General features: G+C 44.4%; 61 protein-coding genes and 1 tRNA gene (2 of these 62 running past the window's edge). 38 read left to right on the top strand and 24 right to left on the bottom strand.

Features of this window, described 5'->3' with window-relative positions; all coding sequences use genetic code 11:
- The 7 genes in view from CW740_RS11045 to CW740_RS11015 are tightly spaced (at most 45 nt apart) and all read right to left on the bottom strand, a layout consistent with a single transcriptional unit that may run on beyond the window.
- Positions 1–529, bottom strand: the 5' portion of a protein-coding gene (locus tag CW740_RS11045; RefSeq protein WP_227523859.1) for an FAD:protein FMN transferase. It extends 524 nt beyond the left edge of the window; 529 of the gene's 1,053 nt are visible here — the first part of the coding sequence; its start codon is at positions 527–529; the stop codon falls past the left edge of the window.
- A 45-nt stretch (positions 530–574) separates the two neighbouring features.
- Positions 575–1,801, bottom strand: coding sequence for an NADH:ubiquinone reductase (Na(+)-transporting) subunit F (nqrF, locus tag CW740_RS11040; protein ID WP_106647548.1), 1,227 nt, complete (start codon positions 1,799–1,801; stop codon positions 575–577).
- A 20-nt stretch (positions 1,802–1,821) separates the two neighbouring features.
- On the bottom strand, positions 1,822–2,430 hold the full coding sequence (nqrE, locus tag CW740_RS11035) for an NADH:ubiquinone reductase (Na(+)-transporting) subunit E (protein WP_018623906.1): 609 nt from the start codon (positions 2,428–2,430) through the stop codon (positions 1,822–1,824).
- On the bottom strand, positions 2,430–3,065 hold the full coding sequence (locus CW740_RS11030) for an NADH:ubiquinone reductase (Na(+)-transporting) subunit D (RefSeq protein WP_018623907.1): 636 nt from the start codon (positions 3,063–3,065) through the stop codon (positions 2,430–2,432). Before CW740_RS11030 ends, nqrE begins: the two co-directional genes overlap by 1 nt.
- Position 3,066: 1 nt before the next feature.
- Complete coding sequence (locus CW740_RS11025) at positions 3,067–3,828, bottom strand: Na(+)-translocating NADH-quinone reductase subunit C (RefSeq protein ID WP_018623908.1); 762 nt, start codon at positions 3,826–3,828, stop codon at positions 3,067–3,069.
- Entirely contained in the window at positions 3,821–5,026 is a 1,206-nt protein-coding gene (locus CW740_RS11020; protein WP_106647547.1) for an NADH:ubiquinone reductase (Na(+)-transporting) subunit B, read from the bottom strand. Before CW740_RS11020 ends, CW740_RS11025 begins: the two co-directional genes overlap by 8 nt.
- An 11-nt stretch (positions 5,027–5,037) precedes the next feature.
- Positions 5,038–6,384 (bottom strand): Na(+)-translocating NADH-quinone reductase subunit A, encoded by a 1,347-nt coding sequence (locus tag CW740_RS11015; protein WP_106647546.1) that lies wholly within the window; start codon positions 6,382–6,384, stop codon positions 5,038–5,040.
- Positions 6,385–6,801: 417 nt separating this feature from the next.
- Between CW740_RS11015 and tpiA the strand changes: the two genes are divergently transcribed.
- From tpiA to CW740_RS10985, 7 genes are all read left to right on the top strand, one after another.
- Positions 6,802–7,554 carry a triose-phosphate isomerase gene (tpiA, locus tag CW740_RS11010; RefSeq protein ID WP_106647545.1) on the top strand — a complete coding sequence of 251 codons (753 nt, stop codon included), beginning with the start codon at positions 6,802–6,804 and terminating at the stop codon, positions 7,552–7,554.
- Between the two features lie 4 nt (positions 7,555–7,558).
- The gene (secG, locus tag CW740_RS11005; protein ID WP_106647544.1) at positions 7,559–8,020 is read left to right on the top strand and encodes a preprotein translocase subunit SecG; all 462 of its coding nucleotides are present in this window, start codon (positions 7,559–7,561) and stop codon (positions 8,018–8,020) included.
- 16 nt (positions 8,021–8,036) lie between these two features.
- A tRNA-Leu gene (locus tag CW740_RS11000) sits at positions 8,037–8,122 on the top strand.
- A 24-nt stretch (positions 8,123–8,146) separates the two neighbouring features.
- A complete protein-coding gene (locus CW740_RS12455) occupies positions 8,147–8,410 on the top strand; it encodes a hypothetical protein (protein ID WP_157826417.1) in 264 nt (87 codons plus the stop codon).
- Between the two features lie 242 nt (positions 8,411–8,652).
- Positions 8,653–9,099, top strand: a complete 447-nt coding sequence (locus tag CW740_RS10995) for a cold-shock protein (RefSeq protein WP_106647543.1) — start codon at positions 8,653–8,655, stop codon at positions 9,097–9,099.
- Between the two features lie 152 nt (positions 9,100–9,251).
- Positions 9,252–10,436, top strand: coding sequence for a DUF5677 domain-containing protein (locus tag CW740_RS10990; RefSeq protein ID WP_106647542.1), 1,185 nt, complete (start codon positions 9,252–9,254; stop codon positions 10,434–10,436).
- Between the two features lie 51 nt (positions 10,437–10,487).
- Positions 10,488–10,943 carry a DUF6998 domain-containing protein gene (locus tag CW740_RS10985; protein ID WP_106647541.1) on the top strand — a complete coding sequence of 152 codons (456 nt, stop codon included), beginning with the start codon at positions 10,488–10,490 and terminating at the stop codon, positions 10,941–10,943.
- A 9-nt stretch (positions 10,944–10,952) separates the two neighbouring features.
- On the opposite strand, the gene CW740_RS10980 is transcribed toward CW740_RS10985, so the two are convergent.
- From CW740_RS10980 to CW740_RS10965, 4 genes are all read right to left on the bottom strand, one after another.
- Entirely contained in the window at positions 10,953–12,851 is a 1,899-nt protein-coding gene (locus CW740_RS10980) for an aminotransferase class I/II-fold pyridoxal phosphate-dependent enzyme (protein ID WP_106647540.1), read from the bottom strand.
- Between the two features lie 70 nt (positions 12,852–12,921).
- Positions 12,922–13,617 (bottom strand): helix-hairpin-helix domain-containing protein, encoded by a 696-nt coding sequence (locus CW740_RS10975; RefSeq protein WP_106647539.1) that lies wholly within the window; start codon positions 13,615–13,617, stop codon positions 12,922–12,924.
- Positions 13,618–13,622: 5 nt separating this feature from the next.
- Positions 13,623–14,477 (bottom strand): hypothetical protein, encoded by an 855-nt coding sequence (locus tag CW740_RS10970; protein ID WP_106647538.1) that lies wholly within the window; start codon positions 14,475–14,477, stop codon positions 13,623–13,625.
- Between the two features lie 13 nt (positions 14,478–14,490).
- Complete coding sequence (locus CW740_RS10965) at positions 14,491–15,270, bottom strand: hypothetical protein (RefSeq protein WP_106647537.1); 780 nt, start codon at positions 15,268–15,270, stop codon at positions 14,491–14,493.
- Between the two features lie 289 nt (positions 15,271–15,559).
- Between CW740_RS10965 and CW740_RS10960 the strand changes: the two genes are divergently transcribed.
- From CW740_RS10960 to CW740_RS12630, 3 genes are all read left to right on the top strand, one after another.
- Positions 15,560–17,155: a BamA/TamA family outer membrane protein gene (locus CW740_RS10960; protein ID WP_227523858.1), complete on the top strand. Its 1,596-nt coding sequence runs from the start codon at positions 15,560–15,562 to the stop codon at positions 17,153–17,155.
- A gap of 434 nt (positions 17,156–17,589) precedes the next feature.
- A complete protein-coding gene (locus tag CW740_RS10955) occupies positions 17,590–18,240 on the top strand; it encodes a winged helix-turn-helix domain-containing protein (protein WP_106647535.1) in 651 nt (216 codons plus the stop codon).
- 185 nt (positions 18,241–18,425) lie between these two features.
- Positions 18,426–18,554, top strand: coding sequence for a hypothetical protein (locus CW740_RS12630; RefSeq protein ID WP_264755032.1), 129 nt, complete (start codon positions 18,426–18,428; stop codon positions 18,552–18,554).
- On the opposite strand, the gene CW740_RS10950 is transcribed toward CW740_RS12630, so the two are convergent.
- Positions 18,516–19,598 (bottom strand): glycosyltransferase family 9 protein, encoded by a 1,083-nt coding sequence (locus CW740_RS10950; protein WP_106647534.1) that lies wholly within the window; start codon positions 19,596–19,598, stop codon positions 18,516–18,518. The two genes, CW740_RS12630 and CW740_RS10950, sit on opposite strands and share 39 nt — an antisense overlap.
- Before the next feature lie 84 nt (positions 19,599–19,682).
- On the opposite strand from CW740_RS10950, the gene CW740_RS10945 reads away from it, so the two are divergent.
- Positions 19,683–20,393, top strand: a complete 711-nt coding sequence (locus tag CW740_RS10945) for a 3-deoxy-D-manno-octulosonic acid kinase (RefSeq protein WP_106647533.1) — start codon at positions 19,683–19,685, stop codon at positions 20,391–20,393.
- 15 nt (positions 20,394–20,408) lie between these two features.
- Here CW740_RS10945 and CW740_RS10940 read toward each other — a convergent pair whose 3' ends face one another.
- Positions 20,409–21,461, bottom strand: coding sequence for a DUF3667 domain-containing protein (locus tag CW740_RS10940; RefSeq protein WP_227523857.1), 1,053 nt, complete (start codon positions 21,459–21,461; stop codon positions 20,409–20,411).
- Entirely contained in the window at positions 21,418–21,702 is a 285-nt protein-coding gene (locus CW740_RS10935) for a twin transmembrane helix small protein (RefSeq protein ID WP_106647531.1), read from the bottom strand. Before CW740_RS10935 ends, CW740_RS10940 begins: the two co-directional genes overlap by 44 nt.
- Before the next feature lie 131 nt (positions 21,703–21,833).
- Between CW740_RS10935 and CW740_RS10930 the strand changes: the two genes are divergently transcribed.
- From CW740_RS10930 to CW740_RS10900, 7 genes are all read left to right on the top strand, one after another.
- Positions 21,834–22,619: an SURF1 family protein gene (locus CW740_RS10930; protein ID WP_227523856.1), complete on the top strand. Its 786-nt coding sequence runs from the start codon at positions 21,834–21,836 to the stop codon at positions 22,617–22,619.
- Positions 22,600–23,211 carry a hypothetical protein gene (locus tag CW740_RS10925; protein WP_106647530.1) on the top strand — a complete coding sequence of 204 codons (612 nt, stop codon included), beginning with the start codon at positions 22,600–22,602 and terminating at the stop codon, positions 23,209–23,211. The genes CW740_RS10930 and CW740_RS10925 overlap by 20 nt, the downstream gene beginning before the upstream one ends.
- Before the next feature lie 13 nt (positions 23,212–23,224).
- Positions 23,225–24,334 (top strand): COX15/CtaA family protein, encoded by a 1,110-nt coding sequence (locus CW740_RS10920; RefSeq protein ID WP_106647529.1) that lies wholly within the window; start codon positions 23,225–23,227, stop codon positions 24,332–24,334.
- Positions 24,327–25,274 (top strand): heme o synthase, encoded by a 948-nt coding sequence (gene cyoE, locus CW740_RS10915; RefSeq protein ID WP_106647528.1) that lies wholly within the window; start codon positions 24,327–24,329, stop codon positions 25,272–25,274. Before CW740_RS10920 ends, cyoE begins: the two co-directional genes overlap by 8 nt.
- Positions 25,275–25,292: 18 nt before the next feature.
- Positions 25,293–25,943, top strand: a complete 651-nt coding sequence (locus CW740_RS10910; protein WP_106647527.1) for an SCO family protein — start codon at positions 25,293–25,295, stop codon at positions 25,941–25,943.
- Between the two features lie 286 nt (positions 25,944–26,229).
- Positions 26,230–27,606 carry an MATE family efflux transporter gene (locus CW740_RS10905; protein ID WP_106647526.1) on the top strand — a complete coding sequence of 459 codons (1,377 nt, stop codon included), beginning with the start codon at positions 26,230–26,232 and terminating at the stop codon, positions 27,604–27,606.
- Between the two features lie 23 nt (positions 27,607–27,629).
- Positions 27,630–28,655, top strand: a complete 1,026-nt coding sequence (locus CW740_RS10900) for a glycosyltransferase family 9 protein (RefSeq protein ID WP_106647525.1) — start codon at positions 27,630–27,632, stop codon at positions 28,653–28,655.
- 5 nt (positions 28,656–28,660) lie between these two features.
- Here the strand turns inward: CW740_RS10900 and CW740_RS10895 are convergent, their stop codons facing one another.
- Complete coding sequence (locus tag CW740_RS10895; protein ID WP_227523855.1) at positions 28,661–30,151, bottom strand: lysophospholipid acyltransferase family protein; 1,491 nt, start codon at positions 30,149–30,151, stop codon at positions 28,661–28,663.
- 124 nt (positions 30,152–30,275) lie between these two features.
- Here CW740_RS10895 and CW740_RS10890 point away from each other — a divergent pair, with 124 nt between their 5' ends.
- The 4 genes from CW740_RS10890 (at position 30,276) to CW740_RS10875 (ending at position 32,550) form a co-directional block, all read left to right on the top strand.
- A complete protein-coding gene (locus CW740_RS10890) occupies positions 30,276–30,656 on the top strand; it encodes a DUF423 domain-containing protein (protein WP_106647523.1) in 381 nt (126 codons plus the stop codon).
- Positions 30,657–30,685: 29 nt separating this feature from the next.
- Positions 30,686–31,192: a TIGR02444 family protein gene (locus tag CW740_RS10885; RefSeq protein ID WP_106647522.1), complete on the top strand. Its 507-nt coding sequence runs from the start codon at positions 30,686–30,688 to the stop codon at positions 31,190–31,192.
- 67 nt (positions 31,193–31,259) lie between these two features.
- Complete coding sequence (fkpA, locus tag CW740_RS10880; RefSeq protein ID WP_106647521.1) at positions 31,260–32,207, top strand: FKBP-type peptidyl-prolyl cis-trans isomerase; 948 nt, start codon at positions 31,260–31,262, stop codon at positions 32,205–32,207.
- Positions 32,208–32,223: 16 nt separating this feature from the next.
- On the top strand, positions 32,224–32,550 hold the full coding sequence (locus CW740_RS10875) for a DUF962 domain-containing protein (protein WP_106647520.1): 327 nt from the start codon (positions 32,224–32,226) through the stop codon (positions 32,548–32,550).
- Between the two features lie 67 nt (positions 32,551–32,617).
- Here the strand turns inward: CW740_RS10875 and CW740_RS10870 are convergent, their stop codons facing one another.
- The 3 genes from CW740_RS10870 to CW740_RS10860 form a co-directional block, all read right to left on the bottom strand.
- A complete protein-coding gene (locus CW740_RS10870) occupies positions 32,618–32,914 on the bottom strand; it encodes an antibiotic biosynthesis monooxygenase family protein (RefSeq protein WP_106647519.1) in 297 nt (98 codons plus the stop codon).
- A 24-nt stretch (positions 32,915–32,938) separates the two neighbouring features.
- A complete protein-coding gene (locus tag CW740_RS10865) occupies positions 32,939–33,451 on the bottom strand; it encodes a disulfide bond formation protein B (RefSeq protein ID WP_106647518.1) in 513 nt (170 codons plus the stop codon).
- Between the two features lie 149 nt (positions 33,452–33,600).
- Positions 33,601–35,922, bottom strand: a complete 2,322-nt coding sequence (locus tag CW740_RS10860; RefSeq protein ID WP_106648175.1) for a Tex family protein — start codon at positions 35,920–35,922, stop codon at positions 33,601–33,603.
- 216 nt (positions 35,923–36,138) lie between these two features.
- On the opposite strand from CW740_RS10860, the gene ompR reads away from it, so the two are divergent.
- Both ompR and envZ read left to right on the top strand, forming a co-directional pair.
- Positions 36,139–36,861: an osmolarity response regulator transcription factor OmpR gene (gene ompR / locus CW740_RS10855; RefSeq protein ID WP_106647517.1), complete on the top strand. Its 723-nt coding sequence runs from the start codon at positions 36,139–36,141 to the stop codon at positions 36,859–36,861.
- 50 nt (positions 36,862–36,911) lie between these two features.
- Entirely contained in the window at positions 36,912–38,216 is a 1,305-nt protein-coding gene (envZ, locus tag CW740_RS10850; protein ID WP_106647516.1) for a two-component system sensor histidine kinase EnvZ, read from the top strand.
- On the opposite strand, the gene hslO is transcribed toward envZ, so the two are convergent.
- Positions 38,213–39,085, bottom strand: coding sequence for an Hsp33 family molecular chaperone HslO (hslO, locus tag CW740_RS10845; RefSeq protein ID WP_106647515.1), 873 nt, complete (start codon positions 39,083–39,085; stop codon positions 38,213–38,215). The two genes, envZ and hslO, sit on opposite strands and share 4 nt — an antisense overlap.
- Positions 39,086–39,123: 38 nt before the next feature.
- The gene (locus CW740_RS10840; RefSeq protein ID WP_106647514.1) at positions 39,124–39,510 is read right to left on the bottom strand and encodes an RNA-binding S4 domain-containing protein; all 387 of its coding nucleotides are present in this window, start codon (positions 39,508–39,510) and stop codon (positions 39,124–39,126) included.
- Positions 39,511–39,650: 140 nt separating this feature from the next.
- On the opposite strand from CW740_RS10840, the gene gspC reads away from it, so the two are divergent.
- From gspC to nudE, 14 genes are read left to right on the top strand one after another with little or no spacing between them, the layout of a single operon-like run.
- Positions 39,651–40,604, top strand: a complete 954-nt coding sequence (gene gspC, locus CW740_RS10835; protein WP_106647513.1) for a type II secretion system protein GspC — start codon at positions 39,651–39,653, stop codon at positions 40,602–40,604.
- Positions 40,601–42,751 (top strand): type II secretion system secretin GspD, encoded by a 2,151-nt coding sequence (gene gspD, locus CW740_RS10830; RefSeq protein ID WP_106647512.1) that lies wholly within the window; start codon positions 40,601–40,603, stop codon positions 42,749–42,751. Before gspC ends, gspD begins: the two co-directional genes overlap by 4 nt.
- A complete protein-coding gene (gspE, locus tag CW740_RS10825; protein ID WP_106647511.1) occupies positions 42,751–44,280 on the top strand; it encodes a type II secretion system ATPase GspE in 1,530 nt (509 codons plus the stop codon). Before gspD ends, gspE begins: the two co-directional genes overlap by 1 nt.
- Positions 44,280–45,503, top strand: a complete 1,224-nt coding sequence (gene gspF / locus CW740_RS10820) for a type II secretion system inner membrane protein GspF (RefSeq protein ID WP_106647510.1) — start codon at positions 44,280–44,282, stop codon at positions 45,501–45,503. Before gspE ends, gspF begins: the two co-directional genes overlap by 1 nt.
- A gap of 20 nt (positions 45,504–45,523) precedes the next feature.
- Entirely contained in the window at positions 45,524–45,994 is a 471-nt protein-coding gene (gene gspG / locus CW740_RS10815) for a type II secretion system major pseudopilin GspG (protein ID WP_106647509.1), read from the top strand.
- Positions 45,963–46,610: a type II secretion system minor pseudopilin GspH gene (gene gspH, locus CW740_RS10810; protein ID WP_106647508.1), complete on the top strand. Its 648-nt coding sequence runs from the start codon at positions 45,963–45,965 to the stop codon at positions 46,608–46,610. Before gspG ends, gspH begins: the two co-directional genes overlap by 32 nt.
- Positions 46,611–46,627: 17 nt before the next feature.
- Positions 46,628–47,008: a type II secretion system minor pseudopilin GspI gene (gene gspI, locus CW740_RS10805; protein WP_106647507.1), complete on the top strand. Its 381-nt coding sequence runs from the start codon at positions 46,628–46,630 to the stop codon at positions 47,006–47,008.
- The gene (gspJ, locus tag CW740_RS10800; protein WP_106647506.1) at positions 47,008–47,712 is read left to right on the top strand and encodes a type II secretion system minor pseudopilin GspJ; all 705 of its coding nucleotides are present in this window, start codon (positions 47,008–47,010) and stop codon (positions 47,710–47,712) included. The genes gspI and gspJ overlap by 1 nt, the downstream gene beginning before the upstream one ends.
- Positions 47,712–48,797, top strand: coding sequence for a type II secretion system minor pseudopilin GspK (gene gspK / locus CW740_RS10795; protein WP_106647505.1), 1,086 nt, complete (start codon positions 47,712–47,714; stop codon positions 48,795–48,797). Before gspJ ends, gspK begins: the two co-directional genes overlap by 1 nt.
- A gap of 2 nt (positions 48,798–48,799) precedes the next feature.
- Positions 48,800–50,035: a type II secretion system protein GspL gene (gene gspL, locus CW740_RS10790; RefSeq protein WP_106647504.1), complete on the top strand. Its 1,236-nt coding sequence runs from the start codon at positions 48,800–48,802 to the stop codon at positions 50,033–50,035.
- Positions 50,032–50,514, top strand: coding sequence for a type II secretion system protein GspM (gene gspM, locus CW740_RS10785; RefSeq protein WP_106647503.1), 483 nt, complete (start codon positions 50,032–50,034; stop codon positions 50,512–50,514). Before gspL ends, gspM begins: the two co-directional genes overlap by 4 nt.
- The gene (locus CW740_RS10780; RefSeq protein ID WP_106647502.1) at positions 50,511–51,257 is read left to right on the top strand and encodes a type II secretion system protein N; all 747 of its coding nucleotides are present in this window, start codon (positions 50,511–50,513) and stop codon (positions 51,255–51,257) included. The genes gspM and CW740_RS10780 overlap by 4 nt, the downstream gene beginning before the upstream one ends.
- Positions 51,236–51,910 (top strand): GMP/IMP nucleotidase, encoded by a 675-nt coding sequence (gene yrfG, locus CW740_RS10775; RefSeq protein WP_106647501.1) that lies wholly within the window; start codon positions 51,236–51,238, stop codon positions 51,908–51,910. The genes CW740_RS10780 and yrfG overlap by 22 nt, the downstream gene beginning before the upstream one ends.
- A 7-nt stretch (positions 51,911–51,917) precedes the next feature.
- A complete protein-coding gene (nudE, locus tag CW740_RS10770) occupies positions 51,918–52,466 on the top strand; it encodes an ADP compounds hydrolase NudE (protein WP_106648172.1) in 549 nt (182 codons plus the stop codon).
- Between the two features lie 44 nt (positions 52,467–52,510).
- On the opposite strand, the gene CW740_RS10765 is transcribed toward nudE, so the two are convergent.
- The 4 genes from CW740_RS10765 to CW740_RS10750 all read right to left on the bottom strand — a co-directional run.
- Positions 52,511–53,041, bottom strand: coding sequence for a hypothetical protein (locus CW740_RS10765; RefSeq protein WP_106647500.1), 531 nt, complete (start codon positions 53,039–53,041; stop codon positions 52,511–52,513).
- Between the two features lie 19 nt (positions 53,042–53,060).
- On the bottom strand, positions 53,061–54,665 hold the full coding sequence (locus CW740_RS10760) for a hypothetical protein (RefSeq protein WP_106647499.1): 1,605 nt from the start codon (positions 54,663–54,665) through the stop codon (positions 53,061–53,063).
- Positions 54,666–54,862: 197 nt separating this feature from the next.
- Positions 54,863–56,110, bottom strand: coding sequence for a S41 family peptidase (locus CW740_RS10755; RefSeq protein ID WP_106647498.1), 1,248 nt, complete (start codon positions 56,108–56,110; stop codon positions 54,863–54,865).
- Positions 56,111–56,138: 28 nt separating this feature from the next.
- Positions 56,139–57,051, bottom strand: partial view of a murein hydrolase activator EnvC family protein gene (locus CW740_RS10750; RefSeq protein ID WP_106647497.1) — the 3' portion only. Its footprint extends 263 nt past the window's final position; the window shows 913 of its 1,176 coding nt (coding positions 264–1,176); its start codon lies beyond the right edge, outside the window; its stop codon occupies positions 56,139–56,141.

Below are 57,051 nucleotides of genomic sequence, written 5' to 3'. Positions count from 1 at the left end.
GGTTGATTGTTAATTCAGGAGAAGCTTTAGAAATACACTGTCCTTGATAATCAAATCGTAGTTTTTCTGTGCCAACCGACTGTTTGAGTGCGATGACTTCTTCTTCAGCAGGAACCTTATCGTTATACTCTGCCGCGTCAAAGCCCCAACGTTGAATTAGGGGACCAACTGTAATATCAAAAGCACCGTTGGTTTGATGATAAATATCTTTAGCGGCAACTAACACCAACCAGGTAGCATCAGAAAAGGCAAAGCACTGATCGTTAGTTAGAGCGTTAAACTTGTTGATTTCACTATCAGGAATATAAGTGGACATCAATTGATTGATAGTCTCGAGTTCCTGAGTAACTGCCCCTTTTAATTCCTCAACAGAAACATTATTGGATTCAAAAGTCAGGTTATAAGTTGTGCCCATGGTGTTACCGGACAACTTGGTATATTGACTTTCCTGCTGGCAGGCGGTGAGAGTTAATGCAAACAATAATGTGCTGAACAGTAGTTTCATACAGGCATAAAAAAAGGCAGTCATAAAGACTGCCTATTTTATAGAACCTTCAGTTATAACCCAAGGGGATTAACCACCGAAGTCATCCAATAAGATGTTTTCGCGCTCAACACCTAAATCTTCAAGCATCTGGATACAGGCGGCGTTCATCATTGGAGGTCCACACATATAGAACTCACAATCTTCTGGAGCTGGGTGGTCTTTCAAGTAGTTCTCATATAGAACATTATGAATAAATCCAGTATAGCCTTCCCAGTTATCTTCAGGTTGCGGATCTGACAAAGCAACATGCCATTCAAAGTTTGGATTTTCTTTTGCCAGCATGTCGAAGTCTTCTACGTAGAACATTTCGCGAGAACTACGTGCACCGTACCAGAAGCTGATCTTACGGTCAGTTTTAATGCGACGTAGCTGATCGAAAATGTGCGAACGCATCGGAGCCATACCAGCACCACCACCAATAAAGACCATTTCTGCGTCAGTATCTTTAGCGAAGAATTCACCATAAGGACCAGAAATCGTTACTTTATCGCCCGCTTTAAGGCCCCAGATATAAGAAGACATTTTGCCTGGTGGCAATGACATATCACGTGGCGGAGGCGTAGCGATACGCACGTTCAACATGATGATGCCTTCTTCTTCTGGATAGTTAGCCATTGAATAAGCACGGATAGTTTCTTCTTTAACTTCTGACTCAAGGTCAAACAGCTTGAAACGCTCCCAGTCTTCACGGAATTTTTCAGGAACATCAAAGTCGCTGAACTTAACTTTATGCGGCGGAGCTTCAATCTGAATGTAACCACCAGCACGGAAAGGTACGCTTTCACCGTTAGGAATTTTAAGTACTAATTCTTTAATGAAAGTTGCTTTGTTATCGTTAGAGATAACTTCACAATCCCATTTTTTAGTACCAAAAACTTCTTCAGGAACTTCGATTTTCATGTCCTGCTTAACTGCAACCTGACATGACAAACGGTAGCCTTCTCTGGCTTCACGACGAGTAATGTGGCTTTCCTCGGTTGGTAGAATAGAACCGCCACCATCAAGCACTTTACACACGCACTGACCGCAGGTACCGCCGCCGCCACAGGCTGACGACAGGAAGATGCCGCTATCAGACAATGCATTTAGCAGCTTACTACCAGCAGGTACGGTTACAGCCTTGTCAGCTTCACCATTAATATCAATCTTGACATCACCTGTGCTTACGAGTTGTTTACGGGCGAATAAAATCACCAGAACTAGTCCGAAAATCACTACCGTAAACAGGGCAACGCCTAATACTATTTCACTCATTAGTTAACCTCTCTACTCGTTTACAGTTTGATGCCTGAGAAAGACATAAAGCCAAGGGCCATCAAGCCAACGGTGATAAAGGTAATACCTAATCCACGTAAACCATCTGGTACATCTGAATACTTCATCTTCTCACGGATACCGGCCAGGGCAACAATCGCTAAAGCCCAACCGAAACCAGAACCAAAGCCATAAACCACTGACTCAGGGAAGTTGTAATCACGCTCAACCATGAATAATGAACCACCCAGAATCGCACAGTTCACAGTAATCAATGGTAGGAAGATACCAAGTGACTGATACAGTGCTGGGAAGAATTTATCCAAAGTCATTTCAAGAATCTGAACAAGTGCAGCAATAACGCCGATATAAACGATAAGGCCAAGGAAGCTAAGGTCAGCTTCTGGGAAACCAGCCCACGCTAAAGCGCCTTCTTTCAATAAGCCGTTAAGCAACAGGTTGTTCACTGGAACAGTAATCGTTTGTACGATAACAACCGCAATACCAAGACCAATGGCAGTTTGAACTTTCTTTGAAACTGCCAGGAAAGTACACATACCCAGCAAGAATGCCAGGGCGATGTTTTCAACGAAAACCGCTTTTGCAAATAGGGAAATATAATGATCCATTATTCAGCATCCTCCACTTGATCGGTTTTCCAGGTACGCAGTGCCCAGATTAACAAACCAATGATAAAGAAAGAGCTCGCTGGCAACATTAATAGACCATTAGTGTGATACCAGCCGCCATCTGCGATAGTCGGGAAAATGGTGAAATCTAATAGTTTACCTGAGCCGAATAGCTCGCGAATAATACCAACGATAATCAGTAACACAGAGTAGCCAAGGCCGTTACCCAAACCATCAAGGAAACTCATGGCTGGACCATTTTTCATGGCGTAGGCTTCAGCACGACCCATCACGATACAGTTGGTGATAATCAAGCCGACGAAAACCGAAAGCTGCTTAGAGACTTCATAAGCGTAAGCTTTCAATACCTGGTCAACCAGAATTACCAATGACGCAATGATGGTCATCTGGACGATAATACGGATGCTTGATGGAATCTGCTTACGAATCAAACTGATTAGCAAGTTAGAGAAAGCCACAACCGTAGTTAGTGCCAAACTCATAACCAATGCGGTTTCAAGTTTACTGGTTACTGCCAGCGCAGAACAAATACCCAATACCTGAAGGGCAATTGGGTTGTTGTTAAAAATCGGTGAGAATAAGACCGATTTGGCTTCTTGTTTATCAAATGCCATTTTACAATTCCCCCGCTCTTACTTTAGCCAGGTAAGGTCCGAATGCATCGTCGCTTAACCAGTAACGTAAAGAGTTCTCTACGCCATTACTGGTCAAGGTAGCACCAGACAGGCCGTCTACCTGATGTTCGTTTTTGGCTTCGCCTTTAACGATTTGAATCACAGGCTCGCCCTGCTCGTTGAGCACTTCTTTACCAGGCCAGATTGCACGCCATTTTGGGTTTTCAATTTCGCCACCAAGACCGGCAGTTTCCGCCTGATCGTAATACTTCAAGCCAACAACGGTTGTCGTATCGGTATCAAGGGCCAGGAAGCCATACATGGTTGACCAAAGACCATAGCCATGGAAAGGAAGGATGATGGTATCCAATTGACCGTCTTTCTTTACCAGATAAACATTAGCCAATTTAGAACGCGTTCTGATACCAGCAATATCATCTTCAATACGAACATTCATGCTTGGATCTTTAGCAGCTTTACGTTGCTCGAAACCTTGAGGAGCTTCTACATACTCACCAGTTGATAAGTCAACAACGCGAGTTTCAACTTGCTTGAAGGTTTCTTCGATTTGCTTTTTGGTCGCTTGCGCCTGACCATCGATCAAACCGGCAGCAATAAGGATGTTGAGCTTACGGTCAAGCTCCTTATTGGTTTCCTGTAAAGGCTTTAATTTAATCGCAGCAACAGAAACAACAACTGAACACACCAAGCTCAGAATGACTGCCACTACAATGGTTTTCATTGGACTTTCTTTCTTAGACATGACGACGAGCCCTCCGCTTGATGTTGCCTTGAACGACGAAGTGGTCAATCAATGGTGCAAACAGGTTAGCGAATAGAATCGCAAGCATCATACCCTCTGGGAATGCAGGGTTGACCACACGAATCAATACCACCATGACACCGATTAATGCACCGAAATACCACTTACCTTTATTGGTCAATGACGCTGATACAGGGTCGGTAGCCATAAAGAACATACCAAAGGCAAAACCACCCGTGACTAAGTGCCAGTACCAAGGCATAGCAAACATAGGATTGCTTTCGCTGCCCATTGAATTAAGGATAAGTGTCATACCGATCATGCCGAACAATACACCCAGCACGATGCGCCATGAAGCGATACGGGCATAGATGATGAACAGACCACCAATAATGATCATCAGCGTTGATACTTCACCTATTGAGCCAGGGATACGGCCCATGAAAGCGTCCCACCAGCTCTGAGTAATACCATAGTCAGTAATAGCACCCTGAGCGGCAGCGGCCAACGGAGTTGCGCTGGTGAAACCGTCAACAGCAGCCCAAACTTCAGCACCTGAAATTTCGCTTGGATAAGCGAAGAACAGGAAAGCACGACCTGCCAAGGCAGGGTTCATAAAGTTCTTACCAGTACCACCGAAAATTTCTTTAGCCACTACCACACCGAAGGATATACCGAGAGCAACTTGCCATAGCGGAATTTCTGCAGGCAGGATCAATGCGAAAAGAATCGAAGTGACGAAGAATCCTTCGTTGATCTCATGACCGCGAACGCTGGCAAATAATACTTCCCAGAAGCCACCGACGATAAAGGTAACTGCATAGATAGGGATAAAGAAACAGGCACCATAGAACATCAGTCCAAGCACACCGGTTTCAGGCGTAATAGCACCGCCGAAGAACTGGAAGAAGTCTACTTGCCAAGCGTCAGGTAGTGTTAAACCTGAAGCCAGACCAAGCTGTGCTTGATAACCAACGTTCCACATGCCCCAGAACATGGCTGGGAAAGTAGCAAACCAAACCATGATCATGATGCGTTTCAGGTCAATGTTGTCGCGAACGTGTGTGCCACCTTTGGCAACGTGACCTGGTGTATAGAAAATGGTAGCTGCAGCTTCGTACAAGGCATACCACTTTTCCCACTTGCCGCCTTTCTCAAAATGCGGCTCGATTTTTTCAATAAAGTTTTTTAAACCCATGGTAGCCTCTCTTATCCTTCTTTCTCAATCTTAGTCAGATTTTCGCGAAGAATGGAGCCATACTCGTATTTGCCAGGGCAAACATAAGTACACAAGGCCAAATCTTCCTCGTCCAGCTCCAGACAACCCAGTTCCTGTGCCAGTACAGTGTCATTAGTCACGATAGCGCGTAACAGCTGAGTTGGCAGGATATCCAAAGGCATGACACGCTCATAGTTACCGATAGGCATAATCGAACGCTCAGAACCACCTGTAGTAGTCGTCATGTTGAAGCGCTTGTTACGGAACACATGACCAAAGAAGGCACGAGTCACTGAGAACTTGTCAGAACCAGGCATCGCCCAGCCGAAGAACTCTTTATCACGACCTTCGCGGATGACAGTGACCTGATTGTGGTAACGGCCAAGATAGGCGCGAGCATCAATAGCGTTAAAGCCACTCAACACCGAACCTGAAATATGACGGTTATCAGCATCGTTTTCTTCATCAGCTAACAACTCGTCCAGGCTGGCACCGATACGGGTGCGGATCAGGCGAGGATTCTTAATCATGGTACCGCCAAGCGCGATAACACGATCGGTATGAAGCTCACCATCAATAAATAGCTTAGCCAGAGCAATCACATCCTGATAGCCAATGTACCAAACAGGACGGCTCATAGATGCCGGGTATAAGAAATGAATGTGAGTACCCACTAAGCCTGCAGGATGTGGGCCAGAGAACTCTTCATACTTAACCTTGGCATTGCTGCTCTTGGTAAGAGATGAATTAGGGCGAGTCGCCACAAAAACCTTGTCACCGGATAGCTGAGCAAGAATATCCAAACCAAAGTTAAAGGCTTCATTCTGCTCGCTGATAATGACTTCAGGGTCAGCCGCTAGCGGATTAGTATCCATGGCTGAAACGAAAATGGCCTGAGTCTCACTATCGATTGCAGGAACTTTTGAATAGGGGCGTTTACGAAGAGCAGTCCACATGCCTGACTCAACCATTTGCTCGACAATCGCTTCGCGACTCAAGCCAGATAGCTGTTCAGGACTAAACTTATTAAAGCTAACCGCTTCTTCTTGCTCGGCAACTTCAACCACTACTGACAACAGCTTACGTTTATTACCACGGTTAATGGCTTTAATCGTACCAGCTGCTGGAGCAGTGTATTTTACTCCGGGGGTTTTCTTATCTTCGAAGATTAGTTGGCCTTTCTTAACTACATCACCTTCCTGCACATGCATGGTCGGCTTCATACCAACATAGTCTTCGCCTAATATGGCGACGGTTTTTACCGTAGCACCAGCTGAGATCGTTTGCTCTGGTTGCCCTTCAATTGGCAGGTCCAGGCCTTTCTTAATCTTAATCATAGGTCGCTACTTTTATTACCTGATGGTTGTCACTTCACTATGGATTCTGCAAAACCGACCCATAACAAAAAGACCTGGTCTGTAGCTAGCTACAACCAGTCATATCTTGTTGTTATTACGGGTTTTCAGGTGCCATAGTTCCAAATTAAGGTCAAAATTTAGCCAATCGACCTTAAACGGCGCGTATTATACTTGGATCAATAGCTCAAAATCCATGCTTTTTCTGGGGAAATCGGCCCAGAAAAGCCAAAAACTGCTGATCAGAGTCAACAGAGCTTGTTTTAATCTCAGCCCTCGGTTAATATTTGCGCCCTTTTGTTAAAAGGGGCGATTGCCGCTGGGCGTTTGATGTCAAAATCGCTGGCAAAACAGGTAATCGGCACAGGTTTTAAGCGGTTATAAAGAGGAGTCATCCAAGTGCGCACTAAGCTGATCGCAGGCAACTGGAAAATGCACGGCAGTAAGTCATTCATCGAAACATTAATGAACGGCATGACTGGGCAGTTGAATGCGGCAATGAAAAGCGACGTATTGGTTTGTCCTCCCACTATTTATATCCCCTTAGTTAAGAACCTGATTGGCGACAAAGCCATTGCTGTTGGCGGACAAGATTTAAGCGAACAGGAACAGGGCGCCTACACCGGTGAAATCAGTGGTGATATGCTGAAAGACAACGGATGCCAATACGTTATTGTTGGCCACTCGGAGCGCCGCAGCTTATATTGCGAAACCGATATTTTGGTGGCACACAAGACCGGCAAGGCTATCGAGTGTGGTTTAACACCGATTCTTTGCGTTGGGGAAACCCTTGAACAAAGAGAAAAAGGCACCACTATGCAAGTAGTAGAGCAGCAGTTAGATGCTGTGATCGATACCCTCGGTATTGATGCATTTGCTAATATAGTAGTGGCCTATGAACCCGTATGGGCAATCGGAACCGGCGTAACAGCATCGCCAGACCAGGCTCAGGAAGTTCATTCAGCGATTCGTGCGCATTTACGTAATAAGAGTGCTCAAGTCGCTGAATCAATTAAGATACTTTATGGCGGCAGCATGAAAGCTGCGAATGCCGAAGAATTGTTGGCCCAGCCCGATATCGATGGTGGATTGATTGGCGGGGCTTCTTTAAAAGCAGACGAGTTTATCGCGATTTGCAACATAGCAGGATAATACGATGCAATTATTTTTAATGATTAGTTTGTTAATTGTTGCCTTACTTCTAGTTGGCATTATTTTGATCCAACAAGGTAAGGGAGCAGAAATTGGCGCTTCATTTGGCGCTGGCGCTTCTAACACATTATTTGGTGCGCCTGGTGCGGGTAACTTTTTAACCAAAAGTACCACAATACTGGCCATTATCTTCTTCGCACTGGCATTGACCATTCATGCCATTGGCCAGGAAGAAGCTGCCGAGTCAGGATTACTGGATGACCCAGAAGCGACTCAGGTAGAAGAAGTTACAGCACAGCCAGCTGAAATCCCAACAGAAGCTCAAGCAGAAATTCCTTCTGAGATTCCAACTGAAACTCAAGAAGACATCAGCACAGAAATTCCAACAGCTGAAGAAGAGTCAATTTCTGAGACGATTCCAGAAGCGACTGAAGAAGAAACTAAAAAAGACGATCAAGATCAGTAATTGATCGTCCCTCTATGCTCAGGTGGTGGAATTGGTAGACACGCTATCTTGAGGGGGTAGTGGCCGTAGGCCGTGCGGGTTCAAGTCCCGCTCTGAGCACCAAATTCAAAAAAGACCCTTCTATTCATGAGACCCAACGAAAAACGAACACTAAAAACTCGAATACTGGGTCTCATAGTATTCATATTATTACTCGGTCTGATCTACCTTCCTTTCTATCTGATTATTTACGGTTTTGCGCTAGGTATTGACTGGCTGATAACCGATATCAACTTCTCCAGCACAATTACGCACACAGTTATCGCCATCAGCGCCCTGATAGCCATGATATCGAGCCTAAGCGGAAAAGATGCCAGCTCTTTTATCAGCAGACTATTCGGCAAGTGGTAATCAAACAACCACCCCCCCAATATTCGCTTCAAAGACAGCACAGCGAACACATAATAATCAACGCTTCCCCCAACTTATTGATTTTGCTACTATCGATTAATGCAAAAATACAGTGATGTCTTGTTTCATATGGAATTAACCGGAAAAGCAGACATTAAAAATAAACAATCTTAAATAAGGGGTTCCGGAGTTGTCCGGTAATATAATGCTAGGCTAAAGTATCGCTTGTTCTAGGAGATTAAATGAAGGGAAAAGTTAAATGGTTCTCCAATGAGAAAGGATTCGGATTCATCACCGGTGATGATGGCGTCGATAGGTTTGTGGGAGTACGCAAAGTAGTAGGATCTGAGCTTCCCAAAATCGGTAATGTTGTAGAGTTTGATCACAAAGATGCTAAGAAGGGTCCCCAAGCCATCAATGTCAAAATTCTGGAGAGCACGTCTTCAACTCGTGCCGACGATGAACAGGTAACCTGTCCATCCTGTTCAAAAAGAATGATACCTCGAATTATTACTGGCCCTCCGTTAGTGCATGGTAAGGGAAGTTGGACGCCGGTACCCAAGCGCTCAATCTGCCCATTCTGCAGCCAGACCTATAAAGAGTTTCCGGCTTCAAGCGGAGAGGTAGTTGGTGCCATTATCTTTGGTATTATAGCATTGGGGTTTATTACATTTTTCTTTAGCAGCTGAAAATAAGCCTAACAAATCATTCAACTCGGACACCAGCAAAGCCGCACCGGGTAATACAAACGTTAGGCATACAAATAGTACGATTGGTAACTATGAAAATTGACCTAAACTCAAATCCCTTATCTTTGGTAAGAAGTCTTCCTACAAGGAGTATGCACACCGATAAAATTAAGGTCAGGGACGATATTGAGCACGATGATATTTTTCTCGATAAATACAACAAGTACCTTAAAGGCAAGCTTAAATCTTACGCAACAAGATTGTCTCTAAGCAATGTGAAGCCGGGATTCTATCAACCTAGCCGGAATGGATTAATTCACAAATGTGATGAATATATCAAGGAGAATGTCGAGTATCTTAAAGGTCTAATTCGAATGGGTCACAGACCAGCTCTTTTTGTCTATGAAAACATATGCAAGAAGGACGAGCAGTTATTTTTATGCCCCGACGATGTTAGCTCTTACCATGCTTATAAAGAATTGAACATAACCAAACCCCCGGTAATCATTCTCGGCTGCAAAAAGAATTTAGAAGAATCCTGCTATGTAATCAGAGCTATGAAATGCACATATAATGATAGGACTGAGCATTTTGAAAGCTTCATAGGTATTGAGCATAAGTTACAACCATCATTGCTGGGTGTAGAAAAGCCACCTTACTCAGATTGCTTTAGCATTCTCTTAGAATCTGTTCGAGAGACGAAGAACAGAGTCAAGGAATTTCATAAGGGTGGCGCAGTAAAGCTACATTATCACCATACTCTCTATTCTATTTTGAAGCGGGCGGAAGAATCACTTGAGTCTATGAGCTTGTTGCTTGATAAAGGCTTATATGTCAACGCTGGCGCTGTGGTGAGGTCTCTTTATGAGCTGGCGCTGACATTTTATATTGATTGGTTAGGCCCTGAACAAATATATAGATACCTTCAAATAGCAAGTGTAACCAAGCTGAACGAGTGGGAGAAGTATTGTGATGAAACACTTAAGGAGCAGGTAAAAGACGGATTATCCAGAAGTGATGCTCAGTTGCTTAAAGATGCAAAGATGAGAAGCTATTTATTGGCAACAAAAGTTTCAGAAAAAGCCAGACTCTTCCCTTTTGGAGAAGAGCATCATCAGGATGTATATTCGTTTTTATCGAAAATTGCTCACCATGATTTCAGTATGACAGCAAGGTACACTCATACGTTGGAGCATGGAGATGAATCTGTGTTTAACGAGGATATATTAAATACGACAATTTACTGCGCTGATTTTTTTGTGGCTGCAATCATTACTAGAATTAATGATGATGTGGGATATAGCGGGGAAAAATATATTGAATCTAGAGAGGGATAGTAAAATGCTGCTGCAGGACAAATTTTCCACCACGTGCGGCGTTAATCGATAATGATAGATCACGATAAATTTCAAAGCTTAGTTATGCAATTGTATTCGACTGTAAATGAGCTGGAGGCGATGTTTCCGGGGCGGCATTTCACGCCAGATGGTCATCTAGTCGGTAGTTTAGGAGAGTGTCTTGTTGCTGATGCTTATGGTTTAAAGCTTAAAACAGCATCCAATAAAGGATATGACGCAATAACCCCCAATGGACTGAGAGTTGAAATTAAAGCAACTCAATCAAACTCAGTTTCTTTTCGTAGTGAGCCTCAGCATACAATTATTATTAAAATAATGAGGGATGGAACATTTGAAGAAATTTACAACGGCCCAGGAAGCGTTGTTTGGCAGCAATTTAAAGGCAAACGACTGCCTAGTAATGGCCAGTATCAAATCTCGCTCAACAAACTTCGGCGGTTGAACGAAAAAGTCTCTCAAGCAGACCGCGTGTCTAGAGTCATTTAATGTCTACCGCTACTCCTTGATAACATAAATCTCACCATCAAAGCTTCCTTGAATAGTTAAGTTCTGATTGGTCAGTGCTGCCAGATAATCCAATTGTTGGCGTCTAATAATTTGGCCGGGAACCAGTAAAGGTATGCCTGGTGGATAAGGGGTGACTAATCCTGCGCAAATTCGATTTTCGGTGTCAGAAATTGGGATGCACTCACGCGCGCCAAAGAAGGCTTCGTTGGGCAGGCAGGCCAGTTCAATGGGTGGCAGGTTGTCCGGTATTTTGGAACGGCGACTTGAAGTAGTGAGTTTGACACGGCCACTGTCGAGTTTTTTCAGTGCGTTATAAAGGCGAATGATTTTGGAGCGTGTGCCGCCCAGTGTTAACAACACGAGAATGGTACTGTGGGTGTATTTTTCTATTTCGAGCCCGACTTCGTCCAGCAAGTATTTGTGAATGTCTTTGTGTGAGTAAGGGAGCTCGCTGATATCGATCAGGATCTTCAGTGGGTCATGCCCCATGTTGTCTGACTCAAAGTGTGGGAAAATATGTTTGAAGTCTTCGCCATCGAGCACTTTTATTTTATTTAAAGTGGCCATCTGTTGTTTGAATTCTGCAACGTGGTTGAGTAGCGAATTTAAGATCTTATAACCTTCCATCTCCAGCTGTTTATGGCACACATCAAGCGAAGCTATCAGCTGATACTTGGGCGAGGTGCTGGCGTAGATGCTGAAAATCTCGCGGAAGAAATCTTCATCAAACTCTGGATCATTGATGTGGATATAGGATGCCTGCGAGAAAGCCGATACAACCTTGTGAGCAGAGTGAGTGACGTAGTCAGCGCCTGCGTTAATCGCAGAGTAATAACGAAACTGCGGATGAAACAGCGAGTAGGCAAACCAGGCCTCATCGATAAACACTTTAATGTTATGGGCGTGGGCTAACTCAACCACCTGCTTTAAATCACTTAACAGTCCATCGTAGGTGCAGCCGGTCAACACCAGTAGTTTAGCATCGGGATTTTGTTTAATAGCCTTTTTCATATCTGCCAGCGACGGCGGTGCAAAAATACCATACTTTGGATTGAGAATACTGGACAGGTAAATCGGCATACTGCCTGATTGCAAAATACCGTAATGAACTGACTTGTGGCAGTTACGATCAATGATGACCTTGTCGCCTTTGCGCAGCAGGGTCTGCAGAATGATTTTGTTTGAGGTAGACGAACCATTGGTGACGAAATAGGTGCGCTTTACTTCAAAGGTAGTTGCTGCGGCCTGTTGGGCACGACCGATATAATTGGTACTGTCGGATAGCGAGCCCAGGGAGTCTACTGAAACGGACAGATCGCCGACAAAAACATTACGACCATAAAACTGATAAAAATCGCGGATGTAGGGTGAGTTTCGGAAACTGGCACCGCCACTGTGCCCCGGGGTATGCCAAGAGTCGTTGGATTCGGCAACATAGCGCTTGTATGCGGTCCAGAAAGGCGTTTCACAGCGATCGTCAAAATCATTGATGATATAGCCAAGGATTGACTCGGGATCGGATAGTACATCATCCTTAAAGAAGAAGGATTCGATATCTTCTGATTCATTGACGATATCCAGTCCCTTGCTGTCGTCTCCTAATACATATACTGGTAACTCAAGGCGAATAGACTTTAACTCGCCGATAAACTGGGCATAGCGGTTAGCAATACTATTCTCACGGATCTGCCAGCTTAGAATAACGGCCTGGATATCCCCATCGTCATGAATATGTTCAAGGCCTTTTGCAAGCGTGTCGCACTCAATGACCTCCAGGGTTACATCGGTACGCTCAAAGTTATCAATGGTTTTTGACAGGTTATGAGTTAATTCAGAGAGAATAGGTTTGTCGTCTTCAATAAGAAGAATTTTCAGTAAAGGGAGCACTATAAGTTCCAGCGGTTTTATGTCTTGCGATTAGCATACATAAAAGCGGGACTAGAAAGCAAAGCAGGAGTTATTGTTCCAGCAATTTTTTAAAGGTAGTCACCTTGATTAGGCTTGGAGATAGGCAAAGCTCGAGTTGCTGGACCCATTCAAAAATAACTTCAAGATTGTTCCAGCTGTAGTAGTCGTAGTCTGCATCATTTAGTTTTGGGAAGTTATCCAGAAATTGGCTCAAGGTTTGTTGGAGTAGTTCTTCAGGCACAAATACATTGGGATCAGAAATGCTCAGTCGCGCAGATGCCTGTAGATTGCGTAAAATCGTAATAGGGATACCTGTAACTTGAGACAATTGTTGAGGTTTGGCTTCTGATAATTCAGCAAGAGTTTTGATCCCTGACTTAGTCAGAGCCTGTTGGAGTTTGTTATTGGCTAATTTAAGGTAACGAACAGCAAGTTGAGACAAGTAGTTGTAAGCATTGATGCTGGGTACTCCAGTTTGCTTGAATTGCTCAAGAGATTTACGATTCTTATCAGATTTTGCGTCATAGATGACTTCTAATTGCCAGCCGTCCTTTGCTAATGGATATCGCCTGGTATCGAGGTTAAGGTTTTGAGCATTGGTGGAATCAGGATGCTGTCCCATGCGCACCTTGATGGATGAAATCTCCACCATCGGCGCGTCATAAAATGTGCTGGTGCTGGCTAAAGCAGAGGTCAATTCCCCATGTAACATATGCACCATATCTTCCAGATCAACGCTAGGCATAATGCTTACCTGATTGACTTAAAGTTGAGTTCGATTTCACTATAGATATTGGCAGTGGTTGTCGAAGCCTGGGGATCACGATTATTAGCAGGCTTGATGGCAACCTTTATATCCTTAGCTAAGGTAGGCTTTAAAATTGTAGCCTTTAAATTAGGATTGGAAACTAAGCGACTGCGCGTATCGAAAGTTTGCTTATCAATGATGGACTTACGAAGTGAGTCTTTCAATTTGATGCGCTTATCAAGCACCGCTTTTTTGGCTTTAGGTTTCGGCTTAGGTTTGGCAGCGTTGCCGTTTGAAGGAGTAGGGTCTTCTTCTGTTTCTTCGCGTTCTACTGAAGTATTGAACGTAAACTTGGCATTAATTTTTCCGCTGTCGACAATGATATTGGAAAACCCATGTTCGATAGCATTGATCATGGCTTGGCGCTTTTGCTGAGCAAAAGGTCTTGCCGCAGCACGGTAGATAGCCAATACGTCATTGTTAGTAAATTTATTCTTTTTGGCAGATTCACTGTCACTTAGATCTAGCCCCAATTGCTCAAGGATAGCCGGTGATTCCGAGCTATTACCCTTTTTGACTTTGTAAGGAGCCCCTTCGAAAATGGCGTGAATATTTTTATCATTGTCCGCTGGAAAATAACTGCTTAGCATACGATCAATCTGATCCAGAAAGAGGTCATCCTGCAGTAAATTATCCACGAACAATTCTTCTGGTTGGTTGACCAGTTCTTTAATTTCTAGCAGTTTTTCTTCTTGCTCCGCTTGTGAAGTGACAACTGCATCGAACACTTCGGAAATGAGCTTCGCCACAAACTCGGCGAAGCCCATATCAGCGGGCGTCAAAATTTCTTCTGACATGATGATCTCCCGCTTAGTCTTGATCTAGTGGTAGGTAATCAGTTTTAAAGTTCAGGTGTACACGACCATAGATTTGCACGCTGCTGCTAGAGCGATCGATATCAGTCTTGGTAGCTGTTGAAACTTTAACACTGTTGTAAGACGTTGAAGCAGAAGCTTTAACCCAGCCTGATAACAGACCACCGGTTTTTGCCTTTGCTCTGAAGTTAAAGTCTTTACGGTTGTAATCGGTAGAACGATTTTGCAGGTAAGATGAACCGTAGGTGTTAAAGGTCAGACGCGTTTCGATTTCACCTTGCTCAATAACCAGACGCAATAAACCTTGCTTAACCATTTCTTTAAGAAGAGTATATTTATCAGCGGCAAGACGATTGGCAACAGCATCCAGAATTTTCTGGAATTTAGCATCATCAAGTGAACCATGAGTGACAACTTTATTATCGGAGTCGATTCCGGCATCTTTGACTTCGACGGCTTTATTCAGATCGGCTGCCTGCGTCTGTGTTAGAGAGCCGCCAGGTTTTACGACAGGATTACCATCATTATCAGCGCCTACAACTTTTGAAAGGAACTGTAATAGCATATTTCCATCAATGTCATCCTTGGTGTCATTGATAAATGCCTGCAGGGATTTGCCGGTTTCTTTTAACAGTTCAACGTAAGCTTCAGTTTGACGTAAGTTCGATGCAATTAATGAATCAAATACATCGCTTACCAGTTTTGTGGTGAATTCGGGAAAACCGATTTCGGGTAGGTGGGTAGCCAGTTCAACGGCTTCATTGCTTCCAGACATAACTTTCTCCTTGTCTTTGGTTTTGGTTAGTAAAACTGATTACAGAAAGCCACTTGCTCATCATGAGACCTGTGTCCTTTCTGTATTTGAGTAACCATTTAAAATTCCCTTTGTCAGTGATGCTAGTTAATGGCTTATACTTTGTCAACAGTCATAGATAGTCAGATTTGCATTGCTAACACTATGAAAAGATTCTAAAAATTCTATACATGACAACTGAGCATAGTCGTTCTATTATGAAAACAGCGACAGGTTAGTTTGTGATAGTAAATTAAGAAAAGGACCTATATTGAAGGCTTGTAAAGCAATTATAGCGATAGCAAATCTGATGGTGTTGGCAGCCATGCTGACGATTACTGCCACCATTGGGCAGGCTGAAGAGCAAGTCAAAATTGAAAAAATTCAGATTACAGTCAATCCTATTTTTAGTGAGGAAGAAAGAACCGGATGGCTGTATGAAACCGCAGATAAACTGCACATTGATACCTACCCCTATGTCATCAGCCGATTGTTACCTTTCAAGGAAGGTGATTCTGTTAGTCTTCGCAGCATAGATGAGGCGGAGAGGATCTTAAGATCTAAATCATTCTTAAGAGATGCTAGAGTGACCTGGAAACAGTCAGCAAGTGATAACGGCATAATCGTTATAGTTAACACCTGGGAAAACTGGACCCTGGTGCCCAAGGTCGATGTCAGTCGCAAAGGCGGTGTTACCGAATATTCATATGGTATAGAAGACGACAATTTACTGGGGCACGGACTGCGAGCTACCATGCTCTACTTCAAGGAGCAGCAACGTAGTGGCTATTCACTCGTTTTGTCTTCTCAGGTTTCTACTGAAAATCACCTCCAAGCCTCTCTGGTGTTGTCTGATACCTCAGATGGTGAGCAGTATTCTGTGGGCTTAAGCAAACCTTTTTATACTTTGGATGACGAATGGGGGGCTGAGCTTTACGTAAATACTGAGCGTCGAGAGGACACCATATACAGTAATGATGAAGAGGTTAATGTCTTTGGTCATGAGATTGACCATTTTGAATGGTCTTATGGGATATCTGAAGGGCTAATTAATAATCGAACTATTCGCTATGAGTTTGGTTATACACAACGAAAAGATACTTTCATGGAGTCGCCATTAACCATAGGGCTTCCACAAGAACGTGACTTCAGTTACCCCTGGTTCGGGATGGAGTACATTGAAGATAACTTTATCAAAACTCGGAACCTGTATCTGATTGGCCGGGTTGAGGATGTTCAACTGGGCTGGCGGCATAATGTCAGATTGGGTGTTAATACCAGCAATTCTGAATACCAGAAAGCACTGCATTGGTTTTGGTATTCACGTTATACCAATCAAATTAACGAGGAACATCTTTATACCACCTGGCTGTCTGGCGAGGGCGTTGAGCCTGAAAATGGACTGCTCCCTACTTACTACTATTCGTTGGGATATGAATATTTCCATCACGCTTCGGATACTCGAATCTGGTATGGCAAAGTGCAGTTTTGGGGGGCAGAGAATCCTTTCATTGATAGACCCATATCAATAGGTGGAGAGTCTGGCTTAAGAGGCTATCCGTTACAGTATCAGCATGGCGACCAAGCTTATCTTCTCAATCTGGAGAAGCGATATTACCCCGGGATTAATCTGTTCAAACTGGTTGATGTTGGGTTTGCGGCTTTTACCGACATTGGCAGGGCAAGAGGAGATACTTTGTATCCTAATCAGGAGGAGGGAACTTTGGTGTCAGTAGGGCTGGGTATCCGATTATTCTTCTCACGATCAAGTGGCCGCAATTTGGTGAACATCAATTTTGCCAAACCAGTTAATTCTGATTTTCTTAATGAGTGGGATTTTAGTATCACCGCTACCACTAGTTTTTAGTTTTACTCCCCAATCACTGCAAAAGTTTCTGCAAAATCTATTGAGATGTGTGTCTGCAAACATAATTTGTCATACATTCTTCGCGCTTTCCCAAAAATGGTACAGTTATTTGAGCAGCGAAATGTTCGGTTACATTTACTAACAACGGTATCGCTCTTTTTCGTGTCTGATAAGTAGAAACAAGTTAATTGTTTAGACACTGAAAAGGAGTAAGGATATGAACACTAAAACCCATAAAACGCACGAATTTGATGTACAGGATTATGTACTGGATGCTTGCTGGGCAATCATTGCGGTTTTACTGGTGGGGATGATTATTTTCAGTATAATTTAACTTAGACTGGTAACTTTTGATGACTTTTGTGGTCAAAGGATTCGAAGTCCGCTATTAAAGCCCTTAATATTTTAGCCCGTCGAGAGACAAGGAACTGGCTATGCCTCACACTGAGCGATGCTTTAATCTTGTTGACTGGCAGGTTGACCCTGCCCTCAACAGGCTTACCATCGACAACCAATCTTATGATCTTGAACCAAGAGTAATGCAGGTTTTGGTTTGCCTGTATGAACATGCCGAAGAGCTGGTTTCAAAAGACGATTTACTTGGCGAGGTGTGGCATGGCGTATCTATTACTGATGATGCTATTTATTGCAGCATCTCAAAATTGCGTAAAACATTTCGACAGGTCGAAGAGCACCGAAGTCCTCAACTGAAAACTATCACACGCCAGGGCTATATGTTATGTCTTGAACCTGCCTATTGTATCTTGCAGGGAGATAATGAGTTCAGACATAAATCTAACGGCCATTTTAAATATGGGCGGCGCCATGATGACAGGATAGCGACTTCAGAAAACGGCACAAATGGTCATTCGTATCCTACCTCGGACAACTCCAAGCTTTTGAAAAAAGCTAAACGAATGGTTAGCCCTGCAGAACTGAAAACCATCAATTTGCGTATATTTGTTGATAAGCAGAAAGCTGGTGATTATCAAGACACAGTAAATAAGCATAAAAAGCTTAAACTTGTGTTGTTAATACTATTGTCTGTTCTGTTGGTGCAGTCCATTATTATCGTTTTTTCGTAACACCTGCATTATTTTTGCACCATTTGTCTTAAGAAAGTCTGACGAATAGCTGAACAATACTGTGCGACTTGATCTAAGTCATTGCTTTTGAAGGATGTAAAAGCTTCAGCATCCGAACAGGACATTCAAGCTGGTTTGTCAAATACTATAAGCTCATTGGATAACAGCGAGAGCAAGGAGAATCCATGAAACCTAGAGCAGTTAAGCCGAAACATGAGCACGAGTATGATGCAGAAGATGTCTTTTTAAATGTTTGTCAGGGTGCGGTAGCAGCCTTATTGGTTACCATTCTGGTTTACAACATTTTTGTTTAGAACATTCTCTATCACTTGATCAATTAATCGGGTCACCTGTTCAACAGATATCTGTTGCATCAGGTTGTCCCCTTTTAAGCGATAGCCCCAGGGAAGGTCTTCCACATTACAATTAAGTTGCTCAGTCGCATTCTGAGTATAGGCATCGGCAACATAATCCAAATACAGATAGGGGCCTGTTCGTCTGGGATTACTATGAGCGTATAAACCAATGACGGGTGTGCCTTGAGTGACTGCCATATGAGCAGGCCCTGAATCTGGAGCAATAACACATTGAGCAGCTTTAAGCGTTGCCAGCAGTTGTTTTAAGTTGGTTTGTCCAATCAGGTTAATAATCGGATTTTTGCTGTGACTTAAAATGCTATCACCCAGCTCACGCTCCATAGAGCTCGGCCCACCAGTCATGACCACTTCAAAACCTTTACTATGGCAATAATCTGCTACTTTTGCGTAGCGCGCAGCCAGCCAGTTTCTTTCAGCCTTACTCGCTCCAGGCGAAATAACGATAAATGGTTTCTGTGGTAATTGATTCTCTGCCCATAACTCAATTTCCCTGGGAAGCGGTATGTTCCATAACGGTTTGCTATCCGGTACTTCTATGGCGCGAGCAAAATCACGAAAACCTTCCAAAACGTGCATGCCTTTGCTGTCGGTTATATGTTCATTAACAAACAATGAGTGCAGTTCTTTGCTGCGCTTTTTTTCAAAGCCCAGTTTGATTTTTGCAGGAATAAAGTAGGCCGCCAGATTGGCGCGGAAGGCTAGTTGCATGTGGAGGAGAATGTCGTATTGACGATCTTTCATGGCCTTGCGCAATTCAGCGTAAGCTTTAACGCCTTTGCTTTTATCAAAGACGATAAACTCAACGCCGGGTAAGTTTTTTAGCAGCTGGGCTTCTACCTTTCCAATGACCCAGGTGATTAGAGCTTCAGGATATTGGCGCTGAATTGCCTGTACGGTGGATACTGCATGACAGACATCGCCAATGGCAGAAAGACGCAAAATGCAGATAGCCTGCGGCGATTGAGGAAAGTCTTTTAACACAGTATGGCCTTGAAAATTAGGGACTTGCGACGATTTTAATGTATAGTAGGCGATAAACCAACCATCAGTCCCGCTTACGTTTCTGTGAAAATTGAACAAGTTGACAGAAATCGGTTCCTGGTGACAACGAAGCGCTATCGCGGAAAAGTTACTAGTGACTGGTTTGATGCAAAACTATTAGCAGAGCAGGGAGCTATCATCGGACATTCAACCGGACGAAATACAACCTGGTTTTTTCAGAAGCGGGACGAACAGTTCGTGCTTAGAAAATACTACCGGGGCGGTATTTTATCTAAGTGGGTTGAAGATTCTTATCTATTTACTGGTCTAAAACGGACACGAGCTTATCGTGAACTTTCACTATTAAGAAAAATGCAGAAGATAGGTTTGCCAGTACCCGAGCCAGTGGCTTTGATGGTAGAAAAAAATGGTTTTACCTACCGCGCCTCGATCATCATCGGGCTGATCAAAAACACCCAGGACCTTTTTCATGTTTTGAGACAGCGTTCACTATCTGCTGATGAGTGGCAGGCGGTTGGTGCCCTTATCAGACAATTTCATGAACAGGGCGTCTACCATTCCGATTTAAACATCCACAATATTCTACTGGATGATCAAGGCCAGTTCTGGTTGATTGATTTTGACAAAGGCCGTCTGCTTGCCAATACCAGCGCCAGGCTGGAAACTAATCTGGCGCGACTGCAGCGCTCACTTGGCAAGGAGCAAGATAAACATTCTGAGTTCAACTGGCAGGAGAGCGATTGGCACTATTTGGTAGAAGGCTACAATGGCTGATGTCGGCTTAAATGATTAAGCCGACATTAAACCAATCAATAACGCTATCAGCATCATAAAACTGAATATCACCATATACAGCAGCCCATAAAGCATGAAACGCCAAATGGTTGCCCAGTAACCCGTCTGATAAAAGTTTTTCTGAGTGTAGAACAGATAAACGATTAAGCCGATAAACACAAACCAGCCCAAATGCAGTACCTGCAACTGGGGAACGATCGTGACCAGCTGATACCAGCCAAGATAAAGCAGAATTATGGCGAACATGAAGCTGTGACTGTGAATCAGTAACACCAGATGCTCCACATAAAGGCGCTTTTTAAACACATAAAAAAGGCTTAGCAACAAGGCGAATAACGGCAACGCAAATAAGACCGTCTGAGGAATCACCTCAATCATATTTTGGACAATAGAAAGTCCTAATGCACTGCGAGCGGCTTTCTGCTTTTCTTCAGGCAGATAGGATATGTCGTGGTAGGTATCGCACAGTTTATCAATTCGCTCTTCTAACGCTTGATCAAGCCACTGTGGCCACAGATGGAAAATATCTTTTGCATCGGATTTGCAGTGAAGAGCCAAAACAACCGGATCGGTTTCCTCTGTGTCAGCTTGAGCTTGGGCATTGTCGATTGCCTTCAATACTTCGGGGCTGAGAGCAGAGTTATCACCCAGTTGTTCCTGTGCATCGGTTAAGGCTTCCTGAACTTCGGCTCTTTCCTGCTCGCTCAGGTTATTGGTGCCAATCTGAACATTACTGACATTGAAGCCGCCAGCTTTGGTCATTAACAGGAAAATGATCGACAGGATCAGGTAAAGCTTGATTGGGGTAACGTAATGGTTCTTGTGGTGCGAGTTGGTGAAGTAATCCCGCGAGAGAGCACCGGGTTTAGCCAGCATGCGCGCAGTTTTAAAAACTTTGGAGTCAAAATTGAGCCAGTCTTCGACAAACTCGACCAAAAGCTCTTTGATGGTTCGCTGTGGGCGAAAGGTCTTTTGCCCACATTGATTACAAAATTTTTCAGGTTTACCAGTTTTTGGGGTATCTGGCATCGTGTTGGGCTGATTCACTGCTACTTCCTTGAGTTGAGGTTTCTACCGGCAGAACACTATCTCTAAATTCTAAAACTCCAAAGTAATGTAGCAAAATTACGATGATAAACAACAAGATAGATAGACCAATTCGCCAGCTAAGCGCCTTGACCAGTTTTTTACTGGACTCTTCGTCGCCTTTGCCCAGAAAAAACAGACCTCTAAAAAGGCTGAATAATATGGCCAGCATCAATATAATAAGTACAATTTTAATCCACATAATGTCATTCTTTTGCTTTTAACCAATCGAAAAGACCGGCTTTCTTGAGTGAAAGTTTGAGTAACAACTCGTGTCGCATTATACGCTGATTGGCGCTAAAAACAGAAGCAGTAGAATGTTAAGGGCTTGTTTTGTCTAAACCTTTATTCAAAATCTCAATAGGCTCCCGCAGCTTTGCACCGACCCTGATTCCCGCCATTGCCTTTTTATTGTTGTTGCCGGTCTTGTTGAGACTGGGCATTTGGCAGCTGGACCGTGCTGAAGAAAAACGCCAATTGATTGCTAATCTGCAGGCGAAATCCAATCAGCCCAGTATAGCGCTGGAACAGGCATTGCAGCTGGAACAGCCGGATCAGACCAAGGTTGAAGTGGCTGGGCAAGCGGTGCCTAACCTGCATCTGGTGGTGGATAATCAGAAGCGCGATGGGCGCCTGGGCTATGAAGTGTTCGCCCTGTGGCAGACTGATTCAGATAAGTCGTCACAACAACCAAATTATATTCTGGTAAGTAGAGGTTGGTTACCTCGACAAGATTTTTACGAGAAGGTCCCTAAAATTCCCCCTTTCGAGGATCAGAGCCTTGAAGGTCAACTCTATTTCTCTAAAGGTTCCAATCAGGTTGTGGCGCAAAATGCGCAATGGCAAAAGTTCGATGATGCCTGGCTGATCGGCCAATTTGATCTGGAAACTATTGCAGAAAAAGCAGGCGAAATAGGGTATCATACCGCTCCTTTTGTGGTCAGGCAGCAGGCAGACCCTAACTCGCCCTTTGTCAGGCAGTGGGAGTTGGTGGCAAGCCCTCCGGAGAAGCATATTGCTTATGCCATTCAATGGTTTGGTATGGCTTTGGTTCTGATCATTTTATTCATAGTGTTAAATCTTAAGCGAGAGAGACAAGATGAGTCAGCAAACGGTTGACCCGAAAGTACGCAGCCAGAACCGCAAAGTGGTTTCGGCGTTAGTTCTGGTTTTTGCCGCGCCAGTAATTCTGGCCTATGTGGCGATGCATATGGGCTGGTTCCAGGTAGCCACTAAAAATAACGGTACTCTGCTGGAATCCCCTTACCCGCATTTTGAGCAGTTTCAGTGGTATGGCGTGGATGATGAGCCTTTACACTTTAAAGACTTTGAAACTCAATGGTGGTGGGTTTACTTCCCAGAACAGAATACCTGCGATGAAGCCTGTGAGCTGAATATTCACTGGTTAACCCAGACCCACGCCACATTAGGCAAAGAGTCTGAAAAGCTGACTCGCCTGATTGTTTTCCCGGATGACATTATTTACGAAGATAAGGTGCAGGACAGTGAGCAACTGCAACTGGCACGTGGTAATGGTCAGCCAACAGTGGGCGAAGGCGCTCAGCTGGAAAGCGGCAAGATTTATTTGATGGATGTACACGGCAATATTTTTATGCGTTACGAGCCGGTAACTGATGAGCAGGAAGCGATAATGCGCAGTAAAGGTCTGCGTGATGATGTGCGACGTGCCATTAAGGCCACAGGTTTGTAAGTAGGTACTTTCAATGCAAAAGAAAACATTACGTAAGTTCGCTATTTTCGCCAGCATTCTGGCGCTGTGTGTGATTTTATTGGGAGCCTGGACTCGTCTAAGCGATGCTGGTCTAGGCTGTCCTGACTGGCCGGGTTGCTATGGTCACTTCACCGTTCCTCAGGATGCTGATTACATCAAGCAGGCTGAGGTGGAATACAATCAGGTTTTCGAGGCTGATAAAGCCTGGCCTGAAATGATTCATCGTCACTTTGCCAAGGCAATTGGTCTTGTCATCATTATTTTATTTGTTGGCGCCTGGAGAGGTCGTCGCAAAGACCCTAGCATTCCGGTTTTACTCCCTTCAATTCTTTTACCATTGGTTATTTTCCAGGGATTGCTAGGAATGTGGACAGTGACGCTAAAGGTGCATCCGTTTGTCGTCATGCTCCATCTACTCGGTGGTTTCTCAATTTTATCCTTGCTGTTTTTATATATCTTACAGCTTAGACCGAAAATTGTTTCTTTATCGCAGGTTGTTGCTAAAAAGTTCAAGAAGCTGGCGATGGTAAGTTTTGTGTTGGTGATTCTGCAGATTGCCCTGGGTGGCTGGACCGCGGCCAACTATGCGGCCACTGCCTGCACGGAATTACCATTCTGTAATGATGGCTGGACGCAGAATGTCGATTTCAAAGGTGGTTATGACCTATGGCAGAAAGGCTTTGAGTTTGATGAATTCAAGGCACTTGAGCAGGAAAAGTTTGAAGCTGATCTAGCTAAAGCGCAGGGCGAACCCTTTATCAATTATGAAGGTGGCGTGTTGAGCCACGAGCAGAAAGTGGCGATTCATGTCAGCCACAGAATTGGTGCTTATATTGTCTTTTTAGTGGTCGGTTTGTTGGCATTCTTGATGATACGTGAGAAAGACAGCGTCCTGATCCGTCACTTCGGTCGAGCGTTGGCATTGGTGCTGATTGGACAAATGCTATTAGGCTTCAGCAATATCATTTTTGCTCTGCCGCTATATGTTGCAGTGGCACATAATGGTGGCGGTGTCATTTTATTATTGACGCTGATTGCCGTGAACTTTTTGGTTAACTGGCAATTTAGACAAGCCAAGCAAGTGGGAGGAAAACATGGCTAATTCGAATCAGCAAACCCCAACAACTGAGGGTGAGCCGAAAAGCCAAGGTCGCCCAATCACCTGGCGTGATTATTACGAGCTAACTAAGCCAAAGGTCGTCTACTTATTAGTATTTACCGCTGTGGTCGGCATGTTTTTAGCTAACGATGTCACCCAAAGCTGGTTCCCGCCAATAAGCGCATTAATTTTCGGTACCTTGGGGATCGCTTTTGCGTCCGGTGCTGCAGCAGTGGTCAATCATGTGGTGGATGCGCGCATTGATACTATGATGGCGCGCACCATGCAACGTCCGGTTGCTCAGGGTCGCGTAAAGCCACGTAATGCGGTTATTTTCTCGACTATCTTAGCGGCGGTTGCCATGGCCATGCTGTGGTTCTTGGTTAATCCATTAACGGCCGTGTTAACTCTTGGCGGATTGGTTGGCTATGCTTTCGTTTACACCATGTTTTTAAAGCGTGCCACACCGCAGAACATTGTGATTGGTGGTTTATCAGGGGCGATTCCACCACTACTTGGCTGGACTTCGGTTACTGGTTCCGCTGACCCTTATGCCTGGCTGCTGGTGTTGATTATTTTTACCTGGACGCCACCACATTTCTGGGCGCTTTCGATCCATCGAATTGAAGATTATGCCAAAGCAGAAATCCCAATGCTGCCAGTGACTCACGGCGAAGATTTCACCAAAACCTCCATCGTGCTTTATACCATTTTGCTGATTTTATCGACCTTGCTTCCTTACCTGACTGGCATGAGCGGTATTATCTATTTGATTGGCGCGGTAGGACTTGGACTGTGGTTCCTGTATTACACAGTGATTTTGAAATACCGAGAGCGTGAAGGGATTGCGATGAAAACTTTTGGGGTGTCGATTGGTTATCTGACTTTCTTGTTTGCATTCCTGTTAATCGATCATTACGTCGATCCTTTTATCAAATTTTAATGAATACTAGAGGCTGATATGCAGAAGAACACAGCATTTGCCAGATTGATTTTTATTTTGGTTGCGATTTTGTCATTAGTGGCTGGCGTAATGTCTTACCAATTTCTATTCGCACCAAAAGAAATGCAACTGATTAGAACTTTTGGCGAACCTCGAGCGATTGCTCCTTTTGAAGGAAAAACTCACACTGGCGAAACCTTCAATCAGGAAAGCTTCATCGGTAATTGGAGCATCGTATTCTTTGGTTTTACGACCTGCCCGGATGTGTGCCCAACGGCTATGAGCAACATCAATCAGGTCATGCAGCAATTGCCAGAGAATATCGCCAAGTCAACGCAAGTGGTTATGGTGTCAGTTGATCCTGAGCGAGATACGCTGGAGCGATTGAATAAGTATGTACCAGCGTTTAACAAAGATTTTATCGGCATCAATGCAGGGCTCGAAGAAACACGTAAATTGACTGAATCGATTGGCGTGACCTTCTATAAAATTCCTGGCCATGATGATCCGGATAACTATCTGGTCGAACACACTGCTCGTTGGTTTATCATCGACCCATTAGGTCGTCGTTATGCACTGCTTACTCCAGATGAAGTGTTACCTGGCGAAGATTTAGTTGGAACTGTGGCGAGGGATTATGAGATCCTGAGGGAACAGTCGGAATTTTAATTCGTACTTATTTTTTTCAGTGATTACTTACTTTAAGTTTGTAGTATTTTTTTATGCCCTTTTCTTTGCTCGTCCAAAGAAAAGGGCGAAAAGAAAAGACGCCCCAATCGTTAGGTCCTTCGGACTTCCCTCCCTCATTAAAAATATTAACGCGCCGCCAAACGAAACATCCATGTTTCGAATTGGCTAAATTGGCCTTTCCCTGCCCAATTTACGCTATATTTTTTCTTCTGTCGGCTAACTCCAGGGGGAAATTAAGAGCACTACCTGCAATGAATTGTGAATTATGAAACTCTGGACTATTGCTACACTAAAAACTGATTTACAGAGAACTGATCAACATTCGGCGATTTGGCGTATTGCTTTACCGATGTTGCTGTCGAATATGACGGTGCCGCTGGTGGGGTTGGTGGATTCGGCGGTGATGGGGCATTTGCCGGAGCCGTATTATCTGGCGGCTGTTGGGTTGGGTGCCGCTTTGTTTACCTTTATTGTCTGGACCATGGGTTTCCTGAGGATGATTACCACGGGTCTGGTGGCGCAGGCTTATGGTGCGGAAGATCATGTTGCTATCCGGCAGTGGCTGTGTCTATCGTCTTTGCTGGGGTTGTCGGTTGCCTTTTTGACTTTGTTGTTAAACCCCTGGCTGATTGATCTGATTCTGTGGTGGATTGAGGGATCGCCTGAAGTAGAGTCAAGTGTTCTGGCCTATTGGAATACTCGGATCTGGGGGCTGCCTTTCAGTTTACTCAACGCGGTAATGATTGGCTGGTTTCTGGGTATGCAGACGGCGCGTATTCCGTTCTGGATGCTGTTGATTATTAATATTCTGAATGTGGTTCTGGATCTCTATTTTGTGCTGGGTCTGGGCATGACGGTTGAGGGAGTGGCTTTAGCCAGCGTGATTGCCGAGGCTGTTGGTTTTGCCTTTGGTGCTTATCATGTAGTGCGCCTTCTGTCTCAATATCCTATCGCTGAAAAATTCAAACTGGCCTGGCATAAACTCAAACGATTGCTCAGCTTAAATGGCGATTTATTAATTCGTACTCTGGCGCTGGAGTTGGTGTTCTTTACCATTCATGCTCGTGGCGCTGAGTTAGGAGATGAAGTGATGGCTATCAATGCCATTTTACTGAACTTTCTGCTATTAATTGCTAATGGTCTTGACGGTTTTGCCAATGCCGTAGAGGCGCTGGTTGGTAAAGCCATTGGTCGCAATAGTTGGCGAGATTTTCGTTCGAGCATCAATGTGGGTGGTTTGTGGTCTTTAATTGTCAGTGTCATTTTTGCCTTGGTTTTCTGGCTCTTTATTGAACAGTTCATTGGCTTAATTACTACCATTGATAGTGTTATTGCAGCTTCAGAGCCTTACCATCTCTATATCATCTTTATGGCGCTGGTTTCGGTCTGGAGCTTTTGGCTGGATGGGGTTTTTATTGGAGCATCGCAAATTGGCGCCATGCGTAATTCGATGTTAATTGCCGTTCTGGTGGGCTTTGTACCGCTGAACTTTGTGACAAAAAGCCTGGGTAATCATGGCTTGTGGTTGGCTTTCTATGCCTTTATGCTACTGCGAGCACTCAGTTCAGTGCTGTTTTTGAAGCTGGGTATAAAAGCAGGCGCCTACATCGCTTTGGATAAGGTTCCATTGACGAAAGAATAACAACTCAAACAGGTGGAGCATCCATGAAAGTTGCTTTGGTAAGACTTTCCGCAATTGGTGATTGCACACTGGTTTTACCGGTGGTGCGTGCCCTTTTGCGACAGAGGCCAGAACTGGAACTTTATTGGATTATCGGTAAAGCTGCCTATAGCCTATTAAAAGATTCCGCTCACCCTCGCCTGCACTATATTCCAATCGATAAGCCGAAGAACTTTTCAGACTATCGAAAGCTAAAAAAACAACTGGCAGAGCATAGCTTTGATGCAGTACTGGCTATGCAGGCCAGTGCGCGCGCTAACCTGATGTATCCACTCATTCGCAGTCCTCGTAAAATTGGTTTTGATAAAACTCGTGCGCGTGATTGGCAATGGCTATTCACCAATGAGCGAATTGATTTTAGTGACGAACATCTGCATGACAGCTTCAAGCGTTTTGCCGAACTGTTGATTCAAAATAAGCTCGAGGTTAGTGCCGATGATTGGTTGATTACTCTTTCGCATGATAACGCCAGCGCTATTGCCAATATGTCATTGCCAGAGAACTATGTAGTGATTAATCCGGCGGCAAGCAAGTTGGAGCGCTGTTGGTCTACTGCTAACACGGTTCAGCTAATTAAACAGATTAAGGAGCGTTATCAGTTACCAGTAGTATTAACCGGTGGGCCGGATAAGCTGGATCATGAGCTGGCACAGCAGATCGAAAGTCAGGTAGAAGTTATCAACTGCGTGGGTAAGACAAACTTACAACAGCTGGCTGTCATATTACACAAAGCAAAAGTCTGTATCGCACCTGATACCGGACCGGCGCACATTGCTAATGGGGTAGGCACTCCGGTGATAGGGCTATATGCCGTTGCTCCCAGTAAGCTATCGGGGCCGTATCTCAATCAAAAATATACCATTGATAAATTTGAGCAGGCAGTACAGCAACTTCTGGGAAAGCAACTTCATGAAATCGGCTGGCGTATGCGAGTACACAACCGCCAGGCCATGGATTTGATTAGTGTTGATGAGGTGATGGCAAAGTTAAGCCTTATATTGAAAGCTTAATAAAGCTATGGCTTCATCTGGTACTGCTCAATGAAGAGCTCTCTGCATCTTTGACTGTCTTTCAGTAAGGCAATGCTTTCCATCATTTGTTGGCGGTCTTTTTCGCGCAGAGATTCTTTAACCTCACGGTCAAAAAATTCACAGTTGGTCGGGTTCAGTAAAATAAAAGAACCGTTCGGTAATATCTGAATATTGGTCTGTCGAATATCCTTTAGATATACACCCTCGCTGTGGAGATGGTTAAGCCAGCTACCCATTAGAATAGCCGTTGGCTCGTGTCGGTCTGCAGGAATGTGACTTAAACTGACCCCCGGTACTTCAAGGTAACGCAACATATAGGCATTGCGCTCTTCGCACAGGGTAAACTCCTGCGGAGTAATGGTATAAAAGCCGCGGAAGGTAAACAGCGAGCATTTCTCCAGCATCCGTTTCAATTCCTGGCGAGTAATATCAATTGCCAGGCTGGTGCGACGCGGGAAGATATTCAGCAGCTGTCCGTCAAAGGTACGCACCAGTTTTGGTAAGCCGTCCTGTCTAGTCAGTGTTTTGCCCGAACTGATGGCGCCATCATGTTGTTCGCTACTAATGGTTTTCAGTTTGGGTGGTTTCTGTTTATAAATGGTGCGCTGGCCTTCTGGCAATGTTTTGAAGCGGCGATGAACCCAGTAATACTGTTCTGGCGCCTGCATAATACAGGCCTCAAGAATCTTATTGGCCATGGCGCAATCAATATCATCCTGTCCTGTAAACTCAACTTCGGGCAGAACTTCGACAATCATTTTGCCTTTCTTATCCTTGTGGTAACTGACCGGTAGTACGATTGCGTTACCCAATTTGGTAATGCGCATTGGAGAGTTCAGGGTCGCCATTGGGTTACCGAAAAATGGTGCAAACACGGTCGCTTTGCGTCCCATATCCTGATCCGGCATGAACCATAAATTCTTACCAGATTTGAGCCACTTGCCAATCGAGCGAATATCGTTTCGCCCCATGGTTTGAGTACGATTATTACGTCCTTTCTGAATATGGTAGTCCAGAGCCGGATTTTTATTCGGGCGATAAAAGGCTGCAAACTCCAGGTAACGAGACATAATGGCACCTGACAGTTCGAGACTGGTGTTGTGATAACCTAGAAACAATATTCCACGGCCAGTAGCCTGAGCTTTTTCGTAGTGCTCGAGTCCGCGAATCTCATGGTATTTTTCAAGCTTTTTGAAAGGCTTGTACCAGGCCAGAGCTAACTCAGCGAAGCCTTCACCTAATGCCAGAAAGTGTTGTTTGCACATGGCCTGCCGCTCTGAATAGCTGACATCAGAAAAGCAGTAACGGAGGTTGGCTTCTACAATAATGCGACGGCTTTTTACCCGGTAAAGCAGACGACCCAGCTGACGTCCGCAGGCTATGACAAACGGGTAGGGTAGCTTTGCAAACAGTTTGAGCAGACCAAAGGCAAGGCCAATAAAGAAGGCGGATATTTTGCTGGTTTTTTTAGCCAAGGGATTCAAATCATTAAAAAATTTCAGCCATTTTACCCGTAAAGCGGTGGATTATAAAACCGCAGATTTTGTAAACCGCTTTTCTCGTGTAATACTAAGGCCCATTTAACATTGGCGAGCACTAATGAAAAAGCACTTTATTTTACATGGCGCCATGTTCATGGCACTTGGAGTGGCTCTCGGAGCCGTTGGCTCTCATGCGATACAGTTGAGCAGTGATATGCAAAGACTGTTTGAACTGGGTGTTCAATATCAGATATATCATGCACTTGGCTTGTTGGCCGTAGGCTTGATATCAGGCTATCTCGCTAACACTAAAGGAGAGCTTGCCGGCTGGTTGATGTTTGCCGGTATTGTGGGATTCAGTGGTGGGCTGTATTTTTACGCATTGACGGGCAATGAGTTGATCCGTAAAGTGATCCCACTTGGCGGAAGCCTACTAATTATAAGCTGGCTGGTCTTTTTCTGGGCCGTTCTAACCAGCAAGGTTAAGCAAGTCGATTAAATACCTGAATCAACTAATGGGGTAAGTTGATGGTCAAGGAACAGTTATTACAACATCATCAGGATAATTTCTGGGATTGGTCCTGCGTCTTTTATGAGGCCGCTCAGGTTAAACCCCTATTGCTTAAACTTCAGGATAGCTATCAACTGAATGTCAATTACGTTCTACTTGCGCTGTGGACCGAGCAGCAAGGTATAGCGATGGATGCTGTTATCTGGAAAAAAGTTATTCGAGAAGGTTTGCAGGCATCTCAAGCTGTTTCTGGATTACGCCACCGGCGCCGGCAGGCTAAGCACTTGGGGCAGAAGGATGAGTATAAAAAGCTCTTATCGCTTGAATTAAAGGGCGAAAAACTGTTGCAGCAACAGGCAGTTAAGAGCTTGCTGCCCTTTTGGCCGATTGTGCCAAATTCTGTTGAACCAATGAGCAATTTACGTTTCTATATCCAAACTCAGGCGCAGTCGCGAATCGAAGCGGAAGAAGCCCTGCAGCAAGCCTCAGAACTAGGAGGCATAGTTCAAAAGTTACAGGTTTAGACCTCGCATTTTGCAGATAACTCCTGCACAATGCCTGTTTTTCAACCACTATTTGGGGAAAATATCAGTGAAACAACTAACTATTAAGAAAACTGCATTAGTTTTAGCGCTTAGCGCTGCATTGGTTGCCTGTGAGCAATCAGGTGATAAAAAAGATAGCACAGAAGGTGCTCAGCAGGCCGTTGAATTTAAAGGTGAGTACGATAAAGCTGCCTATGCAATTGGAGTTAATTTTTCCAAGCAGATGGGGCAGAATTTCGAGTCATTAAAAGAGTACGGCATAGAAATTAATCCACAGATTGTCGCTGAAGGCATCAAAGACGGTTTCGCCGGCAATGCTCAACTTACTGATGAAGAAGTTGATGAGCAAATGGAAGCCTTCCAGAACAATCTAAACACCAAGATGGAAGAGCATCAGGCTAAATTGGAAGCGGAAGCTCAACAAGAAGCAGAAGCTAATTTGGCTGAGGGTGCCGCTTTCCGTGAAGAGTATGCTAAGAAAGAAGGTGTTACAACCACTGAGTCTGGTTTGATGTATCGTGTAATTGAAGCAAGCGGAAGTGAAGAAAGTCCAGTTGCTGAAGATACGGTACGTGTTCATTACCGCGGTACTTTTATCGATGGTAAAGAATTTGATAGCTCTTATGAGCGTAAGCAGCCAATTGACTTCCCGCTACGTGGCGTAATTCCTGGCTGGACAGAAGGCGTTCAGTTGATGAATGTTGGTGACAAATACGAGTTTGTGATTAAGCCAGACCTTGCTTATGGTGAAATGGACCGTGGCACAATTCCAGGTAATTCAACCTTGGTTTTTGAAGTAGAATTGCTTGAGATTAATCCTACTGAACCGGTTCAACCTGACGCAGAGCCAGCTATCGACGAACAACTTGAAGAGCAGGTGGAAGAAGCCGCTGAGGAACTAGAGCAGGCTGCTGAAGCGACTCAGGAAACAGTTGAAGAGGCTGCTCAGGAAGTTGAAGAAGAAGTAAAAGAAGCAACTGGTGACGATCAGTAATTTTCGGTAAAGCAATATGACGGAAAAAAGTATCAAAAGCTTTAAACAGTTTTGGCCTTTTTATCTCGGTGAGCATCGCTTGCCGAGCAACCGTCTATTGCATTACATCGGAACGACAGCGTCATTGGTCTTGCTGATTTACCTTATTATTACGGCGCAATGGTTATGGTTGCCGCTGGTATTGGTGGTTGGCTATGGCCCGGCCTGGATTGGTCACTTCACGATAGAAAAAAACCGGCCCGCAACTTTTACTTACCCGCTTTGGTCATTATTGGCCGACTACAAGATGCTATTTATGGCTATGACGGGACAGTTAAGAAAAGAATGGCCTAAGTACTTCTGAAGATATTTTAGGAGTTTTAATAAAAAAACCAGCTTATCTAAGCTGGTTTTTTTATTTGACGCAATAATTAGCTTTTAATGTTACTACTTTCAAGAACTATTACTTTTTCATCTGACTCCAGCAAAGGGCGCATGGCGTCTAATAAGTCCAATCGTTGCTCTGATTCCGCCCAGACTTCCCAGGTGTCAAATGAATCCCAGCAGGACATGACGATCACATGATTTGGATTGTCTTTAACGTGGAAAATTTCGCCGGTTAAGAAGCCTGCAGAGTTGCTGGCTTTATTTTTAGCTTGGCGGATCAGTGCGTGGTAGTCGTCTAACTTACCTTCGCTGATAACTCGCTCGATAATAACTCGGATCATAAGAGCCTCGGTTGTGCCATTAGATTAAAGTGGTTTCGGTTGCTGGAAAGCTTTGAACAGTCTAAAGCCAAAGACCAGTGCCGCTATGATGAATATGATCAGCATCCAGCCCGGCATCGAGATTCTCCAGAATTTCCAGCTGATTTTGGCGCATTCACCAGCGCCCGTTAATACGGTTTGCAGTACTTCCATAAACGGTAGTACATCCATCATATAATCCAGAGGTGCGCCACAGGCCGGAGCTTCGCCTTCTGGCAAGCTTTGCAGGTAAACGTGTCGACCTGAAATGCCTATTCCGGCTATTGCAGTCAATAAGCCGAGGATTTGATAGATTCGATTACTAATAGAAGAAATGGCAGGGTTATGAATGGCGTTTAGCAATAAGATTATCCCCATTACTGCCACCACAACGCGCTGGAAAATACACAAAGGACAAGGATCAAGCCCATCCACGTATTGGAAATAAAGGGCTGTTACCAGTAACTGATAACAGATGAATGCACCTAAGAAATTCCAACCACGGCTATTTAAATTCATGTTTTTTGCTCTTGTGTCGTTTGTTCACAGGACGCGAATAGCGCACACTACCTGCACTTCGTCAAAAGTGCAAGCAGTTACGCTTGGCAATACTACCCGTGACATTGACGGTTTAAAAGTGACAATTTGTAACTATTTCTAAGCGAAGGCTACTTCTTCAGGGCAGCAGCCAAAGCATCAGCAAAAGCACCCTGTGGTTTAGTTTGACCACGCTTATTGGATTGGTTTCCTTTGAAGTTGCCTTTTTTATGGTTTTGAGCATCACGTTTCTGAGCGGGCTTTGATGCTGCCTGAGAGTCAGGCCCAACCATGGATAGGCTGATGCGCTTACGCTGCATATCAACATCCAGTACCCAGACCTTCACAATATCACCAGCTTTAACAACTTCTGCAGGGTCTTTAATAAATTCATTGGCCATCATCGACAGGTGGACCAGTCCATCCTGATGGACGCCAACATCAATGAAGGCACCAAAGGCTGTGACGTTGGTGACCACACCTTCTAGTTCCATGCCAATTTTCAGGTCGTTCAGGGTTTCGACACCGTCTTTGAAGCGAACCATTTTGAACTCTGGGCGTGGGTCGCGACCAGGCTTGTCCAGCTCCTTCAAAATGTCATTAACGGTATGCAAGCCGAATGTGTCATCGGTAAATTCCTGTGCCTTGATTTGGCGAAGCTTGTCGGTATTGCCCATCAGTTGGTGAGCATCCTGCATCTCCAGGGATTGCATCATTTTCTCGACCACAGGATAAGCTTCCGGGTGAACTGCTGAACTGTCCAGAGCATTGTCGCCATCGCGGATACGAAGGAAGCCTGCTGCCTGTTCATAGGTTTTGGGGCCCATTCTCTCTACTTCCAATAGTTGCTTACGGTTATTGAAGCGACCATTGGTATCACGCCAGTTAACGATATTCTGGGCAATGGTTTTGCTCAATCCCGAAACGCGCGTCAGCAGTGGCACGGAAGCCATATTCAAATCGACACCAACTGCATTCACACAGTCTTCGACCACGCCATCAAGGCTTTTAGCCAGCTGACTCTGGCTGACATCATGCTGATACTGGCCAACACCGATGGATTTAGGCTCGATTTTGACTAGTTCTGCCAATGGATCCTGTAGGCGACGAGCGATGGAGACGGCTCCACGGTAGCTGACGTCCAGATCCGGGAATTCCTGTGCGGCCAGAGCCGATGCTGAGTAAACCGATGCTCCCGCTTCGCTGACCATGATCTTCTGCAACTTGAGTTCGGGCGCCATTTTCATCAACTCGGCCACCAGCTTGTCGGTTTCGCGTGATGCAGTGCCATTACCAATGCTGACCAGCTCAACCTTGTGCATTTCGCATAAGGTCTGCAATTTACGTAAGGACTGATCCCATTGATTTTGCGGAGCGTGCGGGAAAATGGTGGTCTGGGTTAGCAGTTTGCCAGTTTCATCGACGACCACTGCTTTAACCCCGGTCCGTAGACCCGGGTCCAGACCCATGGTAGTTTTAGCGCCTGCCGGAGCAGCCATCAAAAGATCATGCAGATTGCGGGCAAAGATGCGAATCGCTTCAGTTTCGCCCAGCTCGCGAACCTTAGCCAGCAATTCAGTTTCAAGATAAAGGTGTAGTTTGATTTTCCAAGTCCACAGCACGACCTGTTGTAGCCAGTAATCGGCGGCACGTTTTTGATCTTTGATATTGAAATGATCCGCAACCATGGATAGACAAGGATCATTTGCTTCCGGATCCTTGATGAGGTCCTGGTTTGAAACCATCTGTAGGCTCAGAATGTTTTCATTGCGGCCACGAAGCAGGGCCAGAATTCGGTGTGAAGGAATGGTTTTGAAGGCTTCGCTGTGATCAAAGTAATCTGAGAACTTGATGCCTTCCTTTTCCTTACCTTCAATCACTTTTGAATGGATGAAGGCGTTATCCCATAAGTACTCACGTAGGGTTTTCAACAAATCTGCATTTTCGGCAAAGACTTCCATCAAAATCTGACGGGCACCATCCAGTGCATCTTTAGTGGTTTCAATCTTATGTTCAGGATTGAGGTATTTTTCTGCTTCCGCTTCCGGATCAAGCGTTGGGTTTTGCCATAAATCCATGGCCAATGGTTCAAGCCCTGCTTCCCGTGCGATCTGAGCTTTGGTTCGACGCTTAGGTTTATAGGGCAAGTATAAATCTTCCAGCTCACTCTTGGTGGTGGCTGCTTCAATCGACGATTTAAGTTCAGGCGTCAGCTTTTCCTGCTCTTCGATACTTTTCAGGATTGCTGCGCGGCGATCTTCCAATTCGCGCAAATAACCCAGCCTCTGCTCAAGGTCACGTAGCTGGGTATCGTCCAGCGCACCGGTCACTTCTTTACGGTAACGTGCGATAAAAGGAACCGTCGAGCCTTCATCCAGCAGGCGAACCGCAGCTTCAACCTGTTGCGGGCGAACATTTAACTCTTGAGCTATCTGTTGGTTTATTTGTAACATCTTGTTAAGTGCTTCTTGGGGAAAATATGGCGGCATAGTATAGTGCTTCAAAACCTATGAAAAAAGAACAAAATGCCCAAGTCGGTTCTGACCCAGCACTCAACTTTGAGTAAAATACGAGTCAATATGCCGACAAGCATGATTAATTGTTTGTTTTTATGACTAATTTTCGTTGGTGTATTACAAGAAACAAAAATGTAGAAGGAATGTTGGGTTATGACTGAAGAAACTCCGAAGATATTAGTGGTTGATGATGATGTCCGTTTGCGAAGCTTGCTGGAACGTTATCTTAAAGAACAGGACTTTATGGTTCGAACGGTCGAAAACGCCGAGCAAATGGATCGTTTTCTGGAGCGTGAGAACTATCACCTGATGGTGCTGGACTTGATGCTACCGGGAGAAGATGGTTTATCGATTTGCCGTCGTCTGCGCTCTCAAAATAACCCTATCCCGATTATCATGCTTACCGCTAAAGGTGATGAAGTGGATCGTATCGTAGGACTGGAAGTCGGTGCCGATGACTATCTGGCGAAACCTTTCAATCCGCGCGAGTTGCTAGCTCGAATTCGTGCCGTACTTCGTCGTCAGGCCAAACATATCCCGGGTGCGCCGAGTAATTCTGAAACCGTTGTCAGCTTTGGCCGCTTTACCTTAAATCTGGCCACACGCGAGATGACCGATGATGGCAAGCCAATTTCATTGACCAGTGGTGAGTTTGCGGTATTGAAGTCTCTAGTTGAGCATGCGCGTCAGCCGCTTTCTCGCGATAAGTTGATGAATCTGGCCCGTGGTCGTGACTATTCAGCTTTAGAGCGTAGCATTGATGTACAGGTTTCACGCTTACGTCGCTTGATTGAAGCTGATCCGGCACATCCACGTTATATCCAGACCGTCTGGGGCGTGGGTTATGTATTCGTCCCGGATGGTGGTGAGGCCTGATCAACAGGCCTTGCTATGCTTCGAATCTGAGCCTTTCAATTTAATCTTTCATGCGTATTCTGCCTAAATCAGCTTTTGGTCGTATTGCCGTATTGGTGGGTTGCTTGCTGCTGATCAATCAATGGGTGTCTTACCTGTCCATTTCCTGGTATGTAGCGCAACCTTCGATGAAACAGCTGGTGCAACTGCTTTCAGCGGATGTGAAAACGTCATTGGAATTACAGGCACTGGAATTTGAAGGCAAGATCGATGGTTCTGTTCGCCAGCAGATTATGGACAATCAGCGCATCCAGTTTATTTCAACCCGGATGGGCGAACCCAAGCAGTTGCGTGAAGCGCGTCCCTACAGTGTGCTGACGGAACAGCTGGCAGAAAGCCTTGGTGTCAGTGAAAGTCAGACTGAAATGCGCGTTGAAGAATCCGATAACATTTACTATTGGATTAAATCACCGCAACATACCAATGTCTGGCTCAGAATCGCCATGGATCCCTTCGAAGGTTTTTACATCCACCCACCCGTGGTCTACATATCAGTCATTTTATTGTTGAGCCTGCTTGGAGGCTGGATTTTCACCAAGCAAATCAGTCGTCCACTGCGTCGTCTGGAATTCGCTGCGCGTGAAATTGGTCGTGGTGACAATCCCGGGCAATTAAAGGAAGAAGGGCTTGAGGAGATGGTCACCGTGACTCGCGCCTTTAACCAGATGGCACGCAACGTGCAGCAACTGGAGCAAGATCGTAATCTGCTACTGGCTGGCGTTTCGCATGACCTGCGCACGCCTTTAACTCGTATTCGTCTGGCAACAGAATTCATGGGCGATGCGGATGAAGAGTTACGCGAAGGCATTGTCCGTGATACCGAAGATATGGATCAGATTATTGATCAGTTCATTTCTTTTGTGCGTGATGGCCGTGATGAGCGCGAACAACTGGGCGATCTGAATGCGCTGGTTGAAGAATGCATCAAGTCGGTTCGATTGCAGACTCAGGATATTAGTTTTGAGCTGGGTAAATTACCCAAAATCTACTTTAAGCCTCTTGCGATGAAGCGATTAATCACTAATTTGATTATGAACGGCCTGAAATACGCCGGCCCGCCTTTAAAAGTAACGACCACATTAGATAACAACATGATCCAGCTTTCGGTACTGGATGAAGGTCCGGGCATTAAAGATGCTGAAATGGAGCATTTATTCCAGCCATTTTCGCGCGGCGATTCGGCGCGCAGTGGTGGTGGCTCTGGATTAGGGTTGGCAATTGTTCGTCGGATCGCTGAAATGCATGGTGGCACGGTCACTTTGCATAACCGTGCCGAAAAGGGACTGGAAGCTCGTTTACAGATCCCGGTTCACTAATTGACTGACTGGCTACCCTGATTAGTGGTAATCAGCTCGGCAATTTCCTGCTGGGTAAAAACTTCCTTTTTACTGCAAAAATCACAAACCATCTCAACCTTACCATCATGTTCCTCTGCCAATTGCATCAACTCCTGTGGCTCAATGGTTAACAAGGCACGCTCATTACGTTCGCGCGAGCATCCGCACTGGAACTGGATAGGCTTGGCATCGTATAAAGTGACCTTATCCTGATGGAATAGGCGATACAGCAAGTCATGGTGAGACAGGCTCAAGGCTTCTTCATCAGTGATAGTTTCGGCCAGTGTCGTGACATGCTCAAAAGCAGCGGCTTTATCTTTTTCCTGACTGGCATCATCGGGCATGGCCTGCAGAAATACACCACTGATACGGTTTTCACCCACAAAGAGCTTCAGATAGGTGGGCAATTGCTCCGAGCTGGTGAAGTAATCTTCAAGGCATTCGGACAGGCTGTCTTTTTCCAGTGAAACAATACCCTGATAACGGTGACCCTGCTCAGGTTCAATGGTAATGGCTAAAGTACCGCCTTGGGTCCACTGCTTAAAGTTGTAGTCACTAACTTCAGGATCTAGTGGGTGCATAACTCCACGAATATGCCCATGGTTATTACATTCCGTGACCAGCAATTTGACCTGAGAAGGACTTTGTAACTGAAGTGAAACCTTGCCATCAATCTTGATGATTTCGGCCATCAATGCAGTGGCGGCCAATGCTTCGCCCAGCAGATGCCGTAGAGTCTTTGAATATTGGTGCTGATCGCAGATGGTTTGAAAGCTCTGCTCGAGGCTGATGATTTCTCCGCGAATCGGCAAATCAGCAAAGGTAAATCTCTGGATAAGATCTGACATGGTTTCTCTCTAAAATTGGTTAATGCTTAAACTGGTTATCAATCTTTTTCCTGCTGGCGCAGAAAACGGTGGATCTGGCGACGTTGCTTTTTATCGGGCTTATGTTCGGAGTAGGGCATCGACTGGCGCTGGACCATGAGCTGTTCCCGCTTCTGGATACTTTCTTCGGTCTCTCTGTAAAGTGTTTCAGCTACTTTGGCGGGGCCTCTTTGTTCGGATAAGCCTTCCACAATAACCGTTTTCTCAGCAAACCCTTGACGTATCTTGATGCTCATCCCAAGCTGAATTTGGCGGCTGGGTTTGCCTCGCACCCCATCGCAATGAACCTTGCCACCTTCAATAGCAGCTTTCGCCAAGGCGCGCGTTTTGAAAAAACGTGCAGCCCAAAGCCATTTGTCTAACCTTACTTGATTGTCAGCCACCATCTTGAACCTTACTATTCTTTACAGTATGTTGCTTGCTTTCTCAGCGCCTGCGTGGGAATATTCCAATTATAGGCGATCTGCAGGAAGGATGCCGTACAATTACGAGGGAACACAACGACTTTTCGTGACAACAGTAACTCATGAATCCTATAACTCAAAAAATAAGCCAGTTTGTGCAACAACGGGGTAGGTTGATTGCGCAGGTACTAGCCGCTTTATTGACTGTACTCACTTTGTATATAGTCGCAAAGCTAATATGGTTGTGGATTGGATTTTTTCAACCGCCACAACAAGCAGAACCTGTCGTTCAAACACGTCCCCAGCAAACTAATCGCCCAGCTGTTGATATCAACAAGCTGGTGTCTTTGCATGTCTTCGGTGAGGCTGGCCGAGTCGAAGAAGAAACCGTACAGGCTGAAGAGACTCGCCTCAATCTGAAATTACTGGGTACTTATGTATCCGATGAGGAAGAGCTATCTAGCGCTATCATTCAGGCCAATGGCCGTGATGAGAAAGCTTACTTTATCAATGACAAGTTGAAGGTAAGCGGAAATGTGGTGTTGGAAAAAGTAGAAACCTTAAAAGTTATCTTGAGAAATAATGGCAAGCTGGAAACTTTAACCTTAGAAGAGCAGCTTAATCAGAGTGCACTTGAAAAGCCGAAGCAGTCGCTTGCTCCATCGGAGCCTGGTGCTGGTGAAAGAACCATTGATAAAAGACGTGATTCTCGCTTAACCAGTGAGCTGGCCGAGATGAAGGATAAGGTATTTACTGATCCTCAATCACTAACAGATTTAGCCAAATTTGAGCAGGTCGTCGATGAAAGTGGTGTGGTAACAGGTTATAAAGTTGCCCCTGGTAGCGACCCAAGAATGTTCGCTCGACTTGGCTTAAGACGTAATGATGTCATCAAGTCAGTTAATGGAACGCAACTCAATGAACAGGGTTTATTGGGTATTGCCAACGAGTTGACCAGTGCAGATTCGCTGGAAATTACAATTGAGAGAGATGGACAGCCCGTAACACTATTGCTGGGTTTGTCAGAGCTGTCACAGCAGCAAAAGTCAGATCCAAATGAGAGAAGAATCCAATGATACAGAGACTCAAAAAAATTCGTATGAAACAGCTGGGTAGCAGCCTAACTATGTCGCTTTGTGCTGCTGGTCTGTTACTGTCTTCGTTTAGCGCGAATGCGGAAAGACTTAATGTCAGAGACGCTGATATTCGTGAGGTGGTTGAAACGGTTGCCAAGATCACCGGCAAAACCATGATCGTTGATCCTCGAGTGAAAGGGTTAAAAGTAACCATCATTACTGCGGGTAATGTGGACTACACCAAGGACCAAATTTACAACATCTTTGTTTCAGCACTTCAGGTTCATAAGTTCCAGGCAATTGAAGCAAATGGTGTGGTTAAAATTGTACCGGATCAGCAGGCGCGTTCTGAGTACTCGCCGGTTAACGTTTCCAATCTGGATGATTATGGTGACCGCTATATCACTCAGGTGATACCTGTTCAGAATGTTGATGCGCAACAAATAATGAACGTGTTGCGTCCTCTGGTATCCCCAACTTCCGGTCATTTGTTTGCGGTGCAGGGAACCAATACTTTAATCCTTCATGACTCAGCCTCAAACGTGCGTCGTATCAGTGAAATTATTGACCGTACCGATAAAGCTAATGATGAAGAGATAGAAGTTATTCCTCTGGAGCATGCATCAGCGAGTGAAATTGTACGTATTCTGGAAAGTTTAAATCGTAGTGGACGCCAGCAACAGGGTAACGAAGTACAGGAACCGCGCTACGTTGCGGATGAGCGTACTAACAGTATTTTGCTAAGTGCGAATGATCGTCAAAGGGTTCGTTTACGTGCACTGATTAGTAGCCTGGATCGTCCATTGAACTCCATGGGTAATACCAAAACAGTATTCTTGAAATATGCTAAGGCTGAGCAGGTTGCAGAAGTTCTTTCAGGTATTGGCGAAATTAAGCAAAAAGAAGAAGCTGCGGCATCTGGTCGGGGCGGCGCAGGAGCCGCGGGAACTGGTGGTGTGGCAGCGCAACGCTCTCTCTACAGTATTCAGCCGCATGAAGAAACCAATGCATTGGTGTTAACCGCACCACCAGACATTATGCGCGAGTTTGATTCTGTTATTCGTGCTCTAGATATTCGTCGTAAGCAGGTTCATGTGGAAGCTATCATCGTTGAAATCTCGGATAACAAAGCAAAAGAGCTTGGTATTCAGTGGTTGTTCTCACCAGAAGGTAGTAGCACAACACCAGGTGGCGTCGTTAACTTTACTAATACAGGGCCAGGAATTGGCCAGGTTGCCGCAGGTGCCATCTCAGCTCGAGGTACTGAAGAAGAGGTATTTACCAGAGACCCGGAAACAGGCGCTATTACAGGAACTGAGACAAGACGAACCGCTGGTGATCAGGGGGTTGCATTGGCTGAAGTTTTAGGCGGTATGCAAGGTCTTGGCTTAGGTGTTGCTCGAATCAGACCTGATGGTTTTAGTTGGGGTGCATTTATTAGAGCATTAGAAGGCGTTACTGACTCAAATACGCTATCGCGACCAAGTGTCACAACACTTGATAACGTTGAGGCAATCTTTAAGTCTGGTCAGGAAATTCCAATTATTACCGGTTCTACGTTAGGTGATAACAACTCTAATCCTTTCCAGAATGTTGAGCGTAAAGATGTTGGTGTCATGCTAAAGCTGACTCCTCAAATTAATGAAGGTAACTACGTACGTCTTGATATTGAACAGGAAGTGTCTTCAATCGCCGGTTCAACCAACGTTGACGTTGTAACCAACAAACGTGAAGTGAAAACCTCTGTATTAGTTCCAGATGGCGGCATGGTGGTGTTGGGTGGTTTGATCGATGATGACATCCAGCAAAGCTCACAAAAAGTACCTATTCTTGGAGATATCCCAATATTAGGTCATGCCTTTAAATCACAGCGCACACAAAAAATAAAACGTAATTTGATGGTCTTTATTCATCCAACAGTGTTGAAGGATGATGAAGAGCTGCGTGAGTTGAGCAGTGCTAAATATAGCTATATCAGAGCACAGCAGATTGAACAGGCGAATCGTGGTATTAGCCTAATGCCTGAAGAGGACTCTGAAGTTCTGCCTACTTATGATGAAGCATTGGTGCTACCACCAACTTATGAAGAATACATGCAAGACGACACTTCACAAAATGAAGATAATGGTGAGGCTAAGGAAGACTAATGGCTGAACAAGTGGCAACTAAACAAACTGAGCATGAAACGGAAGCAGTATCCAAAGAAGTAGGCTTTCGCCCCTTGCCATTTAGCTTTGCCAAGCGTCATGGTGTTTTTCTGATCCGAACTGATGATGGTATGCAGTGCTATATGCGTGAGGGTACCGCTCCACAGGCCCTGCTTGAAGTGCGCCGCCATTATCCTCATCGTTTCCAGATTGAAAAATTGAACGAGACAGAATTTGAAAGTCGTCTTAGTGCTTTTTATCAGTCTGGAACTGCAGATGCTCGCCAGACCATGGAAGACCTCGGAGATGAAATGGATCTGTTTCGCTTGGCTGAAGAAATGCCAGAAACCGAGGATTTGCTGGAGGCGGAAGACGATGCCCCAATCATTAAGTTGATCAATGCATTGTTGACCGAAGCTATTAAAGAAAATGCTTCGGATATTCATATTGAAACTTTTGAAAAAACCTTATCCGTTCGCTTCAGGGTTGATGGTGTGTTGCGTGAAGTTTTACAACCTAATCGTAAGTTAGCTCCATTGCTGGTTTCACGTATTAAAGTAATGGGCAAGTTGGATATTGCAGAAAAACGTATTCCGCAAGATGGTCGTATTGCATTAAGAATCGCAAACCGGGCAGTGGATGTCCGTGTCTCTACCATGCCATCCAGTTTTGGTGAGCGGGTAGTACTTCGTTTATTAGATAAAGAAGCTGGGCGTCTTGAGTTTTCACATTTGGGCATGGAACCTAAGACCATGCAGTTGATGAGCGACCTGCTGCATAAACCGCATGGCATTATCCTTGTAACCGGTCCGACGGGTTCAGGTAAAACCACAACCCTATACGCAGGTTTATCTCTTCTCAATAATTCGACGCGCAATATCCTGACCGTTGAAGACCCTATTGAGTATTTGATCGATGGAATTGGTCAGACTCAGGTTAATCCAAAAGTCGATATGACATTTGCTCGAGGGCTTCGCGCTATTTTGCGTCAGGATCCTGACGTGGTGATGGTCGGTGAGATTCGAGACTTGGAAACTGCGCAAATCGCAGTTCAGGCCAGTTTGACGGGTCACCTGGTTTTATCAACCTTACACACCAATACCGCAATCGGTGCGGTAACTCGTATGCAGGACATGGGAGTTGAGCCCTTCCTGTTATCGACAAGTTTGTTAGGTGTATTAGCTCAACGACTGGTCAGAAGGTTGTGCCCTGAATGTAAAAAGCCAGCAGTAGCTAATCAGAAAGAATGCGAGTTGATGGGATTTGATGCATCAAATCCGCCAACCATTTACCATCCGGATGGCTGTGAAGCCTGTAATTATCATGGCTACCGAGGACGTCAGGGCATCTACGAACTGGTGATGATTGATGATCAGATGCGCACCATGATCCATAACAATAATAGCGAGCAGGAAATGGAGCGTCATGCGCGTAAGTTTACGCCAAGTATTCGCGCAGATGGTCGTCAACGTGTACTTGAGGGTATGACCTCGGTAGAAGAAGTATTGCGTGTAACGCGGGAGGATTAATGGCCGCGTTTGAATACATTGCTCTGGATGCTCGTGGAAAGCAGAAAAAAGGTGTTCTTGAAGCCGACACTCCTCGTCAAATTCGCCAGCAGTTAAGAGAAAAGGATATGACGCCACTGGAGGTGGTGCATATCGGTGACGCACAGAAAGCGCGCGAAAAAAGTTCTGGTGGATTCTTTAAACCTTCCATAAAAGTAGCCGATCTTGCATTAGTTACTCGTCAACTTGCAACCTTGGTTAAAGCTGCTCTGCCGATTGAAGAAGCGTTAAAAGCAGTTGCTGATCAAACCGATAAAGGCAAAGTTAAGAGTATTATTCTTGGCGTTCGTGCTAAGGTTCTTGAAGGGCATACTTTAGCCGATGGCATGGCAGAATTCCCCAACGTCTTTAATGAACTGTATCGCTCGATGGTTGCTGCGGGTGAGCGTGCCGGCCATCTTGATAAAGTTCTTAATCGATTAGCCGACTACACCGAGCGTCGCCAGAAGATTAACAGCAAAGTATCCGCTGCCATGGTTTATCCGGTGGTATTGATTCTGGTTGCAGTCGGTGTGGTATCCGGTCTGATGGTCTTCGCCGTTCCCAAAGTTGTCGAACAGTTCACTCACATGAGTCAGGAACTGCCCGTACTGACCAAAATTTTAATTGGTATCAGCGACTTTGTTATTAATTACGGTCTTTATGTTTTGATATTGCTGATCCTGATGTTTATTGGGATGAGGTATTGGCTGCGTAATGAGGATAATAAGCGCAGATGGCACGCCAAGATATTAAAGATGCCAGTTTTTGGTCGACTATCCAGTAACCTCAACACAGCCCAATTTTCAAGCACCTTAAGTATTTTGCATTCCAGCGGTGTTCCATTGCTAGAAGCCATGAATATCGGTGGCAAAGTGTTGTCTAACCTAAAGATGAGACAGGCAGTCAAAGAAGCAGCCATCAAGGTTCGCGAAGGTAGTAGCCTGAAAGTAGCCCTGCAGCAGTCTAGTTTATTCCCGCCAATGATGATTCACATGATCGGCAGTGGTGAGGCCAGTGGCGAATTGGAACAAATGTTGCAACAGGTCTCGGACAATCAGGAGAGTCTGTTTGAAAATAGTGTGGATGTGGCGCTGAACATTATGGGCCCGCTGATTATTCTGGCTCTTGGTGGCATGGTAATGTTCATTGTTCTGGCCATGATGCTGCCTATTTTTGAATTAACTAATTCTATTACAAGTTAACTATTTTTTTCGGAGTTGAAATGAAACGTATATTGCGCAAACAGAAAGGTTTTACCTTGACTGAAATTTTGATTGCACTGGCAATCGTTGCCATCATGGGAACCGTAGTGACATTAAGTTTGCTGGGTAATACTGATAAAGCCAATCTGCAAAAGCTGAAGTCAGATCTTGGCACTATTGAAATGGCATTACAGAATTACAAACTGGACAATGGCTACTATCCGACAACCGAGCAGGGCTTACGGGCTTTAATTGAAAAACCGACTACAAACCCTGTACCACAGAATTACCCACGAAATGGTTATCTTGGTAGTCGAGCGATTCCAACCGATCCGTGGAAACGTGAGTACATTTATATGCAACCTGGCCGTAATCATGATTACGATCTATATACATTAGGCGCAGACGGCCGTCCTGGTGGTGAAGGCGAAAATATGGACATCAGTCCCTGGAATGTACATGAAGCCAATTTCAACCGCGACAATCAGTAAGACAAGACTTCACCGCTCAATTATTCAAGCAGGTTTTACCCTGCTTGAAATTCTTATAGCGCTGGCGATTGCCAGTATTATGCTTTCTGTTGCGGTCATCGCTTTTTCTGATAACGATGCTGCAAAACTAAAGAATAAAGCGCACCAGTTGTATGGATTGATGCAAATTGCACAGGAAGAGTCGATCCTGCGAGGTGTAGAAATTGGCATACGGGTGGAACAGGATGGATACAGTTTTCTGATCTACGACGGAACACGCTGGAATCCATTACAGGAACATACCTTGCTAAGGGATGTAGAACTCGAAGAGCCAATTGAAATGTATATCAATGTAGAAGGTCAGGAGGCCTTGCTGGCAAACTCAGAAACTGATGACGAATCTGGTGAAGAACAGGATGGTCAAAGTCAGGATGCAAATAAGGAAATTAAGCCACCACAAATCTTCATACTTTCCAGTGGTGAGATGAATGAGTTTACAGTAACCATAGGCCTGGATCGTGATGAACCCAAATTTTATCGGATAACGGGTAACTATTTGGGTGAAATAACTTTCGAGTCGGCAATGGAAGGGCACTATCGGCACGATTGGGATTTAGAGCTTAATGAGCCATTTTAGTTAGTTGAAAGAAATTGATGATAGCAAATTACACAAAACAGAAAGGCTTGAGTTTGCTAGAGCTATTAATCGCTCTGGCGGTGTTTGCTATTTTTATTACTCCAATGTTAACCGGATTATATGCTGCAAGTGTAACCGCTATTGGTAATGCCAAAGAGCGAACTTTAGCAAGTTATATTGCACAAAATCATTTAGCTGAACTACAGCTAGAAGATGAGTGGCCTTCAACAGGTAAGAAACAGGGAGAGGTAGAGTTCGCAGGTCAGGAATGGCGCTGGGAACAGGAAGTGGTAAATACCGCTAACGAAGATATGCGAAGAGTGACGGTAACCATTTTGCTTGGGGAGCAAGGTAGCTTCTCAATGATTGGTTTCGTTGGCAAGACAGAGAAGCGCTAATGAAAAGGTTTCACTCTAAACAGGCTGCATTTACTCTTACCGAGATTCTGGTGGCTTTGTTTGTATTCAGTGTTGTGGTGGCTGGAGCTTTGCAGGTGTTTACTTTTTTGCAGAAAGCCACTGACTCGAATGACAAGCAGATTCAGCGGATACGTGAAGTACAGATGGCTGTTCGACAGCTGGAAGAAGATATTCGGTATTTAGTACCACGTACCAGACGAGATGAATATGGCGATACCTCACCACTGATAGTCGGTGAAAGCAGTAGCGTGAATAGTTATCTGGAGTTTACGCGGGCCGGATGGCGAAACCCGGCAAAGCTATCTCGCAGCGAACTTCAGCATTTGAAGTATGAGTTTGTGGACGATGAGTTGTTGCGACATCATTGGATATATGTGGACCCAGCGCAGGATGGACAAGAGCTGACGCGCGTTATGCTGACAGGTGTTACAGAATTTAAAGTTGAGTTTCTAGAAGACGATAACTGGAAAGAAGATTGGATTATCGATCGTGGTACTAAAGGAACCATGCCCGAAGCTGTAAAAATAACAATCGAACTGAACGATTTTGGTGAAATTTATCGACTGTTCCCAATGGCTGACTTTGCTTCTAATGAACGAGGCGAAAGTGAGGATGAAAATGGTCGAGGTGGTGAATCTGGGCCGGGTAATGACGGTGGTACTGATGTAAGAGGGAGACGCTGATGAATCCTTTATATACGGTAACCTCTTCCAGAAAAGTGAGTTTTAAATACCGCAAACAAAATGGTATTGCTTTGATTACGGTGCTGGTGATTTTCTCGGTATTAAGCATCATGGCCATTCATATTCTGTCTAATCAGCATATGAATAACCAAAGAACCGCCAACATAATCAATAGTTCAAGGGCTTACCAATATATGTATGGGGCGGAAGAATTCGCCAAAAGTTTATTGCAGAATTACTTTGAAGAAAGCGATCAGGAGCGTGTCCATCGCAACCAGCCATGGGCGCAAAACCCTATGATGTTTCCTATTGAACAAAATATGGGACAACTTGAAGGCTCGGTTAGAGACATGCATAGCTGCTTCAATCTGAATAGCATTATCATGGAGCCTGTTGTTCAGGCCGGCAGTGAAGATAGCGAGCGAGGAAATGGAGGCGGTGGTCTTCAGGTTGTTGAAGAAACAGGTGGCCAGGCAGACGAGCAGTTGCCAGGACAAAAATTATTCGCAAAGTTGATTGAGCCTTTAATAGAGCAAAGCGAGAGTTCACCCCAGGCCTTGGCTGCTGCAGTGCGAGACTGGATTGATGATGATCTTGAGCCTGCCGGAATTGATGGCGCAGAAGACTATACTTATACCGGCCTGACCAAGCCATACCGTACGGCTAATACATTTATGGCCCATACCAGTGAGTTGATGGTGGTCAAAGGTTTTAATGCAGCAATATATGACAGTATCAAAGATTATATTTGTGTATTACCTACCGAGCAGGGCACCATCAATGTTAATACAGTAAAACCTGAACAGGCTGAGTTAGTTTGGGTGTTATTAGAGGATGTTGATCTGGCAACAGTGAGACAGGCGTTGGAACAGCTGCCAGAGGATGGTTATGACGAAGCCACCTTTTTCGAGACGTTGGGCAGTGGTAAAGTGTCAAAAGATGGGCGTGGAAGGTTAGTGTTTGATAGTCAATATATGCAACTAACGGCCACAGCAATGGTTCAATCAGGTAGAGCCAAAGTGCAATCCTTGTTGATGAAGTCAGATAATAAATTTCAAGTGGTTGCACGCCACATTGGAGATTAGCAATGAAAGATCGATTGTTTATTCGATTAAAGAGTGATGAGGAGTCATTAGAGTGGGGGCTCATGACTCATGATGAATCTGTTCCGAAATTTAGAGAGCAGGGTGAATTGTTGCTGGATGATATGATTGCTCTGGCTGAGCAAGCAGCACAGAATGAAGTTATTCTTCTGCTGCCAGCCAGTCGCGTAAGGTGTTTTAATGTGAAGGCACCAACTCGTAATCGAAAACAGCTAGAGAAAGCGGTTCCTTATATTCTTGAGGAGCAGGTGCTGGAGAATGTTGAGCAACAACTGTTTGCACTAGGCAGTATCAATGCCAGTGGTATGGTTGCGGTGAATGTAGTAGATAAAAATTATCTCGAAGATGTGTTGGAAAGACTGAAGAATGCGTCTATCGAACCTGATTATGTAGTTTCAGATGCTTCCTGTTTGCCCTTGTTTGATGATGCCTGGTCTGTACTCGAACATGATGATTCAATTCTGGTTCGACAGTCAGCCAATGAATACTGGTCCACGGAAGCCGATATGCTATCCGATCTGATCAGCTGGAATTTGCAAACTCAGTTTGAAGAAAATCAAACCGTATCGCAAGCTGTCAGGATTTATAGTCCGGATGAAAATACCAATCTGCTTGCTGGAATTGCTGGTTTAGCAATACAGAAAATGCCAGTGGGAAATAGTTTTGAGTGGTTATGTAGTCAGTTCAATTATTCGTTACTGAACCTTCTGCAACAGGGATTTTCTTCACAGAAAAAACATCAGGTGAATTTAGGGCAATGGAAAATACCGGCCATTGCAGCAACAGCTTTGATAGCGGTTGGATTTGTATATTTAATCAGTCAAATGATTGTTTTGAACCAGCAAAAAAGTCAGTACGAGCAACAGATTTTAACGAGCGTACAACAAGTTTTTCCAAATGTTAATGACGTGAATACCGGTTTAATACAGGTCTCCAATCGATTCTCTACATTAGGCGGTGATGCGGCTTCTGCTAATAGCTTTATGATATTGCTCGATAAATCATTAGCAGCAATCGATCCGCAAACTATCAAAGTGTCACAACTGGAATACTTATCAAGCATGGCACAACTAAGCTTCGATGTTGAAACAAGTGATTACACAACATTAACAGCAGCACAAAATAAGTTGGAAGCATCGGGAATGCAAGTTGAGATGCGTAATGCTTCGGAAAGTGGTGGCACCTGGTCGGCACGAATTTCAGTGGGGGTAAAACAATGAGCGCATTAAAAACCTGGTACTCCGGTTTGCAGGAGCGTGAGAGAAATATGGTGATTGCACTTGGTGTTGCATTGGCTATCTTGCTGATTTTCTTATTAGTGGTGTTACCACTGAAAAATTATTTTAAAAGTCTGAATGATGATCTCAGTTACTATGAGAATCAGGTGATGACGGTACAGAAGCAGGTTGCAGCAATAAAAAGTGCAGGTTCTGGGAAAGTGACTAATGACAACATTTCTCTAAACCAGCTGGTAAATCAGACGGCAAAAAGTTTTGGACTGAGCTTTTCCAGAATTGAAGAGCGTGAAAGAAATAAAGAAATTCAGTTAAGACTTGATAATGTTGAGTTTGATCAGCTTCTGCGTTGGATTTCACTGTTAGAACAAGGTCGTGGGTTGGTAGTTGATACCTTAAGAGTTTCAAAAAAGGATGCAGTTGGCAGAGTGGATGCTTCGATCAAATTGATTAAAGCTTCATGAAAAAATTGATATTAAGTTTCATTATTGGTTTTTTATTGCTGCTAATTTTTGTATTAGCAATGGCTCCGGCAAGAATAGTATTACCTTGGTTTACCCAGGGACTACCCCAGTTATCATTAAATCAGCCATCAGGTTCAATCTGGAACGCATCCTTGGATTCTATAAGTTTCCAGGGAAAAAGCATTCACAATGTTTCAGCGCAGACTGGCTTCTGGTCATTATTACTTGGCAATATCCATTCAGATATTCAGATCGACGATCAAGATCTATTTCTTGATGGTAACGTTCAACTGAATAGTAAGCAGGTATCTATTAAAAACACAGATTACGAACTGGAAGCTGGAACAATTTTGGACTGGGTAAGATTACCCATTTCTGAGCTTTCAGGTCGCTTTGCTGGTGAAATAAGAGAACTTGAACTTGCGCCAAACGAAATAAAAAAACTTGAAGCTAGTGGTGTCTGGCAGCGGGCTGTAGTCGGTTATCCAAACTCAGTGTTGGAATTGGGGGATATCCATTTCACGATTCAGAGAAATGACAATGGACGAGCTTTGCTGACAATTACAGAAAATCCGGGGATGTTGGATTTAAAAGGAACCCTCGAAGTGGGCTTTGATAAACAGTATCAGTTGAATCTCAGCACGCAAACTGATCTGCCTGAAAATATTAAACAGTGGCTTACTCAACTGGGCCGTGTTGAAAACAACAGAGTTATTGTCAAATGGAATGGTCGCCTGCCTTAACAAAAAAGCAATGGGATGAGCTTGATGCTATCCTGCTGGATATGGATGGCACTTTACTCGATCTGGCCTTTGATAATGATTTCTGGTTAAGACAGGTTCCCAGGTTATATGCAGAAAAGCTTGGTATAGATCCTGAAATTGCTCAGCAACAGCTATTCGATTTATATCATGAATATAAAGGTACCCTTCAGTGGTATTGCACTGATTTCTGGAGCGATCAATTAGGCATTGATATCATCAAGCATAAATATGAGTTCGCCCATAATATTGCTCTCCGCCCAGGCACTGTAGAATTCCTAAATAAAGCTAAAGCTCACAATAAACGATTAATTCTTGTGACTAACGCTCACCCCGATACCTTAGCAGTGAAAATGGATCGTGTTTTAATTGCAAAATATTTTGATGATATTTTTTCTTCACATCAATTTTCAAGCCCTAAGGAATCACCTGAGTTTTGGGAAAGATTGCAGCAGGAAATTAACGTTTCGTTAAACAAATGCCTGTTTGTTGATGATTCTGAAGAGATTTTAACGGTAGCGCAACAATCAGGAGTTAAACTGGTTCTGTCAGTGAGTCAACCTGATTTATCATTACCCATCAAAGATGGCATGAAGTTTCCCAACATCAATCAACTAAATGAAATCATTGGATAAATACGACATGCGTAAACCGCCCAAAATTAAAAACACTAAATTAATTGCACAGACAAGAATCTTTGGCGTAGAAGAAATGGAGCTGGAGTTTTCAAATGGTGTTTATCGAATTTATGAACGGCTCAAAGCAGGTAAGCATGGTGCGGTAATGATCATACCTCTGCTGGATAGTGAAACCATGTTGCTCATTAAGGAGTATGCTGCTGGTGTTGAGCGTTATGAACTGGCTTTCCCTAAAGGTTTAATTGATGCCGGTGAAACCAGTGAGCAGGCAGCAAATCGCGAGCTACAGGAAGAAGTTGGTTACGCAGCAGAGCAGCTTCATGTGCTACGAAAGGTAAGTTTAGCTCCAGGCTATTTGGGGCATCAGATGGACATTGTAGTTGCTGAGGAGCTTTTCCCGAGCAAGCTTGAAGGAGATGAGCCTGAGCCAATTGAAGTGGTTGAGTGGAAAATAAGTGATATGGATAGTCTGCTAGATATAGAAGAATTTAGTGAGGCGCGCAGCATTGCTGCTTTATATTTGTTAAAAGATTATCTGGCAAAAAAGCAATAAAAAAACAGCGAGGCTTGCTCGCTGTTTTTATTTAAAGGTGAAGGCTATTTCTCTTCTGCTGGCATTGAAATCACAGTTTCGCCATCATCCTGCTGTTCCAGCGTACCGTTAATTTCCAGGTAATCCTGGATGGGTTTGTCTCCAGCCACAATCTGAATTGCGATGGGTTTTTCATAGGCTACTGACAAGTCTTTAGCATAGATAGTCAGCAAATGAATACCTTCAGTTTGTGGGATAACTGTTATAACTTTCTCTTCCGTTTGTTGAGTCTGGTTACCAGACTTAAAGGTCATTAAAGAGTCGCTCGATAATATCAAATTATCGGTAGTTTGCAGGCGTGCAGTAATATCTTGCTTGATATTACTGGTAGTCAGAAAAATCTGTACTGGCTCACCAACTGCAACACGCTCTTTGCTAACTTTATAATTAATAGCTGTTTTAGAGCCTGGCTTCCCTGGACTCTGATAGCTTTGCTTCATTTGGTGCGCTTCAGTCTGTTGGGCGCAAGCTGTTAAAGGTGCAGTGCCTAGCAACAAGCAAATGGCAGTGCTTAAGAATACGGTAAATGTTTTCATAATCTGTGCCCTAAATTAATTAATTACTGATAAGTTCAACATCATAACAAGCCGCTGCAATGTTGGAGCCTGTTGAGTCATAAGCCAAGGTATCGGCAACGTATGTACCAGCTTGTAAGTTTGTCGTAATTTCTACTTGCCCCGTCCCAAAATCCTGATTAAGCGCAACCAAACTACCACGAGAATAAATGTAGCCATCCACATCGTTAGTATTTGCTACAGCTGGAGTCAGTCGCAATGTGTAACTGCCGCTACTGGCAACATTGAGCCTTAAGAATCTATGGTTACCGAGTTTATTGCGGTCATCACCATTAGTCGTATTGGTGCAGGCTTCTACTGGTGCATTGTCTGGATTGATGGTGATATATACTGGCAGGTTTGCACTGTTACCTCCATTATTAGTCTCATTGCTTCCCCAGATATCAGAGTTAGTAGCTATCTGTTGTTCATTTACCAGACTGTTGATTTGCGTTACCTGTGCGGGATTATTGTCTTTTATATAAGTTATAAAACTAAAAATACTGGTAAAAGCTTCAGCGTTTTTTTGCTCGTTGGTGAGAATTTCATAAATTGGGCCGAGTCCTAAGTTCGCTGTATCATCATTTAATCCATCATAAATATCATAGAGGATTGCCTGAACTGAGCCCTCACTAAACCAGCCCTTATTGGAAACGTTATTGTTCTCTACATTAATTGAAAAACCTTGAGCCTGCTGCGAACCATAAGAGTCGCGATAGTAAGGGTCGTCTGTAATGATGCCCGACCAGGCGTTACCAAAGCCTTCACCAAATGCCACTCGCATATCTAGACGATCCCCCCCAGCATGCGAGCCACCGATGCTATCTGAACGCGCTAATTTATCTTCAAAGTAGTGTCCCCATTCGTGAATAATAACGTGACCATCATATTCGTCAGTATCACTATTGGCTGCACCTAATAGGAAAATTTCACCGTTGCTATAGAAAGATGTTCCAATCTGCCCCTGGCTACGATCTCCCGACTGCGCAACATTATTTACGCTCCAATTGATGTCAAGTGCGGGCAAGGTGATAGAGTTATCAACTGTTTCCAGTTTTTTAACGATGTCATATACGCGATCCAAAATGTGGAAGGGGGCTGCTGCGCGAGTTGATGTATAGCTGGAACCGCCCCAGCCTGATGAGGCATTCAAGTTGCGTGTCTGATTAGAAACGCCAGTTGAAAAGGTTGCAGAGTCCAAGACGTAAAGAGCTTTACTATTAGTGTTATCGACAATTTGCACATTCCAGCTTGGGGTGCCAGCTTGTAACAATTCCGCTCGAACACGAATTTTAACATCAGTATTCGAGTCAAGCTCAAAGCTGTACTGACCATTATTATCAGTTTTAGACGTAGCAACCACTGAGCTGCCTTGTAATACCTGAATAGTTGCGCCTCGCACCGGATCCTGGCTTGTGTTGCTGTAGTTTAGCCCACTGGTACTAGTGTTGTGTGGAACATTATCGTAGGTGATGGTTCCTGAAACAGTGACCTTTTCAGGGGCTGGCCCAGAGGGTGGCGGGGCAGAGTCATCACCGCCTCCGCTACTACATGAGGCAAGAAAGGCTAAACCAGCGATGATAAGGGTGCCACGAATAAGCTTCATTGATGTTCTCCAAACTAGGTATAGCGATAATACTAAATAATAAAAACTTTACCTAATATGAACAAATCAGCGTTTCAAGTAAATGGTTATTCTGTATCCCACTGTTGCCAGTGTGAAGAAACGATTGATACAAAACAATTGAAGATATATAAATAATCCAGACAAAACAACTGCTTAGAGCTTGAGTATCATCCTTACTAAGGAGTCTCTGACGACTTGGTGGCAAACAGGTAATTTAATGCAGCCATTACTTGATTATCTCTTTGATAATCATCAATTACTGCACCTGCGCGAGTTGCTAAGCGACCATTTTGAGACTCGTCAAGGGTTTCAAACTCAATGAGTCTATCAGGCGTTATACCGGAGCCCTGTATCGATTTACCAGACGGGGTATAGTAAAGAGCTGTGGTTAGTTTAACTGCATTGCCGCCATGGATAGGAAGGATAGTCTGGACCATGGCTTTGCCATAGGATTGGGTGCCGATTATGGTACCACGGTGATGATCCTGTAAAGCACCGGCAACAATTTCCGAGGCTGAAGCTGAACTTCCGTTAATTAAAACTACCATTGGTTTACCGCCTAAGATATCGCCGGAAGTCGCGCTATAAGAGTCGTTACCCTCAGGAAGACGCCCTTTGGTGGAAACAATGACACCTTCATTCAGGAAAAGATCACTTACTTCAATTGCACCATCCAGAAGACCACCGGGATTATTACGTAAGTCAAGAATAAAGCCTGTAAGGGATTGCTGGTTTTTCTTCTCCATCGCACTTATGGCTTTGCTCAGGTCGTTAGCGGTACGAATCTGGAATTCGTTGATGTGTGCATAACCTATACCCGACTCTAATAATTGATACCTAACACTGGTGGTGTGAATAATTTGGCGAGTAATCGTTATTGTTTCAGTTTTATTGTCTCTTGCTTTAATAACTGAGAGTGTGACTTTGCTACCCGGCGGTCCACGCATTAAATCAGAGCCCTCAACATCGGAAAGCCCTTTTGCAGAGAGATCACCAATAGCAGTAATCATGTCATTTACTTCCAGACCGGCTGCTTTGGCCGGAGAGTCTGCCATCACGGCCATGACTTTTATTCCATCTTCCAGGTGGAGTGCTTCAATGCCAATACCAGCGTAATCGCCGGTAGCTGTTTCTTCTAATTGGGCAAATTGATCAGCATTGAGGTAGCTCGAATAAGGATCAAGGTTATACAGCATCCCTCTGATTGCACCATCAAGAATTTCTTTATCAGTCAGCTCGTGAACGTAGGACTTTTTTATTTCAGCATAGACGTCGGCCAATGCTGCCAACTCGTCAAGTGGAAGGGTCTCGATTGAAGATTCAGGTTGAGGGCTCTGAAGTTCAGGGTTTTCATTAGGGTGTTCCGCCAGAGCAGCCTTCGGCAGCATCAGCATTATTATGCAAGCTAAAACAATGCGCTTCATACAGTTCCCTCAATTCCTGTAGTGTACTTTACTTGATCCAGTTCACTGGATTTTGTGGTTTGCCCTTATAGCGGATTTCAAAATATAGCCCTGGCTCAGTGGTACCACCACTTCTACCTACCGTGGCAACCGGCTCACCCGCTTCAACCCAATCTCCCGTTGATTTGAGCAGACTTTCGTTTTGCCCGTAGAGCGATAGATAGCCCTGACCATGATCGATAATAACCATTAGTCCAAACCCGCGCAACCAGTCGGCAAAGACCACCTGGCCATTATGTATAGCCTGCACGTTTTTTCCGGATTCTGCATTAATCACAATACCATTCCATTTCACTTTATTGGCAAACTTGTTACTGCCAAATCGGTGCTGGATTGTGCCTTTAACTGGCCAGTTTAATTTGTTTTTATATTGAGCCAGGCCGTTGAGTGATTGTTTTGGAGCAAACTCTTCGAGGGTTTTTTGTAACGACGAAATGATCGCCTGTAATTCCTGTTCGTCTTTTCTTAATTGAGCCAGCCGTGAATTCTGATTCTGATATTCATTCTTCAGATTTTGGAGAGCTTGAGTTTGTTGTGACTTTAACGATAACTGTTGGTCTACCTGTTGCTTTTGCTGTGCCTCAAGTTCGGTTAACTGTAAGGTTGTCGCATTGATTTTCTCTTCGACTAGTTGCAGTTCTTCAAGAGTTTTCTGTAAAGCTTCAATATCTCGTATACGCGCCTGATTAAGATAGCGGTAGTATTGCAGCATGCGGGAAACTTTTGCGGGGTCTTCCTGATTGAGCAGTAATTTAATGTATTCTTCTTGCCCAGCAATATAAGCACTTCGTAGCTGGGATGATAATTGTTTTCTTTGCTTTTCCTTTAGAATATTTTTTTCAGTTTTCTGCTTTTGAAGCTGGTTAAGTTCTTTTTTGTTATTGCTAATTTTTGTCTGAGTT

Origin of the sequence: Kangiella profundi, from assembly GCF_002838765.1 — a bacterium.
Taxonomy (GTDB): domain Bacteria; phylum Pseudomonadota; class Gammaproteobacteria; order Enterobacterales; family Kangiellaceae; genus Kangiella; species Kangiella profundi.
This window is presented reverse-complemented; position numbering and strand designations above follow the sequence as displayed.

What these genes read in the sequence shown, in the direction of transcription:
- CW740_RS11025 (WP_018623908.1), bottom strand. Translation starts at nt 3,828, where the DNA reads ATGTCTAAGAAAGAAAGTCCAATGAAAACCATTGTAGTGGCAGTCATT.
- CW740_RS10910 (WP_106647527.1), top strand. Translation starts at nt 25,293, where the DNA reads ATGCAGAAGAACACAGCATTTGCCAGATTGATTTTTATTTTGGTTGCG.
- nqrF (WP_106647548.1), bottom strand. Translation starts at nt 1,801, where the DNA reads ATGAGTGAAATAGTATTAGGCGTTGCCCTGTTTACGGTAGTGATTTTC.
- CW740_RS10840 (WP_106647514.1), bottom strand. Translation starts at nt 39,510, where the DNA reads ATGGTGGCTGACAATCAAGTAAGGTTAGACAAATGGCTTTGGGCTGCA.
- gspD (WP_106647512.1), top strand. Translation starts at nt 40,601, where the DNA reads ATGATACAGAGACTCAAAAAAATTCGTATGAAACAGCTGGGTAGCAGC.
- CW740_RS10995 (WP_106647543.1), top strand. Translation starts at nt 8,653, where the DNA reads ATGAAGGGAAAAGTTAAATGGTTCTCCAATGAGAAAGGATTCGGATTC.
- CW740_RS12630 (WP_264755032.1), top strand. Translation starts at nt 18,426, where the DNA reads ATGAAACCTAGAGCAGTTAAGCCGAAACATGAGCACGAGTATGATGCA.
- CW740_RS12455 (WP_157826417.1), top strand. Translation starts at nt 8,147, where the DNA reads ATGAGACCCAACGAAAAACGAACACTAAAAACTCGAATACTGGGTCTC.
- gspM (WP_106647503.1), top strand. Translation starts at nt 50,032, where the DNA reads ATGAGCGCATTAAAAACCTGGTACTCCGGTTTGCAGGAGCGTGAGAGA.
- nudE (WP_106648172.1), top strand. Translation starts at nt 51,918, where the DNA reads ATGCGTAAACCGCCCAAAATTAAAAACACTAAATTAATTGCACAGACA.
- CW740_RS10755 (WP_106647498.1), bottom strand. Translation starts at nt 56,110, where the DNA reads ATGAAGCGCATTGTTTTAGCTTGCATAATAATGCTGATGCTGCCGAAG.
- secG (WP_106647544.1), top strand. Translation starts at nt 7,559, where the DNA reads ATGCAATTATTTTTAATGATTAGTTTGTTAATTGTTGCCTTACTTCTA.
- gspJ (WP_106647506.1), top strand. Translation starts at nt 47,008, where the DNA reads ATGAAAAGGTTTCACTCTAAACAGGCTGCATTTACTCTTACCGAGATT.
- CW740_RS10965 (WP_106647537.1), bottom strand. Translation starts at nt 15,270, where the DNA reads ATGTCTGGAAGCAATGAAGCCGTTGAACTGGCTACCCACCTACCCGAA.
- CW740_RS10925 (WP_106647530.1), top strand. Translation starts at nt 22,600, where the DNA reads ATGAGTCAGCAAACGGTTGACCCGAAAGTACGCAGCCAGAACCGCAAA.
- CW740_RS11015 (WP_106647546.1), bottom strand. Translation starts at nt 6,384, where the DNA reads ATGATTAAGATTAAGAAAGGCCTGGACCTGCCAATTGAAGGGCAACCA.
- CW740_RS10780 (WP_106647502.1), top strand. Translation starts at nt 50,511, where the DNA reads ATGAAAAAATTGATATTAAGTTTCATTATTGGTTTTTTATTGCTGCTA.
- gspF (WP_106647510.1), top strand. Translation starts at nt 44,280, where the DNA reads ATGGCCGCGTTTGAATACATTGCTCTGGATGCTCGTGGAAAGCAGAAA.
- CW740_RS11020 (WP_106647547.1), bottom strand. Translation starts at nt 5,026, where the DNA reads ATGGGTTTAAAAAACTTTATTGAAAAAATCGAGCCGCATTTTGAGAAA.
- CW740_RS10990 (WP_106647542.1), top strand. Translation starts at nt 9,252, where the DNA reads ATGCACACCGATAAAATTAAGGTCAGGGACGATATTGAGCACGATGAT.
- CW740_RS10765 (WP_106647500.1), bottom strand. Translation starts at nt 53,041, where the DNA reads ATGAAAACATTTACCGTATTCTTAAGCACTGCCATTTGCTTGTTGCTA.
- nqrE (WP_018623906.1), bottom strand. Translation starts at nt 2,430, where the DNA reads ATGGATCATTATATTTCCCTATTTGCAAAAGCGGTTTTCGTTGAAAAC.
- CW740_RS10955 (WP_106647535.1), top strand. Translation starts at nt 17,590, where the DNA reads ATGCCTCACACTGAGCGATGCTTTAATCTTGTTGACTGGCAGGTTGAC.
- CW740_RS10885 (WP_106647522.1), top strand. Translation starts at nt 30,686, where the DNA reads ATGGTCAAGGAACAGTTATTACAACATCATCAGGATAATTTCTGGGAT.
- CW740_RS10970 (WP_106647538.1), bottom strand. Translation starts at nt 14,477, where the DNA reads ATGTCAGAAGAAATTTTGACGCCCGCTGATATGGGCTTCGCCGAGTTT.
- gspH (WP_106647508.1), top strand. Translation starts at nt 45,963, where the DNA reads ATGAAGCCAATTTCAACCGCGACAATCAGTAAGACAAGACTTCACCGC.
- cyoE (WP_106647528.1), top strand. Translation starts at nt 24,327, where the DNA reads ATGGCTAATTCGAATCAGCAAACCCCAACAACTGAGGGTGAGCCGAAA.
- CW740_RS10935 (WP_106647531.1), bottom strand. Translation starts at nt 21,702, where the DNA reads ATGTGGATTAAAATTGTACTTATTATATTGATGCTGGCCATATTATTC.
- envZ (WP_106647516.1), top strand. Translation starts at nt 36,912, where the DNA reads ATGCGTATTCTGCCTAAATCAGCTTTTGGTCGTATTGCCGTATTGGTG.
- gspK (WP_106647505.1), top strand. Translation starts at nt 47,712, where the DNA reads ATGAATCCTTTATATACGGTAACCTCTTCCAGAAAAGTGAGTTTTAAA.
- CW740_RS11030 (WP_018623907.1), bottom strand. Translation starts at nt 3,065, where the DNA reads ATGGCATTTGATAAACAAGAAGCCAAATCGGTCTTATTCTCACCGATT.
- yrfG (WP_106647501.1), top strand. Translation starts at nt 51,236, where the DNA reads ATGGAATGGTCGCCTGCCTTAACAAAAAAGCAATGGGATGAGCTTGAT.
- CW740_RS10905 (WP_106647526.1), top strand. Translation starts at nt 26,230, where the DNA reads ATGAAACTCTGGACTATTGCTACACTAAAAACTGATTTACAGAGAACT.
- CW740_RS10900 (WP_106647525.1), top strand. Translation starts at nt 27,630, where the DNA reads ATGAAAGTTGCTTTGGTAAGACTTTCCGCAATTGGTGATTGCACACTG.
- gspI (WP_106647507.1), top strand. Translation starts at nt 46,628, where the DNA reads ATGATAGCAAATTACACAAAACAGAAAGGCTTGAGTTTGCTAGAGCTA.
- CW740_RS10870 (WP_106647519.1), bottom strand. Translation starts at nt 32,914, where the DNA reads ATGATCCGAGTTATTATCGAGCGAGTTATCAGCGAAGGTAAGTTAGAC.
- CW740_RS10875 (WP_106647520.1), top strand. Translation starts at nt 32,224, where the DNA reads ATGACGGAAAAAAGTATCAAAAGCTTTAAACAGTTTTGGCCTTTTTAT.
- gspL (WP_106647504.1), top strand. Translation starts at nt 48,800, where the DNA reads ATGAAAGATCGATTGTTTATTCGATTAAAGAGTGATGAGGAGTCATTA.
- CW740_RS10860 (WP_106648175.1), bottom strand. Translation starts at nt 35,922, where the DNA reads ATGTTACAAATAAACCAACAGATAGCTCAAGAGTTAAATGTTCGCCCG.
- CW740_RS10975 (WP_106647539.1), bottom strand. Translation starts at nt 13,617, where the DNA reads ATGCCTAGCGTTGATCTGGAAGATATGGTGCATATGTTACATGGGGAA.
- gspE (WP_106647511.1), top strand. Translation starts at nt 42,751, where the DNA reads ATGGCTGAACAAGTGGCAACTAAACAAACTGAGCATGAAACGGAAGCA.
- gspG (WP_106647509.1), top strand. Translation starts at nt 45,524, where the DNA reads ATGAAACGTATATTGCGCAAACAGAAAGGTTTTACCTTGACTGAAATT.
- CW740_RS10865 (WP_106647518.1), bottom strand. Translation starts at nt 33,451, where the DNA reads ATGAATTTAAATAGCCGTGGTTGGAATTTCTTAGGTGCATTCATCTGT.
- ompR (WP_106647517.1), top strand. Translation starts at nt 36,139, where the DNA reads ATGACTGAAGAAACTCCGAAGATATTAGTGGTTGATGATGATGTCCGT.
- gspC (WP_106647513.1), top strand. Translation starts at nt 39,651, where the DNA reads ATGAATCCTATAACTCAAAAAATAAGCCAGTTTGTGCAACAACGGGGT.
- hslO (WP_106647515.1), bottom strand. Translation starts at nt 39,085, where the DNA reads ATGTCAGATCTTATCCAGAGATTTACCTTTGCTGATTTGCCGATTCGC.
- CW740_RS10920 (WP_106647529.1), top strand. Translation starts at nt 23,225, where the DNA reads ATGCAAAAGAAAACATTACGTAAGTTCGCTATTTTCGCCAGCATTCTG.
- CW740_RS10890 (WP_106647523.1), top strand. Translation starts at nt 30,276, where the DNA reads ATGAAAAAGCACTTTATTTTACATGGCGCCATGTTCATGGCACTTGGA.
- CW740_RS10760 (WP_106647499.1), bottom strand. Translation starts at nt 54,665, where the DNA reads ATGAAGCTTATTCGTGGCACCCTTATCATCGCTGGTTTAGCCTTTCTT.
- CW740_RS10985 (WP_106647541.1), top strand. Translation starts at nt 10,488, where the DNA reads ATGATAGATCACGATAAATTTCAAAGCTTAGTTATGCAATTGTATTCG.